Origin of the sequence: Nocardia aurea, assembly GCF_003123685.1 — a bacterium.
GTDB lineage: Bacteria > Actinomycetota > Actinomycetes > Mycobacteriales > Mycobacteriaceae > Nocardia > Nocardia aurea.
Window position 1 is genome coordinate 399,205 of sequence record NZ_QCYJ01000021.1, and the last position, 57,671, is coordinate 456,875.

At 68.1% G+C, this 57,671-nt stretch carries 50 protein-coding genes (1 of these 50 running past the window's edge); 21 read left to right on the forward strand and 29 right to left on the reverse strand.

Annotation, left to right across the window (positions count from 1 at the left end; all coding sequences use genetic code 11):
• Positions 1-355: 355 nt before the first annotated feature.
• Positions 356-1,024, forward strand: coding sequence for an O-methyltransferase (locus tag DAT37_RS09470; RefSeq protein ID WP_109524314.1), 669 nt, complete (start codon positions 356-358; stop codon positions 1,022-1,024).
• A gap of 120 nt (positions 1,025-1,144) precedes the next feature.
• Here DAT37_RS09470 and DAT37_RS09475 read toward each other — a convergent pair whose 3' ends face one another.
• Together DAT37_RS09475 and DAT37_RS09480 are read right to left on the reverse strand one after the other, a co-directional pair.
• The gene (locus DAT37_RS09475; protein ID WP_109524315.1) at positions 1,145-2,131 is read right to left on the reverse strand and encodes a zinc-binding dehydrogenase; all 987 of its coding nucleotides are present in this window, start codon (positions 2,129-2,131) and stop codon (positions 1,145-1,147) included.
• Between the two features lie 34 nt (positions 2,132-2,165).
• A complete protein-coding gene (locus DAT37_RS09480; RefSeq protein ID WP_109524316.1) occupies positions 2,166-2,864 on the reverse strand; it encodes a TetR/AcrR family transcriptional regulator in 699 nt (232 codons plus the stop codon).
• A gap of 90 nt (positions 2,865-2,954) precedes the next feature.
• Here DAT37_RS09480 and DAT37_RS09485 point away from each other — a divergent pair, with 90 nt between their 5' ends.
• Positions 2,955-4,451 carry an MFS transporter gene (locus DAT37_RS09485; protein ID WP_109524515.1) on the forward strand — a complete coding sequence of 499 codons (1,497 nt, stop codon included), beginning with the start codon at positions 2,955-2,957 and terminating at the stop codon, positions 4,449-4,451.
• A gap of 23 nt (positions 4,452-4,474) precedes the next feature.
• On the opposite strand, the gene DAT37_RS09490 is transcribed toward DAT37_RS09485, so the two are convergent.
• On the reverse strand, positions 4,475-5,212 hold the full coding sequence (locus tag DAT37_RS09490; protein ID WP_109524317.1) for a hypothetical protein: 738 nt from the start codon (positions 5,210-5,212) through the stop codon (positions 4,475-4,477).
• A 202-nt stretch (positions 5,213-5,414) separates the two neighbouring features.
• Between DAT37_RS09490 and DAT37_RS09495 the strand changes: the two genes are divergently transcribed.
• From DAT37_RS09495 to DAT37_RS09525, 7 genes are all read left to right on the forward strand, one after another.
• Positions 5,415-6,035 (forward strand): urease accessory protein UreF, encoded by a 621-nt coding sequence (locus DAT37_RS09495; protein ID WP_109524318.1) that lies wholly within the window; start codon positions 5,415-5,417, stop codon positions 6,033-6,035.
• A 25-nt stretch (positions 6,036-6,060) separates the two neighbouring features.
• Positions 6,061-6,765, forward strand: coding sequence for an urease accessory protein UreG (ureG, locus tag DAT37_RS09500; protein ID WP_109524319.1), 705 nt, complete (start codon positions 6,061-6,063; stop codon positions 6,763-6,765).
• Complete coding sequence (locus DAT37_RS09505; RefSeq protein ID WP_109524320.1) at positions 6,755-7,471, forward strand: urease accessory protein UreD; 717 nt, start codon at positions 6,755-6,757, stop codon at positions 7,469-7,471. Before ureG ends, DAT37_RS09505 begins: the two co-directional genes overlap by 11 nt.
• 947 nt (positions 7,472-8,418) lie before the next feature.
• The gene (locus DAT37_RS09510) at positions 8,419-8,811 is read left to right on the forward strand and encodes a hypothetical protein (RefSeq protein ID WP_109524321.1); all 393 of its coding nucleotides are present in this window, start codon (positions 8,419-8,421) and stop codon (positions 8,809-8,811) included.
• A complete protein-coding gene (locus DAT37_RS09515) occupies positions 8,801-9,694 on the forward strand; it encodes a hypothetical protein (RefSeq protein ID WP_198654159.1) in 894 nt (297 codons plus the stop codon). The genes DAT37_RS09510 and DAT37_RS09515 overlap by 11 nt, the downstream gene beginning before the upstream one ends.
• On the forward strand, positions 9,691-10,170 hold the full coding sequence (locus tag DAT37_RS09520) for a roadblock/LC7 domain-containing protein (RefSeq protein ID WP_232839609.1): 480 nt from the start codon (positions 9,691-9,693) through the stop codon (positions 10,168-10,170). Before DAT37_RS09515 ends, DAT37_RS09520 begins: the two co-directional genes overlap by 4 nt.
• Positions 10,171-10,183: 13 nt before the next feature.
• Complete coding sequence (locus DAT37_RS09525) at positions 10,184-10,555, forward strand: hypothetical protein (RefSeq protein WP_109524517.1); 372 nt, start codon at positions 10,184-10,186, stop codon at positions 10,553-10,555.
• Between the two features lie 164 nt (positions 10,556-10,719).
• Here DAT37_RS09525 and DAT37_RS09530 read toward each other — a convergent pair whose 3' ends face one another.
• The 3 genes from DAT37_RS09530 to DAT37_RS09540 all read right to left on the reverse strand — a co-directional run bounded on the left by DAT37_RS09530 (position 10,720) and on the right by DAT37_RS09540 (position 13,624).
• A complete protein-coding gene (locus tag DAT37_RS09530) occupies positions 10,720-12,153 on the reverse strand; it encodes an NAD(P)/FAD-dependent oxidoreductase (RefSeq protein WP_109524322.1) in 1,434 nt (477 codons plus the stop codon).
• Positions 12,154-12,403: 250 nt separating this feature from the next.
• Positions 12,404-13,264, reverse strand: coding sequence for a serine hydrolase (locus DAT37_RS09535; protein ID WP_109524323.1), 861 nt, complete (start codon positions 13,262-13,264; stop codon positions 12,404-12,406).
• 165 nt (positions 13,265-13,429) lie between these two features.
• Positions 13,430-13,624 carry a hypothetical protein gene (locus DAT37_RS09540; RefSeq protein WP_232839610.1) on the reverse strand — a complete coding sequence of 65 codons (195 nt, stop codon included), beginning with the start codon at positions 13,622-13,624 and terminating at the stop codon, positions 13,430-13,432.
• A 192-nt stretch (positions 13,625-13,816) separates the two neighbouring features.
• On the opposite strand from DAT37_RS09540, the gene recC reads away from it, so the two are divergent.
• From recC to recD, 3 genes are all read left to right on the forward strand, one after another.
• Positions 13,817-17,164, forward strand: a complete 3,348-nt coding sequence (gene recC / locus DAT37_RS09545) for an exodeoxyribonuclease V subunit gamma (protein ID WP_109524325.1) — start codon at positions 13,817-13,819, stop codon at positions 17,162-17,164.
• A 172-nt stretch (positions 17,165-17,336) separates the two neighbouring features.
• Positions 17,337-20,723 (forward strand): UvrD-helicase domain-containing protein, encoded by a 3,387-nt coding sequence (locus DAT37_RS09550; RefSeq protein ID WP_109524326.1) that lies wholly within the window; start codon positions 17,337-17,339, stop codon positions 20,721-20,723.
• Positions 20,724-20,808: 85 nt separating this feature from the next.
• Positions 20,809-22,722 carry an exodeoxyribonuclease V subunit alpha gene (gene recD, locus DAT37_RS09555; RefSeq protein WP_109524327.1) on the forward strand — a complete coding sequence of 638 codons (1,914 nt, stop codon included), beginning with the start codon at positions 20,809-20,811 and terminating at the stop codon, positions 22,720-22,722.
• Between the two features lie 7 nt (positions 22,723-22,729).
• Here the strand turns inward: recD and DAT37_RS09560 are convergent, their stop codons facing one another.
• Complete coding sequence (locus DAT37_RS09560) at positions 22,730-23,614, reverse strand: amidohydrolase family protein (protein ID WP_109524328.1); 885 nt, start codon at positions 23,612-23,614, stop codon at positions 22,730-22,732.
• Positions 23,611-24,663, reverse strand: a complete 1,053-nt coding sequence (locus tag DAT37_RS09565) for a nucleoside hydrolase (RefSeq protein ID WP_109524329.1) — start codon at positions 24,661-24,663, stop codon at positions 23,611-23,613. The genes DAT37_RS09560 and DAT37_RS09565 overlap by 4 nt, the downstream gene beginning before the upstream one ends.
• Positions 24,664-24,766: 103 nt before the next feature.
• Between DAT37_RS09565 and DAT37_RS09570 the strand changes: the two genes are divergently transcribed.
• A complete protein-coding gene (locus tag DAT37_RS09570) occupies positions 24,767-25,345 on the forward strand; it encodes a TetR/AcrR family transcriptional regulator (protein ID WP_109524330.1) in 579 nt (192 codons plus the stop codon).
• Here the strand turns inward: DAT37_RS09570 and DAT37_RS09575 are convergent.
• The 5 genes from DAT37_RS09575 to DAT37_RS09595 form a co-directional block, all read right to left on the reverse strand.
• On the reverse strand, positions 25,342-26,898 hold the full coding sequence (locus tag DAT37_RS09575; RefSeq protein ID WP_408637388.1) for an MFS transporter: 1,557 nt from the start codon (positions 26,896-26,898) through the stop codon (positions 25,342-25,344). The genes DAT37_RS09570 and DAT37_RS09575 overlap by 4 nt on opposite strands.
• 107 nt (positions 26,899-27,005) lie before the next feature.
• The gene (locus tag DAT37_RS09580; RefSeq protein WP_109524518.1) at positions 27,006-28,346 is read right to left on the reverse strand and encodes a CoA transferase; all 1,341 of its coding nucleotides are present in this window, start codon (positions 28,344-28,346) and stop codon (positions 27,006-27,008) included.
• A gap of 52 nt (positions 28,347-28,398) precedes the next feature.
• Complete coding sequence (locus DAT37_RS09585; protein ID WP_109524332.1) at positions 28,399-28,788, reverse strand: DUF2784 domain-containing protein; 390 nt, start codon at positions 28,786-28,788, stop codon at positions 28,399-28,401.
• Between the two features lie 16 nt (positions 28,789-28,804).
• Complete coding sequence (locus tag DAT37_RS09590; RefSeq protein ID WP_198654160.1) at positions 28,805-30,262, reverse strand: SDR family NAD(P)-dependent oxidoreductase; 1,458 nt, start codon at positions 30,260-30,262, stop codon at positions 28,805-28,807.
• Between the two features lie 104 nt (positions 30,263-30,366).
• The gene (locus tag DAT37_RS09595) at positions 30,367-31,320 is read right to left on the reverse strand and encodes an alpha/beta fold hydrolase (RefSeq protein ID WP_109524520.1); all 954 of its coding nucleotides are present in this window, start codon (positions 31,318-31,320) and stop codon (positions 30,367-30,369) included.
• Positions 31,321-31,501: 181 nt separating this feature from the next.
• On the opposite strand from DAT37_RS09595, the gene DAT37_RS09600 reads away from it, so the two are divergent.
• The 4 genes from DAT37_RS09600 (at position 31,502) to DAT37_RS09615 (ending at position 35,195) form a co-directional block, all read left to right on the forward strand.
• Entirely contained in the window at positions 31,502-32,200 is a 699-nt protein-coding gene (locus DAT37_RS09600; RefSeq protein WP_198654161.1) for a TetR/AcrR family transcriptional regulator, read from the forward strand.
• Positions 32,201-32,377: 177 nt separating this feature from the next.
• Complete coding sequence (locus DAT37_RS09605) at positions 32,378-33,523, forward strand: acyl-CoA dehydrogenase family protein (protein WP_109524333.1); 1,146 nt, start codon at positions 32,378-32,380, stop codon at positions 33,521-33,523.
• Positions 33,507-34,172, forward strand: a complete 666-nt coding sequence (locus DAT37_RS09610) for a TetR/AcrR family transcriptional regulator (protein ID WP_408637384.1) — start codon at positions 33,507-33,509, stop codon at positions 34,170-34,172. Before DAT37_RS09605 ends, DAT37_RS09610 begins: the two co-directional genes overlap by 17 nt.
• A gap of 306 nt (positions 34,173-34,478) precedes the next feature.
• Entirely contained in the window at positions 34,479-35,195 is a 717-nt protein-coding gene (locus DAT37_RS09615) for a hypothetical protein (protein WP_157978369.1), read from the forward strand.
• A gap of 24 nt (positions 35,196-35,219) precedes the next feature.
• Here the strand turns inward: DAT37_RS09615 and ligD are convergent, their stop codons facing one another.
• Both ligD and DAT37_RS09625 read right to left on the reverse strand, forming a co-directional pair.
• Complete coding sequence (gene ligD / locus DAT37_RS09620) at positions 35,220-36,221, reverse strand: non-homologous end-joining DNA ligase (RefSeq protein WP_109524335.1); 1,002 nt, start codon at positions 36,219-36,221, stop codon at positions 35,220-35,222.
• Positions 36,218-37,303, reverse strand: coding sequence for an ATP-dependent DNA ligase (locus DAT37_RS09625; protein WP_198654162.1), 1,086 nt, complete (start codon positions 37,301-37,303; stop codon positions 36,218-36,220). The genes ligD and DAT37_RS09625 overlap by 4 nt, the downstream gene beginning before the upstream one ends.
• 291 nt (positions 37,304-37,594) lie before the next feature.
• On the opposite strand from DAT37_RS09625, the gene DAT37_RS09630 reads away from it, so the two are divergent.
• Positions 37,595-38,251, forward strand: a complete 657-nt coding sequence (locus DAT37_RS09630; RefSeq protein WP_109524336.1) for a GAP family protein — start codon at positions 37,595-37,597, stop codon at positions 38,249-38,251.
• 68 nt (positions 38,252-38,319) lie between these two features.
• Entirely contained in the window at positions 38,320-39,708 is a 1,389-nt protein-coding gene (locus DAT37_RS09635; protein ID WP_109524337.1) for a DUF1254 domain-containing protein, read from the forward strand.
• A 6-nt stretch (positions 39,709-39,714) separates the two neighbouring features.
• Here DAT37_RS09635 and DAT37_RS09640 read toward each other — a convergent pair whose 3' ends face one another.
• From DAT37_RS09640 to DAT37_RS09650, 3 genes are read right to left on the reverse strand one after another with little or no spacing between them, the layout of a single operon-like run.
• Positions 39,715-40,116 carry a cold-shock protein gene (locus DAT37_RS09640; RefSeq protein WP_109524338.1) on the reverse strand — a complete coding sequence of 134 codons (402 nt, stop codon included), beginning with the start codon at positions 40,114-40,116 and terminating at the stop codon, positions 39,715-39,717.
• Between the two features lie 35 nt (positions 40,117-40,151).
• A complete protein-coding gene (locus DAT37_RS09645; protein WP_109524339.1) occupies positions 40,152-41,252 on the reverse strand; it encodes an SPFH domain-containing protein in 1,101 nt (366 codons plus the stop codon).
• A gap of 15 nt (positions 41,253-41,267) precedes the next feature.
• A complete protein-coding gene (locus tag DAT37_RS09650) occupies positions 41,268-41,501 on the reverse strand; it encodes a hypothetical protein (RefSeq protein WP_109524340.1) in 234 nt (77 codons plus the stop codon).
• Positions 41,502-41,639: 138 nt separating this feature from the next.
• Between DAT37_RS09650 and DAT37_RS09655 the strand changes: the two genes are divergently transcribed.
• Positions 41,640-45,668, forward strand: coding sequence for a tetratricopeptide repeat protein (locus tag DAT37_RS09655; RefSeq protein ID WP_109524341.1), 4,029 nt, complete (start codon positions 41,640-41,642; stop codon positions 45,666-45,668).
• Positions 45,669-45,693: 25 nt separating this feature from the next.
• Here DAT37_RS09655 and DAT37_RS09660 read toward each other — a convergent pair whose 3' ends face one another.
• Positions 45,694-47,406, reverse strand: coding sequence for an acyl-CoA dehydrogenase family protein (locus tag DAT37_RS09660; protein WP_109524342.1), 1,713 nt, complete (start codon positions 47,404-47,406; stop codon positions 45,694-45,696).
• A gap of 153 nt (positions 47,407-47,559) precedes the next feature.
• Between DAT37_RS09660 and DAT37_RS09665 the strand changes: the two genes are divergently transcribed.
• On the forward strand, positions 47,560-48,075 hold the full coding sequence (locus DAT37_RS09665; protein WP_109524343.1) for a GNAT family N-acetyltransferase: 516 nt from the start codon (positions 47,560-47,562) through the stop codon (positions 48,073-48,075).
• Between the two features lie 15 nt (positions 48,076-48,090).
• Here the strand turns inward: DAT37_RS09665 and DAT37_RS09670 are convergent, their stop codons facing one another.
• The 10 genes from DAT37_RS09670 to DAT37_RS09715 form a co-directional block, all read right to left on the reverse strand.
• On the reverse strand, positions 48,091-48,714 hold the full coding sequence (locus tag DAT37_RS09670; RefSeq protein WP_109524344.1) for a TetR/AcrR family transcriptional regulator: 624 nt from the start codon (positions 48,712-48,714) through the stop codon (positions 48,091-48,093).
• 67 nt (positions 48,715-48,781) lie between these two features.
• Entirely contained in the window at positions 48,782-50,107 is a 1,326-nt protein-coding gene (locus DAT37_RS09675; protein WP_109524345.1) for a pyridoxal-phosphate dependent enzyme, read from the reverse strand.
• Entirely contained in the window at positions 50,107-51,621 is a 1,515-nt protein-coding gene (locus DAT37_RS09680) for a type III PLP-dependent enzyme domain-containing protein (RefSeq protein ID WP_109524346.1), read from the reverse strand. The genes DAT37_RS09675 and DAT37_RS09680 overlap by 1 nt, the downstream gene beginning before the upstream one ends.
• The gene (locus tag DAT37_RS09685) at positions 51,618-52,901 is read right to left on the reverse strand and encodes a heavy-metal-associated domain-containing protein (RefSeq protein WP_109524347.1); all 1,284 of its coding nucleotides are present in this window, start codon (positions 52,899-52,901) and stop codon (positions 51,618-51,620) included. The genes DAT37_RS09680 and DAT37_RS09685 overlap by 4 nt, the downstream gene beginning before the upstream one ends.
• Positions 52,898-54,217 (reverse strand): aminotransferase class V-fold PLP-dependent enzyme, encoded by a 1,320-nt coding sequence (locus DAT37_RS09690; protein ID WP_232839612.1) that lies wholly within the window; start codon positions 54,215-54,217, stop codon positions 52,898-52,900. The genes DAT37_RS09685 and DAT37_RS09690 overlap by 4 nt, the downstream gene beginning before the upstream one ends.
• Before the next feature lie 148 nt (positions 54,218-54,365).
• A complete protein-coding gene (locus DAT37_RS09695; RefSeq protein WP_109524524.1) occupies positions 54,366-54,800 on the reverse strand; it encodes a CBS domain-containing protein in 435 nt (144 codons plus the stop codon).
• A 94-nt stretch (positions 54,801-54,894) separates the two neighbouring features.
• Positions 54,895-56,154 (reverse strand): PucR family transcriptional regulator, encoded by a 1,260-nt coding sequence (locus DAT37_RS09700; protein ID WP_109524525.1) that lies wholly within the window; start codon positions 56,152-56,154, stop codon positions 54,895-54,897.
• A 230-nt stretch (positions 56,155-56,384) separates the two neighbouring features.
• Positions 56,385-56,564 carry a hypothetical protein gene (locus DAT37_RS09705; protein WP_109524349.1) on the reverse strand — a complete coding sequence of 60 codons (180 nt, stop codon included), beginning with the start codon at positions 56,562-56,564 and terminating at the stop codon, positions 56,385-56,387.
• 163 nt (positions 56,565-56,727) lie between these two features.
• Entirely contained in the window at positions 56,728-56,910 is a 183-nt protein-coding gene (locus DAT37_RS09710; RefSeq protein ID WP_157978370.1) for a hypothetical protein, read from the reverse strand.
• Positions 56,911-57,200: 290 nt separating this feature from the next.
• On the reverse strand, positions 57,201-57,671 hold the 3' portion of the coding sequence (locus DAT37_RS09715) for an SAM-dependent methyltransferase (RefSeq protein ID WP_109524351.1). Its footprint extends 327 nt past the window's final position; 471 of the gene's 798 nt are visible here — the last part of the coding sequence; its start codon lies off the right edge, out of view — the gene reads right to left on this strand; it ends in the stop codon at positions 57,201-57,203.

Consider the following 57,671-nt stretch of genomic DNA (forward strand, 5'->3'; position numbering starts at 1 on the left):
GACGCCCCGGATGGGGGAGGGTCGTCTCACGCTCACGCTCACGCTCACGCTCGGCGTGCGCGAACGCGAACGCGAACTCCTGTCGGACGGGGCGGAGGAATCGGGACATGAACATCGTCCTACGTAGATATGCGCATCAAAACATGTGTGCCCGAATAGGGTCAAACTCCGATCCAGGACGTCACGTATGAAAAACCGGCAGAGGACCTCACCCCGAGCCGTGTGGGCTCCTCGACACCGGCGAATCGCGCCTTCCGGGTAGCGACCCGGATGGGACACGCGACAGTCCACCATGGTTGCGCGCCCACTGATTCTGTCTCACCGCGCACGCCCGCCGCGGTGGCAGACTGCGAATATGACAACACCTGACTGGGCGGACGTGGACGGCTACATCGTGGACAGCGTGGTGCGGGATCCGGACACCGAGGCGGTCCTGGTGGCGAATGCCGAAGCCGGACTGCCCGCGATCGATGTCTCGGCGGCGCAGGGCAAGTTCCTGCATCTGCTCGCGCGGTCGACGGGAGCGCGACGGGTACTCGAGATCGGCACACTCGGCGGATTCAGCACCATCTGGCTGGCCAGGGCGGTGGGGGAGTCGGGCCGGGTGGTCACCTTCGAGTACGAATCGCTGCACGCGAAGGTCGCACGGGAGAATTTGGAGAAGGCGGGCGTCGGCGATCGGGTCGACATCCGGGTCGGCGCGGCGCTGGACAACCTCCCCGTTCTGGCGGAGGAGAAGCCGGAACCGTTCGATCTGGTCTTCATCGACGCGGACAAGGTGAACAACGCGAACTACGTGCGCTGGGCGCTGCGGCTGACGCGCCCGGGTTCGGTGATCATCGTCGACAACGTGGTGCGCGGCGGCAAGCTGGCGGAGGCCGAGTCGACCGATCCGGCTGTGCGCGCGAGCCGCGAACTGGTCGAATACCTCGCGGCGGAACCGCGATTGGACGCGACGGTCGTGCAGACGGTGGGGTCGAAGGGATGGGACGGCTTCGCCTACGCCGTGGTCGGCGACGAGTAGCGATCCACAAGGCCTCGCGCCGACGCGACCGTGTCGGCGCGAGGCCTTCGGTGACAAGTCGACCAGCGCGCCGACCGATCCGGCAGGCCGTTCGCCGAATCACGCACCCCGCGAACGTGTTCAGGGAACGAGCACGACTTTCCCCATCGTGGCGCGGGTTTCGAGCGCCCGGTGCGCGCCCGCCGCGTCGGAGAGCGGGAACCGCTGCACGGCCGGACGCAGCCGTCCCGCCGCGGCCTGCGCGAGTGCTCGTTCCTCGAGCACGCGGATATCGCCGCCGACGCGCTGCAACATGGGCGGCCCGAGCACCGTCTGCGAGGTGATCCCCCGTTCGGCGAGTTCGTCCTCGGTGAAGACGATGTCGTTGGGCCCCTCTCCGGCGTATCCGTAGATCAGATGGAGACCGCCCTTGTCGAGCAGGTCGATGGCCGCCCGTGCGGTCGGGCCGCCGACGGCGTCGAAGACTTCGGTAAGTCCGCGACCGTCCAATCGGGCCCGGACCCGCTCCGGCCAGTCCGGCAGCAGATAGTCGACGGCCACATCCGCGCCGTTGGCGGCCACGCGCTCGACCTTGTCCGGTCCGCCCGCGAGTCCGACGACGGTCGCACCGGCATTCTTCGCGTACTGCACCAGCAGCGTCCCGATTCCGCCGGCCGCGGCGGTCACCGCCACCACGCTGCGGGGGCCGAGGTCGGCGAATTGCAGTATCCCCACGGTGGTTCGGCCGGTGCCGATCATCGCGACGGCCTCGGCGGCGTCGAGGCCGTCCGGAATATCGTGCAGCCGTGCGACATCGGCGACCGCCAGCGCGGCATAGCCGCCCGGTGCGCCACCGAGATGGGTCACGACCGATCGGCCGAGCAGGGCCGCGTCGACGTCCGCGCCCACGCGATCGACGGTCCCGGCCACTTCGCGTCCGGGAATCGTGGGCAGTTCCGGTACCGGAAACGGTCCGGGCCGACCCCGGCGCAGAGCGGTATCGACAACGTGGACTCCGGCCGCCGCCACCGAGATTCGCACCTGGCCGGGGCCCGGCGTGGGATCGGGGACGGTCTCGTAGCGGAGGTTGTCGGCGGGCCCGAAGGCGTGGAGTCTTATCGCGTACATGAACCCCACTGTGCAACCTGAACCGAGGTTGGGGTCAAGCCGGGGTGTCCGGGGTGAACAGGGGCGCTCGTGCCCGCACGCGAGCCTCGAAACCGTCACAGAGAGTGGTCAATCCGGCATAGAGCAGTTCTTCGGAGGTGAGCTCGCTGACCCCGGCGCCCTCCAGATCGGCGAGTGCGGGTGGCGGCGTCCACATCGGACTGCCGTCGAGCAGTGCGCGTAGACCGTTGTTGGTGTCGGGCTCGATGCCCTTGCGGGTCATCAGCGCCTGGCTGATCTGGGGGAGGGTCGCGCCGGAGATGTAGTTCCAGACCGAGAACGACATCTGCATCGCCTCGCGCGGGGTGACGTCGAGTTCCCTGAATCCCTCGACCAGCCAGGCCAGGCAGGCGAGTCCGGCGGGTCCGAAGCTGTAGCGGGGCGTCGCGAAAGCGAGGATCACCCACGGGTGGTGCTGGTACAGCGCCCAGTCGATCTCCGCGGCGATACGCACCCGATCGCGCCATGTCCAGTCCCGGCCGGTGGGATCGGGGTAGGGGTTGAGCCGCGACACCTCGTCGGTCATGGCGGCGAGGAGTTCGTCCTTGTTCGCGACATGCCGGTACAGCGACATCGCGCCGACACCCAGGCGGTCGGCGATGCGACGCATGGACAGCGCGTCGATCCCCTCGGTGTCGGCGAGCGCGATGGCGGTGTCGACGATCGCGTCTCGGGTGAGCTTGTGCTCGGTCATCCCATGACTCGCTTTCGCTTCTCGGTCCGCATGCGTACACTGTACTCGTCGGATGCGTACGCCGTACGCGACATGGGAGAGGATGACGCGATGACACAGGTGGAGGCAGTGCGGCCGAAGGAGCCCACGGGTTCCGGAACCCGTCACGCCCGGCTCGGTCTCGCGGTGCTGTTGCTGCCGGTGCTGCTGGTGTCGATGGATATCTCGGTCCTCTTCCTCGCCATGCCGACCTTGACCCTGGATCTCGACCCGTCCGCGGCGCAGCAGCTCTGGATCCTCGACATCTACGGCTTCCTGATCGCGGGCCTGCTCATCACCATGGGCAATCTCGGTGACCGGGTCGGGCGGCGCAATATCCTGCTGGCGGGGGCGACGGTATTCGGTATCGCCTCGGTCCTCGCGGCGTTCGCGCCGAGCGCCGGGGTACTGATCGTGGCCCGCGCGCTCATGGGCGTCGGCGGCGCGACCCTGCTGCCCTCGAGTCTGTCGCTCATCTCCGGTCTGTTCCCCGACGCGCGCGAACGTGCCGCGGCCATCGGCGTGTGGACGGCCTTCTTCGCGGGCGGTTCGGCGGTCGGGCCCATCATCGGCGGGTTGCTGCTGCACCATTTCTGGTGGGGCGCGGTCTTCCTCATCAACATCCCGGTGCTGCTGATCCTGCTGGCCTTCGGCCCGTTTCTGCTGCCCGAGCAACGGCAGGGCGCGCTCGGTCCGCTCGATCTGCCGAGCGTCGCGTTGTCGATCGGCGGCATCCTGCCGCTGGTCTACGCGATCAAGCACGCGGCGGCCGAGGGCGTCGATGTCGAGGGCGCGGTCATCCTGGTGATCGGCGTCGTCCTGCTCACGTTGTTCGTGCGGCGGCAGCGCCACCTCGCCGAACCGCTGCTGGATCTGCGACTGTTCCGGCGCGCGCAGTTCTCGGTCGCGATCGGTTCCAGCCTGGTCGGCATGATGTCGCTGGCGGCGCTGAGCTACCTCACCAGCGTCTATCTGCAATCGGTGACCGGGCGCGATCCGTTGCAGGCCGCGCTGCTCGGCATTCCGATGGCGGCGGCGGTCTTCGTCTTCTCGATGAGCGGTGCGCGCGTCGCGCATCGCGTCGGGACTCGCGCGACCTTCGCGGCGGCGCTACTGGCGAGCGCGCTCGGCAATCTGATGCTGCTCGGTGTCGGCGTCGACGGTGGCATCGCCTGGTATCTCGTCGGCTCGACCATCGCGGGTGTCGGATACGGTCTGGCGTTCACCCTGGTCTCGGATGTGGCGGTGTCGTCGGTCCCGCCCGAGCGCGCGGGGTCGGCGGTCGGCATCTCGGAGACCAGTTTCGAACTCGGCAATGCCCTCGGCCTCGCGCTGCTGGGCTCCCTCGCCGCGCTGGTGTTCCGTTCGGGTGGTGACTACTCCCCGACACTGGGGGAGACGATCCAGCATTCCGGCGATCCGGCGGTGATCGAGTCGGCGCGCGAATCGTTCGTGAGCGGAATGCATGTCGCGACGACGGTCGGCGCGCTGCTGCTCGTCGCGATGGCGGCCGTCGCGTTGGTGGCGACCGGGAAGCACGACCGCCCGGCGACCGCGTCGGCACACTGACGGCGCGCACCGACCCGGCCCGGTCAGCGCCCGAACACCGTCGAGACGATATCGGCGGCCCACCGGTTCATCGGCGCCACGATCGTGCGGTAGGTCCAGCGGACCGGCCGGGTGACCAGCACGTCCCACACGATGGCCAGCGCACCGAACACCGGACGCAGGATCGTGCGGTAGACGAACGCGCACGGCGCGACCACGAGGACCCCGACCACGATGGTCGCGATCCGCCAGCCGAAGCGCAGGGTCGCGCGCAGTGCGCGCCACAGCGGAAGCAGAACCCAGCGCCACAGCGCGCGCAGCGGGCGGTAGACGAGGTAGTCGAAAACCAGCCAGCAGACTCCGGCGACGAATTTCGCCACCGGGCGCACCACCCGCCGCCACAACCAACTCGCGGCGGGGCGAAGTACCCGTCGCCACAACCATTCCTCGACCGCGCGTCGCAGTGGCCGCAGGACGAAATCGAGAATCAGCGCGATCAGCGGGGTCAGGACGAGCCCCCACAGCACCTGGTGCAGCACCAGATCCCAGAGAATGTTCTTCAGAAAATACCAGGCGGGACGGATCACCCAGTGCCACACGAGCCCGCACAACGGCGCGAGCAGATATTCGAGGAAGAACACGAGCACCGCGACGAGGACGCGGCCGAGCAGTTTCAGGGCCTCCCACACCAGCCGCAGCGGTATGAGGATCACGACCGCGATGGCGCGCGCGATCCACTGACCCGGAGAAGTGGGGTCGGAAGAGCCCCCCTGTGTCGACATCGGACCATCTTCGCGCGGATCGCCGCGTGCCGAAAACCGCCGTACTACTCCGACGCGATGGGTAGAAATACTCGTTCTCCGGCGGCGGGCGAGACCGTCCTGCGCGCTCGCGCGATTCCGCGTCCATCCATCTGGCGCGCCGTGGCGACACGCCGAGGCTTAGGATCGTGCGGTGCGGGAGAGCGAAGTGACGAGTCGGGCGATGCTGTTCGCCCTCGCCGATTCGCGACTGCCGATCGGCGGGCACGTGCATTCCGGTGGGATCGAGGAGGCGGTCTCCAGCGGTGTGGTTCGCGATGTCACCACCGTCGAACTGTATCTGCGACGGCGCGTGCGCACGTCGGGCCTGATCGCGGCCTCGCTCGCCGCGGCGGTGTGTTCGGGCGAACTGTCCGTGCCCGTGGCCGAAGTCGAGGCCGACGCGCGGACGCCGTCACCGGCGGCGCGGGCGGCGTCGAGGGCGCAGGGCAGGGGATTGCTGCGCTTGGCCAAACAGCTGTGGCCGCACGCTGATTGGGCCGCACTCGGTCCACGTCCGCATCTGTCGACGGTTTTCGGTGTGGTGGGTACGGCCTGTGAGGTCACCCCGACGGAGATCGCGGGTGTGGTCGTCTACACCACGTTGACGGGTGCGGCGACCGCCGCGCAGCGGCTGCTCGCCCTGGATCCCGCCGCCATCGCGGCCTGCACGGTGCGTCTGGCGGAGCTGTGTGACCGCACGGCCGCCGAGGCCGTCACCGGACTCGCCGCATTGTCCGACCCGCTGCAAGATGTACTGACCGAGCGGCACACCCACCGCGATATGCCGCTCTTCGCCAGCTGACCTCATCGAGGAAGGGAACCGCCACATGCCTCCGCACCTGATCGACGGTGAACCGCACGATCATTCACACGATCGGCCGAAACGGGAGCGCACTCCCGGCGAGGCGCTGCGCATCGGCATCGGCGGTCCGGTCGGATCGGGAAAGACCGCGTTGGTAGCCGCGCTGTGCAGGCAATTGCGCGAGGAATTGTCGCTGGCGGTGTTGACCAACGACATCTACACCACCGAGGACGCCGATTTCCTGCGCAAGCACGCGGTGCTGCCGGACGAGCGCATCACCGCCGTGCAGACCGGTGGTTGCCCGCACACCGCCATCCGCGACGACATCACGGCCAACCTCGACGCCATCGACGATCTGATCGCCGCGAATCCGCCGCTGGATCTGATCCTGGTCGAATCCGGCGGTGACAACCTCACCGCCACCTTCTCCTCCGGCCTGATCGACGTGCAGATCTTCGTCATCGACGTCGCCGGTGGCGACAAGGTGCCGCGCAAGGGCGGGCCCGGTGTGACCTTCTCGGATCTGCTCGTGGTCAACAAGACCGATCTCGCGCCGTTGGTCGGGGCCGACCTCGGGGTCATGGAACGCGATGCGGCGAAGGTGCGCGACGGCAGGCCGACCGCGCTGATCTCCCTGACGGCCGATCCGGCGGCGACTCCGGTACTCGCCTGGGTCCGCGAGCAGTTGCGTCTGGTGAACGAACAACCCGAATCCGCTGTTGCGCACTGAGTTACGCATCGTCGCCGCCCTCGGCACGCTGCCGGAGATCCATGCCTACGGCGGCCTCGCGGCCCGCAGGACCGGGCGCGACACGGTCCATCTGATCGGCACCGCGGCCACACCGCTCGGTGGCGACGAACTAGACATCACGATCGTGGTCGGTCCGGGAGCGAGTCTCGTGGTGCGCTCGGTGGCGGCGACCATCGCCCTGCCGTCGCCCGCGACGACCTTCTCCCGCTCGCACTGGCGTTACGAGGTCGCCGAGGGCGGCAGCCTCGATATCGATCCCGAGCCGATGATCGTCGCGGGTGGTGCTCGGCACCACGCCCGCACCACGGTGCTGATCGCGCCCGATGCCGGGATCAGGGTGCGCGAGCGCGTCCAGATCGGGCGCTCGGGCGAGGAATCGGGGGCCTGGCGCGGTGATGTGAGCGCCGATGTCGGCGCCGTGCCACTACTGCGTCATCGCCTCGAACTGGGTGCCGACAGCGCCTGCGAGGACGGGATCGCCGCACCGCGCGCGCTCGACAGCGAACTCGTCTACCCTGACGACCGCCCCGCGTTCACCGACGGTCTGGTCACCTCCCGGCTGCCGTTGGCCGCGGGCGGCACGCTGTTCACCAGGGTTGGCCGGGTTCTCACCGAGAGTCGGTCAGGGCGGGGGCCGACCGGTCCTCTCGGCGAACCGCGTCCCGCCGCCGTCGTGCCGCGCTGACGCTCGGTTCGCCCGCGGTTCGCAGTCAACACCGACACGGTCGACGACGAGGTCGGCGCGCGGTGCGCGTGTTCGGAATCGTGCCCGGTCCACGGTCGAAACATGTGGCCGAATATGGTTCGTCACGGGTTTCCGGAATCCGCTCGCGTCGTGCGTTCTATTTGTACAAGTTATTTGCGGAATCTCGACGACGAGAACGGAACAATAGGATTCCCGACTCCGATTCCTATTTCGTTCCGATAAATGGATATTCGGTTCCGAGGATTCGGACCAAGATCGGCGATATGGCCGATACGCGCTGGCCAGCGCGGTGTCGACGCGATTCGGAGTGGGCCTCGGCCTCGGTTGATTCGGTGACGCGGAGTCTGGCGGCCGGTAACTGATGTGCGGTGCCGGGTGATGTGTCGATCGGGCGATCGCAATTATGCGTTCTTTGCCGACGGTGGTCGGCACGGATCGGTCGTGACATGTGAACCACGAGGCCACGACCCCGGATTCGGTCGAGTTCTGTTGCGGGCTATGGGCAGTGTATGCGCGGCCGTAGCCGAAGTCGTTGCGCCCGTTGCCCGTCGCGGGACGGCGGGTCGATGTTTGCCCGGTCGTGCGGATGCGGGCGGAAATCCCGACCGGCGCGTCGGGGCGGAGGATAGCGGAACGGCTGCGGAGGGTCGTCGGCGCCTCCAGGGGTCCCGTCTCCTCGCCCGGAGGCGGTGCCGTCGCATTGTGTCGCGCGAGTCCGAGACCGAAAGGTATTCATACCGCTCGGTATTCGAAATCGCACCGTTCTACAGCGTCGAAAAATGTTGATACCGGAGGGTTTTCTTACGGCGGTTGCTGGGAAAATGCTTTGGGCACCGAGAATTCTTTGCCGATTCCTTTACACGCGTCGCGCGCATTGTGTAGCGTCTCGAACCCTGAAACCCTTTACAGGACAGGGCCGGAGCGCGGTGATCGGAATAGACGGCTGCCTGCAACGCATCATGGAGATCCCGGGGGCGAGCAGCGTGACGCTGGTGGACGGTGCGAGCGGTCTCGCGATCGCGGCGGCGGGTAGACACGAATTGGTTGACCAACACGAGGACGCGGCGGCGACCACGGATGTGATTCGAGCGGTGGTCGGATGTCCGGCGTTGACGACGGCTCGCGAAGGTGACGACATCACCGAACTGATCGTCTGCGGCACGCTCGGCTACCACCTATTGAATCCGGTGCCGGGGGATTTCGACGGGCGGCTGTTCGTCCACGTCGTCTTCGACGGCGATACCGGGAACCTGGCCATGGCGCGTTTCCAACTGCGCGGCATCCTCGCCGATTTCGCCGAGGTCGGTCATGGGCGTTGAACTCGCGGGCGAGTTGCGCCGGTTGGAACGCGAGGAGCGAACCGGAACGTTGCGCGCCGGCGACGGCACGTTCCACCTCGCGGGCGGAGCGATCGCGTTCGTCGATTGCAGGCGCACAACGGGTTTGGATCGCCTGGTCGTCGACTCGGGGGTGGTCTCGGCCGAGGACTGGCAGCGCGCGGGCGCGGGTGACGCGGGCAAACTCGTCGGTCGGCCCCGGCTGGAGGCACTGGCGATGCTGTCGGTGTACGACGCCGCGTACTTCCTGCTCGCCTCGCCCTCGGTGCCCGAATTCCACCCGGCGCCCGCGCACTGGTTGGCTCCGGTCTGCCGGATTCCGCCACGGGAACTCGTCCGCGAATGCGCGCGCCGCGGCGATCAGGAATCCGGGCCGTGGCCCGCGGATCTGGTGGATCGCGCGCCGGTGGTGCCGGTCCGCGCGGGCCGTCGACGTCGCCGCGCCCTCCCGTGCGGCCAGGCCGAGGTACTCGCCGCCGCGGATTCCCGTCGCAGCGTCGCCGGTATCGCCCGCGCGCTCGGCCGTACCACCTACGGATGTCTGGTGGCGGTACGGGATCTGACCGCGGCGGGCCTGATCGAAGCGCCGGTGCCGCAGCGGGCGGTCGAGCCTGCCGGTGACTTACGAGACGGTGACTTACGAGACAGCGACACACAAGACGGCGCGCCGACCGACGAGGCGCGCTGGAACACCGAGCGGGTGATCGCGGGCCAGGTGGCGGTCGCCCCGGGGGGTGTCATGACCACTCCGCTGCCGCGGCGCCGCGTGCGCTCCGCGGTGCCGGAATCCGTTCGCGACCGGTGGGAACCGGTCGACCGCGACGTGCTGACCCGCATTCTCGCGGCGTTGGAGGAGCTTGCGTGACCGCGCGGAGAAAACTGCTCGGCGATCTGATGGGAAGGTTGACCAAGGTGGCGGTGCCCGAACCCGATCCGAATTCGGTGGTGCTGGGAGAACTCAAGGCATTGCGCGAACGGGTACCGCAGCTGACCGGAGCGCTGGTCGCGTCGAGCGACGGTCTGTTGATCGCGCACGACCTGCCCGAGAATATCGAGCCCAACGGGATGGCCGCGCTGTCCGCGTCCCAACTCGCCCTGTCCTACCGGCTGGCGACCACCGCGCACGGCGGTGGATTCCACGAGGTCGTGGTGCGCGGCACCGAAGGCCACGTCGTCGTCTACGCGGCCGGTTGGACCTCATTGACCGTGCTGGCCGGACCGGATGCCAATGTCGGCAGGCTGCACCTCGAATCGCGCCCAGTCGCGCGCACGATCGCGGACCATCTCGCGGCCGCGTCCAACGATTCCCGAAAAGAACAAGTGACGAATACCGATGGATGAGAAAGGAATCGACATGTCCAACCTGGATCTGTCACTGAAGAACATGATGGTGATCGACGGCGCGCTCGGCGCGGCGGTCGTCGACTACAACAGCGGGATGGCGCTGGGCACGCTCGGCAGTTCCAAAGCCCTCGACCTCCAGGTCGCGGCGGCGGGCAATACCGAAGTGGTGCGGTCCAAGATGCGCACCATCGAGCAGCTCGGGCTGAACGAGGATATCGAGGACATGCTGATCACGTTGTCGGCCCAGTACCACATCATCCGCCCGATGACGGGCCGCAAATCCAAAGGCCTGTTCCTCTACTTGGCCCTCGACCGCGGCCGGGCGAATCTCGCGCTGGCGCGCCACCGCCTCAAGAACATCGAGGAGGAGCTGGAAGTGTGATCGGTCGGCTCGTGCAGGCCCACAGCGGGGCCGGGCGGCGGTTCAGCGGACATATCCTCGCGTGGCAGGCGGACACGGGGATACCGGTGGGTTCGTCGCCGAACGGGCACAGGGTGGGAACCGGCATATCCGCCGGCTTCCACCCTGTTCGGTACCGGTGACGCTCAGCCCGCTCGGCGGTCGGCGGCCTTGCCGGCCGTGAGCCGTCCGTTCTCGGCGGGCGGCGCACCCAGCGCCGCCGCGAGTTCGTCGGCGTCCTCCTGATCGGCCTGGACCGCTTCGACCGCGAGCCGGGCGAAAACCCACTGCTCGGTGGCGGCCATCTGACCCCTGCTGCGGCCGAGGAACGTGACGAACCACTGGATGACGGTCACGATGCGGCTGCGGTACCCGACCAGGTAGTACAGGTGCAGCGCCAGCCAGGCCAGCCAGGCGATGAACCCGCCGAATTCCAACTTGCCGATCTGGCACACGGCGCTGAACCGCGACACCGTGGCCATACTGCCCTTGTTGAAGTACTTGAACGGCTTACGATCCTGCGGCGCTTGGCCTTTCAGGCCCGCCTTGATCTGCTTGGCCGCGTAGGTGGCGCCCTGGATCGCGCCCTGGGCCTGGCCGGGCACATCCGGCACCGACATCAGGTCACCGACCACGAAGACGTTCGGGTGGCCCTTGATGGTGAGGTCGGGTTCCACGATGACGCGTCCGGCGCGATCGGTCGTGGTGCCGTCGGAACGCTCGGCGAGCATCTTGCCGAGGGGACTGCCCTGTACGCCCGCCGACCACACCTTGCACGAGGATTCGATGCGGCGGATGGTGCCGTCGGCGTCCTTCACCGTGACGCCGTGCGCGTCGATATCGGTGACCATGGCGTTGAGCTGGATCTCGACGCCCATCTTCTCCAGTCGCCGCTGCGCCTTGCCGCCGAGTTTCGGTCCCATCGGACCGAGCACGGCGCCCGCGCCCTCGATGAGGACGACCCGCGCGTCACGCGGATCGATGTTGTGGAAAGTGCCCTCCAGCGTGCGGTCGGACAATTCGGCGATCTGCCCGGCCAATTCCACGCCGGTCGGGCCCGCGCCGATCACCACGAAGGTGAGCAGGCGGTCGCGCATCTCCTGCGTGGTCGCCAGTTCGGCGCCTTCGAAGGCGCCGAGGATGCGCGCGCGCAGTTCGAGCGCGTCATCGATGGTCTTCATGCCGGGGGCATAGGTGGCGAAGCGGTCGTTGCCGAAATACGACTGCTGCGCGCCGGTGGCGACGATCAGGCTGTCGAAGGGCGTGACGGTGTTCTGATTGAGCATCCGCGACGTGACCGTCCTGGATTCGAGATCGATATCGATCACGTCACCGAGCAGCACTCGCGAGTTCTTCTGCTTGCGCAGTACCAGCCGCGTCGCGGGCGCGATCTCGCCGACGGACAGGATGCCGGTGGCGACCTGGTAGAGCAACGGCTGGAAGAGATGAGTGGAAGTCTTGGAAATCAGGGTGACGTCGACGTCGGCGCGCTTGAGATGTTTGGTGCCGAACAGGCCACCGAATCCCGATCCGATCACCACCACCCGGTGACGTCGGGTCTCGACATCCTGTGTGCTCATCGTCGTGCTCCTAGACAGACCTGGGGCTCTTCCCCGGCGGACGTATTCCTTGACCCGACCAACGGTAGTCGGCTCGAATCCGACCGGCACGACGAGCACCCGGTTCGTGATCTTCGGTTTCGGGCCGAACTCACCGGCGGCGGGCGTGCGCGGTGAACCGCGCGCCCGGCTGACCTCACGAATCGGGCCGCGCGTGGCGAGGACGCGCGCACGGCCCGAATCCGGGCGGAAACTCCGGTTCCGGGAGGAGTCAGCGGCCCGAGAGCAGCAACTCCGCGACCTTGGTGTCGGTATCGGCGCCCTCGGTGTAGCCGCCGTCGCCGCCGAGCGAACTCATGATGGCGAGGGTGTAGCGCTCACCGGGCCCGGCGAACCCGACCGAGTTGACCACCCAGCCGCCCTGTTCGGCCGACCAGCCGTTCTTGAGGCCGGGACGCATCCGCGCACCCGCCCCCCAGACGCCCCAGTGCTGGTTGTAGTCCACCGCGCGCATGCGGTCGAGCAGGTAGTTCTTGTCGTCGGGGTGCATGCGGTTGAGCGCGTAGTCCATCAGCCGGTCCAGATCGGCCGCCGTGCATTTCTGGAACGACCAGTCCGGGAACAGTGCGGTATTGGTCGGCTGCGGCACCAGCGAGGACATGCCGTTGGCGCGGAAGGCGTTGTTGAACGCCATGCGGTCCAGTCCGGCGTACTTGTTCCACAGCACATCGGTGGCCTGGTCGTTCGAGGTCGCGAGCATGGATTCCAGCAGGCCGCGATCCTCCGGGCCCAACGCGATCGCGCCGACCCTGGCGCGATTGAGCAGATCGACCGCGATGGCCAATTTGATGGTCGACGCGGTCCAGACCGCGTTCTCGGCGTTCTCGTTCGCGTACACCCCGCCGCTGACCCGATCGCGCAGCACGTATCCGGTGACACCGGGCCGGGTGCGCAGGTAGTTGTCCGCGGCCTCGATCCGTGAACTCATATCGCAGTCGAATCCCGCCAGGCAGCCGCGCACGGGGGTGAGCGGCGCCGCCTGGGCTCTGGATAGTCCCGAAGCGGGAATCAGCGCGGGCGCGCTCGACAGCAGGATCGCGGCGGTGGCGAGGACACAGGCGGATGCGGCCACGCGGGACGGTGTCCGGGTGACGGTCGAGGGGTAACGCACGAGGGTTCACAATGGCACATCGGCGCTCCGGACGCACGTCTTGAGCTAGCTCGCCCGCTGTGCTAGCGCAGATCGTCGCGCATTGCACCGCAGTGGTTTTCGCCGCCGCGGTTTCGCGCGCCGGGTTCACCGGAACGCGGCGAGCAATTCCTCGACGGTGCGACCGTTGAGACGGTAGCAGTGCGCGAACGCCTCCGCGTGGCGCTCGCGCGACCAACTGTTCACGACGACGCCGCGGCCGTAGAAACCCGAGTTGACCAGTTCCCATCGGTCACCGATCCGGCGCACCGTGAAACCACCTCGGGGCACCAAGGGAATCACCCTCGTCTCCATGAAACGCGAAACCAGCCTTTCGATCCAGCTCTGCCGTTCCTCCCCGGGGCAGCACTGTCGCATACGGGTACACGCGCTTCGCGCGACACGGCCGAGTGGCGCGTTCACCTGTGGCTCATGTCACTTCGCGCCGGACGGGGCGGCTCGGTTGCGCGATGGTCGCTGGCGTATAAACGACCAATGCCGCTGCACATCCACCGGGCCGAGCGCGCCGACGCCCTGGCGGACGGGCTCGCCGCGCTGCTGGCGACGCCGCTCGCGGATCCGTTCGCCGCCGAGGTGGTCGCGGTGCCCGCCAAAGGTGTGGAACGGTGGCTGACGCAACGTCTGTCGGCGGTGCTCGGGGTCACTCCTGGCGGCGCCGCCCGCGACGGTGTCGCCGCGAATATCGCCTTCCCCTCGCCGTCGACGCTGGTGACCTCGGCGCTCGCGGCCGCGGGCGGTATCCGTCCCGAGGACGATCCGTGGTCTCGCGAGCGAGTGGTGTGGGCGATGCTGCGGGTGATCGACGCGGCCGTGTCCGAGCCGTGGGCCGCGGTCCTGTCGCGTCACCTCGGTGTCGCCGACCCCGCGGGCGCCGACCATCGCGCGGGCAGGCGCTACGCCACCGCCGCCCATCTGTGCGGGCTCTTCGAGAGTTACGCGGCCCAGCGTCCGGCCATGATCGCCGAATGGGCGACGGGATCGGACACCGACGGCGCGGGCAGGCCGGTGCCGTCGGATCTGCTGTGGCAGCCCGAGCTGTGGCGGCGGTTGCGCGCCGAGGCCGGTGCGCCGAGTCCGGCCGAACGGCTCGCCCCCGCGTGCGACCGGCTGCGCGCGCAACCCGGTCTGGTCGAACTGCCGCAACGGATCTCGCTGTTCGGGGTGACCAGATTGCCCGCCGACCAGCTCGCGGTACTCGACGCCGTCGCCGCGGCACGGGACGTGCACGTGTGGCTCGCGCACCCGAGCCGGGCCATGTGGTCGGTTCTCGAGAAGTCACCGGTCGCGACCACCCGCGCCGCCGACACCTCCGCGAGTTCGGTGCGCCACCCGTTGCTCTCGGCACTCGGCCGCGATGTGCGCGAATTGCAGCAGCGCCTGTCCGGTATCACCGGCTCCGACGAGTACCTCGGTGCGGCGCCCGCACAGCCGTCCCGGCGCGCGCCGACCCTGTTGGCAGCGGTGCAGGACGATATCCGTGACGATCGGTGGCCGCCGAGCGTCCGCGACAGCGCGGACGACAGCCTGCGCATCCACGCCTGCCACGGCCCGACGCGGCAGGTGGAGGTGCTGCGGGAAGCGTTGCTCGGGCTGTTCGCCGCCGATCCGACGCTCGAACCGCGCGATGTGCTGATCATGTGCCCCGAGGTGGAGGTCTACGCGCCACTGGTCAGGGCGGCCTTCGGGGCGCGGTCGGCGGGGGCGGTGGATCCCGACGCCGCGCATCCGGCGCAACTACTGCGGGTGCGGCTCGCCGATCGTGGGCGCGGTGTCACCAATCCGCTGCTCTCGGTGATCGCGGTCCTGCTCGAACTCGCCGACGGCCGCGTGACGGTCACCCAGGTGCTGGATCTGGCGTCGTCGGAAACCGTGCGCAGGCGTTGCGGATTCGACGACGACGGGATCGAGCGGCTGCGCGAGTGGGCGGCCGAATCCGGTGCCAGGTGGGGGATCGGGCAGCGGCAGCGGCAGGCGTTCGGTCTCGCGGATTTCGGGCAGAACACCCTCAACGGCGCGGTGGACCGGATCCTGCTCGGCGTCACCGCCGACGAGAGCGCCGACGACTGGCTGGATCTGGCACTGCCACTGGGTGACGTCGACAGCAACGACGTCGATCTGGCGGGTCGCTTCGCGGAATTCATCGACCGGCTTGCGGTCTGCCTGCGTGATCTGCGCGGGCCGAGGCCCGCGCACGAGTGGGCCGCGGCCCTGGGCCGCGCGCTCGACCTGCTCGCCGACGTGCCGGAGAGTCAGGCGTGGGTCCGGGCCGAGGCCAGGCGCGAACTCGCCGCCGCCACCGAACACGCGGGCGACGTGTCACTGCGGCTGCCGGATGTCGGCGTGCTGCTGGCCGGGCGGCTCGCGGCTCGGCCGACCCGTGCGAATTTCCGCACCGGCGAACTCACCGTCTGCACCATGGTCCCGATGCGGTCGGTGCCGCACCGGGTGGTGGTGCTGCTCGGCCTGGACGACGACGTCTTCCCGCGCGCGGGCGGGGTGGACGGCGACGATGTCCTCGCCCGCGACCCGCTGCCGGGGGAACGGGATGCCCGCAGCGAGGACCGGCAACTGCTGCTCGACGCGATCACGGCGGCGCGGGAGAAGTTGCTGCTGTTCCACACTGGCGCCGATCCGGTCAGCGGCGCGCCGCGGCCGCCCGCGATTCCGGTGGCCGAACTGCTGGACGTGCTGCGCGGCTATCTCGGCGGCGACCTGTCCGAGGTCGCGATCCGCCATCCGCTCCAGAGTTTCGACCGTCGCAACTTCCGCGCCGACCGCCCGTTCAGTTTCGACACCGTGGCGCTGGCGGGCGCGCGGGCGGCCGATCGTCCGGCCCACCCGCGCCCGGCATTCCTGCCCGACCCGTTGCCGACCCCGGAACTCGGTGACGTGGCGCTGGCCGATCTGGTGTCGTTCGTCGAACATCCGATCCGCGCGTTCCTCTGGCAACGGCTCGGCCTGCGGGTACCCGAACACCAGGAGGACATCGCCGACCGCCTTCCGATCGAATTGGACGGTCTGGCGAAATGGGAACTGGGCGAACGCATGCTGAACGCCCGGCTGACCGGCGCCGATCCCGCCGGTCTTCGGGCCGCGGAATGGCGGCGCGGGGTCATCCCGCCGTTCGCGCTCGGCGCGGCCGTGCTCGACGAGATCGAGCGCACGGTCGACAAATTGGTGCGCGCGTCGGCTGCCGACTACCAGGTTCCCGCGCGGGCGGTCGATATCGCGATCGACCTGGGCAAGGGACGCAGGCTGACCGGAACGGTGCCCGAGGTGCGCGGGGAAACCCTGGTGCGCACCACCTATTCGCGCCTCGCCCCCAAACATCGGATCACCGCGTGGGTTTCGGTACTCGCCCTCGCCGCGACCGAGGACCGCAGCTGGCAGGCGATCACCACCGGACGCGGCCAGTTCAGCCGTCCCGCATGGCGTTCCGCGCTCACCGCGCCGTCCGCGCCCGCCGCGGTGGAGATCCTGCGGGAAATCGTCAGACTGCGCGACGCCGGGCTGACCGAACCGCTGCCGATCGCGCCGACCGCCACCGCCGCCTACGCCGAACGCCGCTTCCGCGGTGCGAGCACCGACGAGGCGTTCGCCGCCGCCGAACGCGAATTCAACGGCGGCGCCAACGGTCCGGGGAAATTCGGCGACCACACCGACCGCCATCTGCGCTACATCTGGGGCGCGGCCCCGCACCTGGACGACCTGACCTCCGTCGCCGCTCCTGCGGGCGAAACCGCCGAGAGCACCCGCTTCGGCGCGCTCGCCCGCCGCCTGTGGGCCCCCTTGCTGGCGGCCGAGATCCAGGGCAGCCCGTGATCGGGCCGGGCGGAATCGGCGTGTGGAACGCGATCGTCGAGGGTGGCGTCGGTATCGAACGCCGCGACGCGCGGGCCGGTTCCCCGGTGCGGCGGCCACCGAGCAGTAGGCTGTGCGCGGCGCGGGGGAGTGTTCGGGGGCAGGCGGTAGACGGTGGAAGCAGGGATCCGAAATGACGGTGCAGGACGCGGATCTCGCGTTGCCGGTGCCGGGGGCCGTGCAGTCGGCGGAATCGTTCGATCCCTTCGGGCCGTTGCCCACCGGAACCACCGTGCTGGAGGCGAGCGCGGGTACCGGTAAGACCCATGCGATCGTCGGGCTCGCGGTGCGCTATGTCGCCGAGATCGGTATCGATATCTCGCAGCTGCTGCTCGTCACCTTCAGTCGCGCGGCGACCCAGGAACTGCGGGAACGCGCCAGGGACCGGTTCGTCGCGGTCGCGGCGGCACTGGCCGATCCCGAGACCGCCCGTACCTGCGACGACGGACTCGTTCGGCATCTGGCGCAGGTCGACGCCGAACAGGTGTGGCGCAGGCGGGCCCGGCTGCTTGTCGCCCTGTCCGAGTTCGACGCGGGCACCATCGTGACGACCCACAGTTTCTGTCAGCGCATGCTCGACGAACTCGGCCTGGCGGGCGAGCACGATCCGGGCGCGCGGCTGGTCGACACCGTCGATGAACTCGTCCGCACCGTCGCCGACGACCTCTACCTGCACCGGTACGCCCGGACCGAACCGCCGTTCCCGCTCTCCGACGCGCACACCCTCGCTCTCGCCGCCGTGGGTGACCGCCACGCCGCGCTGATTCCGAGGGACGAGGGCCGGATCGGCGAGCGCGCCGCGTTCGTGGCCGCGGTGCGCGCCGAGACCGAGCGTCGCAAACGGTTGGCCGGGCTGCGCGATTTCGACGATCTGCTCGTACTGCTGCACGACGTGCTCGCCGATCCGACGCACGGCGACCGAGCGTGTGCCCGGATCAGAGACCGCTACCGGGTGGCCCTGGTGGACGAGTTCCAGGACACCGATCCCCTGCAATGGGACATCCTGCGCCGCTCCTTCCACGGTCACACCAGCATGGTCCTGGTCGGTGATCCGAAACAGGCCATCTACGCCTTCCGCGGTGCGGAGGTGCTGAGTTATCTCGACGCCGTCGCCCACGCCGACAGCCGCCTCGGCCTCACCACCAACTGGCGCAGCGACGCCGGACTGCTCGCCGCGCTCGACCACCTCTACGGCGGCGCGGCACTGGGTCATCACGACATCTCGGTGTATCCGGTCGCCGCGACCCGGCCGTGGACTCGGCTGACCGGTCCCGCTGAATTCCTCACCCCGCTGCGGGTGCGCTGCCTGCCGCGCACGGGCGCGGGCCCGTTGAACAAATCCGGTTTCCCCGTGGTCGGTCGGCAGCGGGCCCGGGTCGCCGACGACCTGGCCGCCGATATCGTCCAGTTGCTCGAATCGGGGCTGCGCATCGACGCGGGCGTCGCGACCGATTCCGCGTCGACGCCACCCGGTTCCGCCGTGTCGGCGAGCCGTCCGGTCGGGCCCGGCGATATCGCCGTCCTCGTCCGGACCCGCTCCCAGATCGACGTCGTGCGCGCGGCTTTGGACCGCGTCGGAGTCGCCTCGGTCCTGGCCGGCGGCACCAGCGTCTTCGCCACCCCCAGCGCGACCGACTGGTTGTGGCTGTTGCGGGCGCTGGAGCAACCACACCGATCCGACCGCGTCCGGCTGGCCGCCTGCACCCCGATCCTTGGGGTGAGCGCCGCCGAAATCGACAGCGGCGGAGCCGATCTGGTCGGCCGGGTGAGCGCCCAGTTGCGTGACGCGTCCCGGCTCTTCGCCCGGGCCGGATTCGCGGCGGTATTCGAGAAACTGTCCGCGGAGGCGAATCTCGCGTCCCGATTGCTGACCGTCGAGAACGGTGAACGGCAACTGACCGACCTGCGTCATATCGCGCAACTGCTCGACCAGGTCGCGCTCACCGAGGGTTTCGGGCTCACCGCGCTGACCCGGTGGCTCGGCGACCGGGTGCGCGATCCGGCCTCCGGCAGCGTCGCCGACCGCAGCCGTCGCCTCGACCGTGACGCCGCCGCGGTCCAGATCGCGACGGTGCACGCCAGCAAGGGACTCGAATTCCCGCTCGTATACCTGCCATTCGCGTGGGACAGCGCGAAGAATCCGTATCCGGCCACGCTGCTGTTCCACGACGAGGACGGCGCGCGGGTACTCGACGTCGGCGGGCCGGACGCCGCCGGATACGCCGAACGCAGGCAACGTGCCGAGGCCGAGGAGGCGGGCGAGGAACTGCGTCTGCTGTATGTGGCGCTGACCAGGGCCGAATGCCAGGTCGTCGCCTGGTGGGCGCCCGCGGCCACCACCGCCGCGGCCCCGCTGCACCGGATGGTCTTCGGCAGGCCCGACGGCGGCGACACGGTGCCGAACCGGGCGACGGTCCCCGCCGACGCCGTGGCCGCGCAGACACTGTCGGCCTGGGCGTCGACGGCCGCCGACGCCGTGTCGGTGACCGAGGTGCACGCCACCGACACCGTCGAGATCCGGCGGGTGCGCACCGAGGTCGCGACCGGTGAACTGGCGGCGGCGCGGTTCGACCGCGTCCTGGATCAGCACTGGCGGCGCACCTCCTACTCGGCGTTGACCGCGGGCGCCCACGAATTCGTGACCGACACCGAGCCCGAGGACGAACGCGGACCCGGCGACGAACCCGCCGACGCGCCGATCCTCGAGGACGAACCGGTCGCCGGGGCGTCGTCGCTGATGAACGCGCTGCCCTACGGCGCGGAATTCGGCACCCTGGTGCATTCGGTCCTCGAACGTGTCGACACCGACGCCGCCGATCTCGACGCCGAAGTGCATGCCCGGTGCCGCGACGCCGTCGAGGAGTCGATGGCCGATTTCGATCCGCAACTGCTGGGCGCCGCGCTGGCCGCCGTGCTGCGCACGCCGCTCGGATGCGGCGCGCTCGCCGATTTCGCCGGTCGCGACCGACTCGCCGAACTCGATTTCGAACTGCCGCTGGCCGGCGGCGACGTGCTCGCGGCGCGTCCGTCCACACTGCGCCGGATCGCGGATCTGCTGCGCCGGCATCTGGGCGCCGACGACATCTTCCACACCTACGCCGACCAGGTGGAAACCCTGGAGGACACCCCGCTGCGCGGCTATCTCACCGGCAGTATCGACGCGGTCCTGCGTGTCACCGACGGCGCGGCACCTCGTTTCGTCGTCGTCGACTACAAGACCAACCGGCTCGGCACCGGCGACCTGACCGTCGATCACTACACGCGCGAGCGGATGGCGGCGGAGATGCTGCGCTCGCACTATCCGCTCCAGGCGCTGCTGTATTCGGTTGCCCTGCACCGGTATCTGCGCTGGCGGTTACCCGGCTACGATCCCGAGCGGCACCTCGGCGGCTGCGCCTACCTGTTCGTGCGCGGCATGATCGGCCCGGCGACCCCGCCCGGATGCGGCGTCTTCGAGTGGGATCCACCGCCCGCGCTCATCCTGGCACTGTCGGATCTGCTCGCGGGGGAGATCTCGTGAGCGCGGCGGCCGAGGTACGGCCGCGGCGGATCCGGGTATCGGAGGCCGGCGGAACCGCCGCGAAACGGAAGGTCGCGGTGCGCCGGTGACATCGATCCAGGTGGCCCAGCGCGGCACCGGTCTGTTGCGAATATTCAACGAGGCGGGGGTGCTGTCGGCGGCGGACGTGCACGTCGCGCTGCGGCTGGGCAGGCTCGGGCGCGAATCGTCCGAGGAGGTGCTCTTCGCGACCGCGCTGGCGGTACGGGCGGTGCGCTCGGGATCGGTATGCCTCGAGCTCTACCGTATGCGCGATATCGGTGTCGACGCCGACGAGGACCGCGACGCGGCCGGTATCGATCCTGCGGCGCTGCCGTGGCCCGATATCGAGGCGGTGGTCGCGGCGTTGCGGGTGAGTCCGCTGGTCGTCGGCGGTCCCGGTGGGCCGCTCACCCCGCTGCGGGTCGTCCCGGCCGAGGCCGGTTCGGACGCGGGACCGCTGCTGTATCTGGACAGGTACTTCCAACAGGAGCAGACGATCCGCCTGGTGCTCACCGAACGGGCCGCCCACCATCCGGTCGTCGACCCCGATATCGTGCGCGCGGAACTGGATCGGCTCTTCGACGGTCCGCACGGCATCGCGACCGATCGTCAGCGGCTGGCCGCCGCGTTGGCGGCCACGCACTGGACCACGGTGGTCGCGGGCGGTCCCGGCACGGGGAAGACGCACACCATCGCGCGCATCCTGGCGTTGCTCGACGCGCACCGCAGGGCCGATCCGAAGGCCCCCCCGCTGCGCATCGCCCTGGCCGCGCCCACCGGTAAGGCCGCGGCCCGATTGCAGGAGGCGGTGCGCGAGCAGGCGGGCGAACTCGGTCTGCCCGAACTCACCGCGGCCACCCTGCACCGTCTACTCGGCTGGCAGCGGGGCCGCACCACCCGGTTCCGCTACCACGAATTCAATCGTCTGCCCTACGACGTGATCGTGGTGGACGAGACCTCGATGGTCTCGCTGACCATGATGGCGAGTCTGCTCGCCGCGCTGCGCCCCGACACGAGGGTGGTGCTTGTCGGCGATCCCGATCAACTGGCGTCGGTGGACGCGGGCGCGGTCCTGGCCGATCTCGTCGCGGGACCGGTTGTCGGCGAGCCCAATCCGATCCTGGACCGCATCCTGGGTGACCGTGCGGCGGACGGCGATCGCGACGCGGAGGCGCTCTCGGCGCTGGAGCGGACCCGGTTGCGCGGTGGCATCGTCCGGTTGACGCGCGGCCGCCGATTCGGCGGCCGGATCGCCGAACTCGCCGTCGCGGTCAGGGCGGGCGCCGCCGACACCGCCCTGGAACTACTGCGCGCGGGCGGACCGGAACTGTCGCTGTGCGCTCCCGACCAGATCAGGGCCGTTCGCGCCGACGTCGTCGCCGCGGCCGCCGCGGTGACCTCGGCGGCGCTGGAGGGCGACGCGGCGGGCGCGCTGACCGCGCTGGAATCGCATCGGCTGCTGTGCGCGCACCGGCAGGGCCCGTTCGGCGTCGAACGGTGGGACCGGATGGCCGCGGAATGGGCGGCCGCGGGCGGCGCGGGTCCCGAATCCGCGCTCGCGCCCTGGTATCCCGGCCAGCCGCTGCTGGTCACCGCCAACGACCACGAGGCCCGTATCTACAACGGCGACACCGGTGTCATCGTGCGGCTGCCCGACGGATCGCTGCGGGCGGCGCTGCAACGCGGCAGCACCCCCTACCTGGTGCATCCCACCCAGTTCCCGTCCGTGGTCACGGTATTCGCGATGACGATCCACCGCAGCCAGGGCAGTCAGTACGACACGGTCTCGGTGGTCCTGCCCGAACCGGAGTCCACCCTGCTGACCAGGGAACTGCTCTATACGGCGATCACCAGGGCGCGGCGCCACGTCCGGGTCATCGGCACCGAAGAATCCATTCGCGCCGCCGTCGCGCGCCGGGTGCTGCGCGCCAGCGGGCTGTCGCGACGCGGTGTCCAGGAACCGGCGGGTGCCGGGTGAAGCGTGCTCAGCGCACGTCGAACAATCGCGCCGCGTTCCGGTAGCAGACCTGGCGCAGCCACTGCTCGCCCAGCTCCAGCCGTTCCAGCGCGTACACCGAATGTTCGTATGGATACGGAATATTCGGAAAGTCGCTGCCGAACAGGATGCGCTCGCCCAGGTCGTGCAGCCGTCCCCGTTCGGTGACCGGGTAGGGGGCGTCCGCTTCGCTGAAGTCGGTCCAGACCATGGTGGTGTCGAGGTGGACCCCCGCGTATTCCTGTGCCAGGTCCAGGAATTCGGAATATTCGGGGGTGCCCATGTGGGCGACGATCAATCGCAGGCGCGGGAAACGCCGCAACAGCGCGGCGATGGGTTCGGGTCCGGTGTAGGTGCCGGGAGCGGGGCCGGAACCGCAATGCACGAGCGCGGGAATGCCGCTGTCCTCCAACAGGCCCCACACCGGATCGAGCAGGGGATCGTTCGGGGCGAAGTCGCCGACCTGGATGTGCACCTTGAAAACCCGTGCGCCGCGGTCGATCGCGGTCCGCACGTAATCCGGTGCGTCCGGCTCGGGATAGAAGGTCGCGGTGTGCAGGCAGTCCGGTGTCCGTCGCGCGAAATCGGCGGTCCACTCGTTCAGCCACGCCGCCATCGCGGGTTTGTGCGGGTACACCAGCGCGGTGAAGGCGCGAACGCCGAAGTCGCGCAGGGTCTTCAGGCGCACCTGTTCGTCGTCGCGATAGGTGATCGGCCAGTCCTTGCCCGTCATCGGACCCACCGCGTCGAAATACGCCCATACCTTGCGCAGTACCTGATCGGGCATGAAATGGGTGTGGACGTCGATGATGCCCGGCAGCTCGAGCCGGGAGCGGAAATCGGCGAGATAGGCGTTGTCGTCGTGGCCGGTCATGACACCTCCTGGCGTGCGGGCGGATGCACCGCCCGCGCGAAATCGCCGACCCGGGTGATCAGCCGATCGAAGAAGACCACCGGATCGGTGCCGATCACGATATCGGCGTTGGGTTGCCTGCCCCACATTCCCGCCCAGTCGGCGACCGTGGTCGCCCTGGTGAGCGTTCCGGTCAGTTCGACGTCCACCGTCGCGGGCCGCAGCACCGCGAGTGCGGGATCGATGGCCACCGCGGCCGCGAACGGATCGTGCATGTGCGCGAGGTACCCCTGGTCGTGATGACGGTGGAATTCGAAATAGAACCGCACCGCGTCGTCGATGTGGCGCACGACCGGATTGGGGGAGGTGGAGCGCAGGCCGTCCGGATCGTGCGCGGAGACGGGACGGTCAGGAGGGCATCCCGCCCGCTCCGCGAGCCTGCGCAGGTGCTCGGGGAACATCTCGATGGTTTCGGTGATGTCGAGGGCGCAGATGATCGGCCTGCGATCGGCGGGAGCCGAGGAGAAGGCGTCGAACACCTCCTTGGCGGCCTCGGGGTCGACGTGCACATTCCATTCGTTGGTCGGCGTGGTGTTGCCCGGATGGTTGAACGCGCCACCCATCACGACGAGCCGCCGCAGCAGGGTCGGGAGTTCGGGTTCGATCCGCAGCGCCAGCGCGAGATTGGTCAGCGGGCCGGTGCACAGGCCGATGAGTTCGCCCGGATGCGCCCTGGCGAGCTCGACCCACATCCGCGCGGCGGATCGGTCCGAGAGCGGTCGCGTCGATTCGGGCAGTTCGGCATAGCCGATGCCCTGCGGACCGTGCGTGTCCTCGGTGGTTCGCAAGGGAATCGCCAGCGGTTCCGGCGCGCCGAGCGCGACCTCGATGGCGGGGGCTCCGCACACGTCCAGCCATGCCAGATTGTTCGCGGCCACCCGGTCGGCGGGTACGTTTCCGGCGGTGGCGGCGATTCCGGCGATCTCGGTATCGGGGGAGGCCAGCAGGTACAGCAGGGCCAGTGAGTCGTCGATGCCGGTGTCGACGTCCAGGATGATCCGCGCTCGCACAGCACGAGACTAGCGACCGTCCGGACAACCCGGCCCGGGGGCATCGCCGGTGTTAGTACATACGTCTGGTACATATGTCTTAGACGTGTTGTAGGCTGTCGGGATGGGCAACCGGGAAGACCTGCTGGCGGGAGCGCGTAAGGCGATCATGGACCGCGGCGTCGCCAAGACCACCGCGCGTGATATCGCCGCGGCGGCGGGGGTCAGCCTCGCCGCCATCGGCTACCACTTCGGCTCCAAGGAACGTCTCATCACCGAGGCACTGGCCGAGGCGCTCGGCACCGGCATCGGCGACGCCATGGACGCGTTGATCCGCAGCACCGCCGGCCTGCCGATGACCGAGACGTTCGCGGCGATGGTCGACGGTCTGCCGGCGATCTTCGCCGAACACCGCGAGGGCATGTTGGCGAGTATGGAGAATCTGCTGCGCGTCGCGCGTTCGGACCGGCCGCAGTCGTTCATGTCCGACAATCTGGCGGGCGCGTACGCCGACATCGCCACCGCCCTTCGCGAAACCCATCCCGAACTCGACGCCGCGCGGGCCGACGCCGTGGCGCAACTGTATTTCGCGATCACGCAGGGATTCTCGGTGCTGTGGATGATCGACCCCGGCGGCGCGGTCCCCGGCGGCGGTCGACTGGTCGAGGCGTTCCACGCCGTCGCCGGGACCGCGACACCCTAATCGTCGTGGTCACTGGCCTGCTCCCCGGTGTCGAGGACCGGCACATTCCACAGTTGCCGCAGGGCCACCACCGCGATGACGAGCGAGGCGATGCCCGCGATGGCCGCGGTGATGTGGACGCCGTGCAGGTAGGCCGTGCGCGCCGCGCCGAGGACCGCGTCACCGAGGTCGCCGGGCAGTTCCGAGGCGACCCTCGCGGCCGCGCCGAGCGTGTCGCGGACAGAGTGGACGTCATCGTCGGACAGTCCGGCAGGCAGCGTGGTGGCGAGGTCACCGCGGTAGATCGCGATGCTGACGCTGCCGAGGATCGAGATTCCCAGCGCGCCACCGAGTTCGGCCCCGGTCTCCGAGACACCCGATGCCGCGCCCGCCTGTTCCGGCGGCGCCGACCCCACGATCATCTCGGTGGTGATGCCGAAAACCGGTGCGAGTCCGAGTGAACAGACCACCGACGCCGCCAGCGCGAGGCCGTATCCGTCGCTCGCGCTCAGTTGCGTCATCATCAGCAGGCCGACGCCGGTCAGCGCCAGTCCGCCGCCGATGAGATAGGCGGGGCGCACCAGCGGCATCACGCGCGGGGTCAGCTGCGAACCGATCAGGAAGCCCAGGCCCGAGGGCGCCATCACCAGGCCGGTCGCCAGTGGGCTCATGCCGAGGACGAGCTGGAAATACTGGGCGACGAACAGGAAATACCCGAACGCGACGAAGACGCCGATCATATTGATCACCAGTGCGGTCCGGAACGTGGGGAGCCGGAACAACCGCAGGTCGAGCATCGGATCGGAACTGCGCAGCTGCCTGCGGGTGAACACCACCGCGAGCAGCGCGCCGCCCGCCAGCGCGAGCACCGGGCCGAGGCCGAGACCGTCCTGCGCGATCGCCTTCATGCCGAAGACGACGGCGATCATCGTCGCCACGCACAGTGCCGCGCTCAGCGGATCGAGCCGCCCGGCCTCCGGATCACGGAATTCCGGCAGCACCCTGGGGCCCAGGACGAGCAACAACACCATCACCGGCACCGCGAGCAGGAAGACCGAGCCCCACCAGAAGTGTTCGAGGAGTACGCCGCCGAAGATCGGCCCCACCGCGCCGCCGGTCGAATATGCGCCGACCCACACGCCGACCGCGATCGATCGCTGCCTGGCGTCGCGGAACATGTTGAAGATCAGCGACAGCGTGGACGGCGCGACCGTCGCCCCGGCGATACCGAGCAGCGCGCGACAGGCGATGAGGACCTCGGTGCTCGTCGCGAACGCGGCGACCACCGAGACCACCGCGAACAGTGCCGCGCCGAACAGCAGAATCCGTCGCCTGCCGATCCGGTCGCCGAGGGTGCCCATGGTGATCAGCAGTCCCGCCACCATGAACCCGTAGATATCGATGACCCACAGCAGTTGCGCGCTGCTCGGATGCAACTCGGCGCTGATCATCGGCACGGCCAGGTGCAGGACCGTCATATCCATGGCGTAGACCAGACAGGCCAGTGCGAGCACGGTGAGCCCGACCCATTCGGTGCGTCCGGCACGCGGCAGCGTCCCGTCCGGGGTGAGCACGGGCGAGACGGGATCCACGAGGCGATCTCCTTCCGGGAACGGTGACGGGCGGGTCACCATTGCACCGCCGGAAGGCGACCGTGCGCAAAGGGTTTTCTACCGGCCGATCAGCGCGTGCGCACCGGCCAGGACGGGTAGTTCCTGCCGTAATCGGGGGCGGGCCACGCGTAGTCCGGATATTCGACGAGGGCGGGCGCAGCGGTGGTGAAACTGCCGTGCCTGACCACGGTGTCCGGGTTCGGCGGTGTCGCCGGGGGATGGTTGAGCGTGCGTCCCGGTGCGGTCAGCAGCCAGGACGCGGTGCGCGCCAACGACACCCGCACATCCCGGCCGACACCGTCGTAGGTGCGCGCGGCCAGCGCGTCGATGATGCCCGCCGCGAGCAGGTATCCGGACGCGTGGTCGAGTGCCTGCGCGGGCAGGGTGCCCGGTACCGACGGCGCGCCCTCGGTGATGGAGATACCGGTCGCGGCCTGCACGATGCTGTCGAATCCACGCCGTCCACCCCACGGACCGCCCTCACCCCACGCGGAGACCCGGCCGTGGATCAGCCCCGGTCGCTGCGCGGGGGTCAGGCCCGCGCGTTCCAGACAGCCGGGGCGATAGCCGGTCACCAGGACGTCCGCCGAGACCAGCAGATCGTAGAAGGCGGGGTCGCGCAGATCGAGCCTGGTCGAGAGTTTGCCCTGGCAGGTGTCGACGTACTGCCACGGAATCTCGGGCAGGAACGGCGGATCCACCCGCAGCACTTCCGCACCGAGCAGCGCCAGGGTTCGTGTCGCCACCGGGCCCGCGACGACCCGGGTCATGTCGAGCACGCGAATGCCCCGTAGCGGCTGGAACGGCGTGGCATCCGAACGCGCGATACTGCTCGCCCGGTCGTGACGCGCTTCGATCGCGACCAGCGGACCGTAGGCCGCCGCTTCCGCTTCGGGCGTACCCGCCCATTCCTCTTCGGTACGAACCCGGACCGCGATCGCGCCGTAGGCGGCGGCGGTCTCCTCCACATCGGTGGCCCGGCTCATGGCGAGTTGGGCCACGGCCAGATCTATGGGCGCGTTCTCCGCGAGGCCGAGCGCGGCCAGTAGGCGAGTTCTGTGGTGCGGATAGTTGGCGTGGGTGCGCACCCAGCCGTCGAAGGTGGGGAAGAAACCGGACAGGTCGGCGAACATGGCGGGCTGCCTGCCGTTCGCGCGGACTAGTCGGTCGCTGGAGAAGGCCGCGGCGATGCGCACGGGATCGATCCGGTGCGCCATGGGGGCGAGGCCGTGCGCGTCACGGACGCGGTTCGACGCCGCGGTCAATGCCGCGATCGATCCGGCCGCCAACGACCAAACCGGCAGTGTCGCAGCGAGATTACCGCCGGGGTCCGGGACCGGGGTGATGGCGGAAGTGGGGACACCGATGCCGGTTTCATAGTCGTGGACCAGCCGTGCGTGATCGTTCACCACCACGACAGTAGTAGTTCCCCACCCGAAGCGTGGAGCCCGAGTCGGCCGGTCAGGCTCGGCAACCCCGGTGCAATTCCTCGGCGGCGCGCCGACGGCGCAGCAGCAGATATCCCGTCCAGGACGTGATCACGCAGATCGCGACCAGCACGCGCACCAGCCCCAGCGCGCTCTCCGGATAGATCACGCCGGTCAGATAGTGATCGATGAACCCGCTGGAGGGCAGTCCGTCCTCGCCCGCGCGGCGGCGCGACCAATCCTCCAGGTGGGTCAGCGGGCAGTCGTAGCCGACCAGGACCGTGCCGAATCCCCACGCGACCGCGAGCAGATGCAACCAGAGGGTGCGCGGCCACCGCCACGCCAGGAAACCGCCGACGACCACGTAGGCGACGAAGGCGAAATGGAGGACCGCGGTGGCGTCGGCCAACAGCCGGTACAGCATCTCACCAGCATAGGCGTCACCAGGGCGAGGTTCGGTAGTCCTTCAGGAAGCAGCCGAACAGGTCGTTGCCGTTCTCGCCCTGCACGATCGGGTCGTACACGCGAGCCGCGCCGTCGACCAGGTCCAGCGGTGCGTGGAAACCCGATTCGGCCAGGCGCATCTTGGTGTAGTGCGGGCGCTCGTCGGTGATCCACCCGGTGTCGACCGCGGTCATCAGGATCGAATCCTCTTCGAACATCTCGCGAGCGCTGGTGCGGGTCAACATGTTCAGCGCGGCCTTGGCCATATTGGTGTGCGGGTGACCCGGCCCCTTGTACGCGCGGGAGAACTGACCCTCCATCGCGGAGACGTTCACGACGTACTTGCGGCGCGCCCCCGCCGCGGCCATCGCCGGTCGCAGCCGGGAGACCAGGATGAACGGCGCGACCGAATTGCACAGCTGCACCTCGAGCAGTTCGGTCGGATCCACCTCGGTGACCGTCTGCACCCAACTGTTGCTGTGCGCGAGGTCGGGCAGCAGACCGCCCGCGTCGATCGCGACGCCGCGCGCGATGCGTTCGGGGGTGGCGGACCCGGCGACCAGCGCCAGTTCCGCCACATCGGCCGCGGTGAGTGTCGGCGCGAGTGAGGCGGTGAGCGCGGTGGGGTGGGCCTGCATGGTCTTGCCGAAGGTGACCACGTCGGGCAGCGCGCCCGCGGGCAGCGGACCCGATTCCGCGTCGACCAGCGCGCTGTAGGCGCCCGCCGACCGGCGCACGGTCTGGGCGGCGTTGTTGATCAGGATGTCGAGCGGACCCTGCGCGGCCACATCGTCGGCGAGGGCGACCACCTGGGCTGGATCGCGCAGGTCGATGCCGACGATGCGCAACCGGTGCAGCCAGTCGGCACTGTCGTCCATGGCGGCGAAACGGCGGATGGCGTCGTTGGGGAAACGGGTGGTGATGGTGGTGTGCGCGCCGTCGCGCAGCAGCCGCAAGGCGATGTACATGCCGATCTTGGCGCGGCCGCCGGTGAGCAGTGCCCGTCGACCGGACAGATCGGTTCGCGCGTCGCGTTTGGCGTGGCTGTCGGCGGCGCAGTCAGGGCACAACTGGTGGTAGAACGCGTCGACCCTGGTGTAGCGCTGTTTGCAGATGTAGCAGGGGCGCGACCGGATCAGGGTGCCCGCGCTCGCGCCGGAGGTCGACGAGGTGAGCGGGATACCCGCGGTCTCGTCGTCGATCCGATTGGGGGAGCCGGTGGCCGTCGCGGCGACCACGGCCCGGTCGGCCTCGGAGATCGCGGCCCTGGCCTCGTTGCGCCTGCGCTGCTTGAGCTTCTTGAACATGTGCCCGACGGCGCGCTGCACCGCGACCGAATCCGGATGTTCCTTGTCCAGTTGTCCCGCCTGTTCGAGAACACGCAGGCAGGCGGCAAGATCATCCGGATCGATGGCCGGGTCGGTCGGAAGCGGCGACATGGTGTTCTCGGCCATCGGAATGCGGGGCGATCCTTCGTGAACGGGGGCGGTTTGCGCGTCCATTGTCGCATTCGCCCTGCGTGCCCGGCCGAACGCCTCCGCCCACCGCTTCCGTCCGGCTACCGGTCGGCGGCGTCGGCGCCGGGGTAGGGCACGTCCGCGTCGAGCAGATCCTCCACGAAGTTGGCGATCGCCTCGGCGACGAGCAGTGGTTCGGTCACCGGGAGCCAGTGATCGGCCGGGATGGAGTTGCGCCACAACCGGTCCACCCAGCGCGCGCTGCCGTAGTAGAGGAACGGCGGCACGAAGACGTCGGTGGTGTCGACCACCAGTTGTACGGGCACGGCGGTACGGCGTTGCCGGGGGCGCAGCAGGTGATGCGCCAGGTTGACACAGGCGATCCGCGCGCCCGTCGCCAGATCCGCCCGCCAGGTCGGCGCGGTCGTCGCGTGGGCTCGGGCGATGCCGCCGAGTTGTTCGATGACCCAGGTGCGCACCCGAGGCGGGAACGCGATGCGCTGCGCCGCGATCTGCGCCGAATTCGCGCTGTGGCGCCAGAACTTCCTGTCGGTCAGCAATTGCGCCGCGTAGCCGGGATCGCGGATCAATTCGCGCAGGGTGATGCCGACGTGGTCGAGATTCGGTCCGGCGATGGCGGTGAACGACGCGATCCGGGTATTGGCCCGCGCGTCGCAGACCGCCTCCCAGATCTGTACGGCTCCCCAGCCGTGCCCGCAGACGTGCACCGGACGATGCGGGCTGACCGCGTCGACGAGGGCGAAGAAATCCTCGGCGAGCAGATCGAGCCGATAGCCGTGCGGTTCGTCGGGGCGCGAGGAACGTCCGTGTCCGCGCACGTCGTAGGTGATGACTCGGAAGCCATCGGCGAGCAGCACCGCCACATCGGTCCAGACCCGATGGGTGTCGGAGAGTCCGTGCACCAGCACCAGGGGTTCGTCACCGCGCCTGCCCCATTCGTAGACGGCCAGGTCCACGCCGTGCCCGCGCACGGTCGTCGTGCGAACGGGACGATGGGTGCCCGCCGGATCGGGGGTGTCGAACGGTCGATTCATAGGGGTGTCGCCTCGGTCGCTGAGCTGTCGTCGGCGGATGCGATTCATCCGCGCGTACCGCCGGTACGTTCACCGATAGTGACAGTACGAACGATGTGCCGCAATGTTTCGACGCGTAACGACAGGCTTTCGGTCTGCTCGCACCCGGTTACGCGTACCGGCGGTACGTTAGGCTCGCGCTGTGGCCCGCATCAACGCCCGACCCGTGTCGCGCACGGTTTCCCGCGAGGAGATCGTCGATGCCGCGATCCGGGTGATCGACAGGGAGGGGCCACGTCCGAGCATGGACGACATCGCCCGCGAGGCGGGTATCACCAAACCGCGTCTCTACCGCAGGTTCGCCGACAAGGCCGACCTCTACACCGAGATCGGCGACCGGATGGCCAAGGCGGCGTCCGCGGGCGCGGGCCGGGATCTGACACTTATCGTCGCCCCGCCGCGCGTCGCGCTCGGGCGGGTGCTGACCGGATACGCCGACAGCATCCTGGCCCACCCCGACGTGTTCCGTTTCCTCGGGCAGGCGCAGGTGACCCAGCAGGCGGACGGTTCGGTCCTGCAATTCGACCTCGGCCGAGCCGCCGCCGCCCGGCTCACCACGCAGGCCCGCGAATTCGCGCGATCGCTGCCGATCGACCCGGCGGGTATCGATTACCTGTCACGCGCCGTGGTCGGGGTCGTGGTGGCGGTGACCGATCTGTGGCTCGGTGACGCCGGGCGGCCCGCGCCCGAACGCACGGCCGAATTCGTCGATCAAGCCACCGAATTCGTGTGGGGCATGATCGACGGTTTCCTGCGGCGCCAGGGCATCTGCGCGGATCCCGATACCCCGATACTGACCACTCTCGCCGCCATCGGCGGATTCGCCCGCCCCGCGGGCTGAGCGTCCCCACCTCACCGGATCCGGATCGCGCCGACTTCTGTCCCGATTTGTTGACATCATGCCAATAGTGGTGGAATCTGAGGGCGAGGGTCCGGCGCGGAGGCCGGATCCGCGGCGTCGGCCCCGGTGTGACCGTGGGGACACCGCGTTCCGGCAGCGAGGCAAAGGATCGGCGAGATGGCACGTGCGGCATGGAGTGACGACGAGGTCGAGGCGGTTCGCGACCTCGCGCGGACATTCTTCGAGAAGGAAGTCGTCCCGCACGAGGAGAAATTCGTCGCGCAGGGACATCCGGATCGTCACCTGTACAACCGGGCGGGCGAACTCGGCCTGCTCTGCCCGTCGGTTCCGGCCGAATACGGTGGCGGCGGCGGAACCTTCGCGCACGAGGCCGCGATCATCGAGGAGCAGGCCTTCGCGGGCGACGGGTCGCTCGGGCTCCCGGTCCACAGCACCATCATCGCGCCCTACCTGCACCATTTCGGTTCCGAGGAACTCAAGCGGCGGGTGCTGCCCAAGGCGGCCAGTGGTGAGATGGTGCTCTCCATCGGCATGACCGAACCCGGCACCGGTTCGGACCTGCAGAACATCAAGACCAGGGCGGTGCGCGAAGGCGACGAGTACGTCATCACCGGCTCGAAGATCTTCATCACCAACGGCTGGCTCTGCGACGGCATCATCATCGCCGCCAAGACCGACCCCACCAAGGGCGCCGCGGGCGTTTCGCTCATCTTCGCCGAGGTCTCCGACGACACCCCCGGTTTCAAGCGCGGCCGCATCCTGAACAAGATCGGCGGCAAGGCCCAGGACACCGCCGAACTGTTCTTCGACGGACTCCGGGTGCCCGCCACCAACCTGCTCGGCGAGGCCGAGGGCCAGGGTTTCTATCAGATGATGCAGTTGCTGGCCCAGGAGCGGCTGGTCACCGGCATCATCGCGGTCGCGATGATGGAGAAGGCGGTCGCGTTGACCGTCGATTACACCAAGGGCCGCGAGGCATTCGGCAAACCGCTGTTCGCCATGCAGAACACCAAATTCGAACTGGCCGAATGCGCGACGCTTGCGCGGGTCAGCCGCACCTTCCTCGACGATTGCATCACCAAACACCTGCGCGGCGAACTCGATATCCCGACCGCGGCGATGTCGAAGTACTGGCTCACCGACCAACTCGGTATCGTTGTCGACCGCTGCCTGCAACTGTTCGGCGGCTACGGCTACATGACGGAGTATCCGATTTCGCAGCTCTACACCGGTGCCCGCGTTCTGCGCATCCTGGCGGGCAGCAACGAGGTGATGAAGGATCTCATTGCCAGATCGCTCTGATATCCGCGACCCGGCGGCGGCGCCGGACGCCGCCGTCGAGCCCGCGCCGCGCAGGCGCAGGCTCGAACCCGACGAACGCCGCGCGCAGATCCTCGCCTGCGCCATCGACATGTTCGGCGAGCGGCCCTACGCGGCGGTGTCCACGGCCGGGCTCGCCCAGCGCGCGGGAGTGGCGCGCGGGCTGATCAACCACTATTTCGGCAACAAACGCGATCTCTACCTCGCCGTGGTCCACCGGATGGTGACCCTGCCGAGAATCGACGACATGGTCGTGCCGACCGGTACCGCGCGCGAACGCGTCGAGGCGAGCGTGAACTGGCTGCTCGACACCATCGCCGAACACGGCAACACGTGGGTCAAGGTGACCAGCCACGAGGGCGTCGGCAACGATCCCGAGGTGCAGCAGATCCTCGACGAAGCCGACGACGCGGCCGCCGAACGGATGCTGCTCATGGTCGGTATGGCCGATTCGGCACACGGTGCGCAATTGCGCGCACTGGTTCGCGCGTTCGGTGGACTCGTGAAAGTCGCGGGCCGGGAATGGATCGTCCGCGGCACGCTGCGCCGCGACGAGGTGCACGCACTGTTGGTCGACATGCTGACGACTCTGGTCAGCGAGACGATGCCGCGGGTCGACAGCGGCCGCTGATCATCGGTGCGCGGCACACGCGAATACGCATCGCGCGCCTTTTCGGGCCTTTCCTGCTTTCGGGGCGGTCGATTTCAGCAACCACCACCGCATTCGCCCGAAATAGAGTTTGCCGGTTCGTTACGGCCGGTTCCGTTCGTGCCCCTCCGGGTCTGTTTCGGATATCCGTCCGGGGATCCGCTAGCAGCTGATCCGGGAATTCGGGCCAAATGTTGGGTTCTGCCCCTATTCTGTGACCTTATCGAGGCGGGGTTCGGGCAGCTCGAGGTTCCTGCGCGAATGGTTGGACGCGAAAGGGACGTGAGTATGGCAAGGGTGCAGCAGTGGGAGGAACGCGAACGCGAGCGTGAGCGATGGGCCGAACCGGAGGAGGAGCGCTGGCCGCAGGTGCGGCCCGAGGACCGCGACGGCGGCGACTTCCGCCCGATCGTCAATCCGTACGCGATCGTCGCCCTCGTCGCGGCGTTGCTGGCACTGTTCCCCATCGCGATCATCTTCGGACTCATCGCCTTCAGCCATCCCAAAGGCAAGGGGATGGCGACATTGGCGGTGCTGCTCGGGCTGGCCGAAGTGACGGCAGTCGCCGCGTTCGTCGTACTCGGCGGTTCGCTCACCGACGGGATCACCAAGGACGACATGCCCTTCGCCGCGCAGACCGACGCGTCGCCGGTGGCGACGACTACGACGGTGGTGTCGCTCGCGCCGTCCACGCCCAACGCGGTGCCGACCGCCGCGATCATCGCCACCACGCAGATCGCGGCCACCAAAGGCACCGGCTGTGCCGAAGCGCAGGTCGGAGCGATCGGCCAGGGTGCGGACGGCGGCACGCTGCTGTGCCTGGCGGTGACCGGATCCACCGGCAAATACCAGTGGGCCGGTCCGTACAACGTCGGCACCGGCCAGTTCGACGCGGGCACCACCTGCGATCCGACGGTGTCGAAGTCCGGCCGCACCGCCGACGGGCGCGCGTTGGTGTGCGAAGGCACCGGGCGCAGTGGCAAATGGACGGCCTGGACGGAGTAATCACTCCGCCCGTACGGCCTCTGGCTACTCCGCCTTCTTGGCCCGACTCGGCTGCACCCGCGGCGGTTCGTTGGGCATCTTCGGATACTGCGGCGGCCACGGCGCGTCCATCAGTCCCGAGCCCATATCGCGTTCGGACATCTCCAACAGCGGTTCGATCGATTGCGGTGCGCGCCGCGCCCACGGGTCACCGAATTCGGCCAACCGGGCGGGGACGGTGGCGATGGTCAGCTCGTCGGGGACCACGGTGTCGAGTTCGGACCACGAGATCGGCGTGGACACCTGAGCGCCCACTTTGGGCCGCACACACCACGCGCCGAAAACCGTCTTGTGCGGCGCGTTCTGATTGAAGTCGACGAATACGCGCGTCCCGCGTTCTTCCTTCCACCATTGCGCCGTGATCTCTTCGGGATGTCGTCGTTCCAATTCGCGCGCGAGCGCCACCGCCGCGGCCCGCACCTGATAGCCGTCCCATTTCTGCTCCAACGCGACGTAGATGTGCAATCCACGCGAGCCCGACGTCTTGACGCAGGATTCGATACCGAGTTCGCCGAACAGTTCCCGGGTGCGGATCGCGGCGCGGCGGAGATCGTCGAAGGTGATGCCGGGGGACGGATCGAGGTCGATCCGCAACTCGTCGGCGATCGTCAGATCGTCCACGTGATTGGGCCAGACGTGGAAACCCAGACAGCCCTGGTTGACTGCCCACAGGATATGGGCGAGATCGTGGGCGACCAGCGCGTCGCTCGTGGTGCCGTTGGGGGTGGAGACCTCCACCGTGTGCAGCCAGTCCGGCGCCGATTTCGGCACCCGCTTCTGGAACCACGACTTACCCGACGCGCCGTCCGGATAGCGTTCGAGCAACAGCGGGCGGTTGCGCACGACGCCGAGGAACGGTTCGGCGACCGCCCGGTAGTAGCGGACCAGATCCATCTTCGTCTCACCGCGTTTGGTGAAGTAGACCTTCTCCGGATTGCTGATCGTGACGGTTCTGCCGTCGACCTCGATATCGACCGACTCGCTCATCCGGTGGACGCTTCCTCGAAGATGGTGCTCAACTCGGCCGGTGCGACCTCGTCGAGCTGGGCGTAGGTACAGGATCGCGGGGTGCGATCGGCGCGGAAACGCACCAGCCTGCCGCCGTGGCGCAGCCGCCCGGACTGGACGTGTTCGTAGCGCACCTCGGCGACGAGTTCGGGACGCACCGCTTCCCAGGACAGATCCTTACCGCCGGTCCAACGGCTCACCCCGCCCGGCATCTTGCCGTCGGCCTTGGCTTGCGCCGCCGCGTCCGCCCATTCCCGCCACGGATGATTCTCGAGCGCGTTCTCCCGCAGTGGCGCCAGCTCGTCGACCAGTTCCTTGCGCCTGGCGGCGGTGAAACTGCTCGCGACCCCGACATGGTGCATATGCCCTTCGTCGTCGAAGAGCCCGAGCAGCAGTGAACCGACACCCTCGCCGTCCTTGTGCCAGCGGAATCCGGCGACGACGCAGTCGGCCGTGCGTGCGTGTTTGATCTTGAGCATGATCCGCTTGTCCTGCGTATAGGTCGCCGCGTCGGATTTGGCGATCACCCCGTCGAAACCCGCGCCCTCGAACCGGGTGAACCAATCCTCGGCGACATCGGGATCACGGGTCAGCGGGGTCAGGTGCACGCGTGCCAACGCGGTGTCGAGAATCGTCTCCAGCAGACGCCTGCGCTCGGCGAAGGGCTCCTCGGTCAGATCCCGGTCGCCGAGGGCGAGCAGGTCGAACGCGACGAAACTGGCCGGAGTCTCCACGGCCAGTTTGGCGACCCGGGACGCGGCCGGATGCAGCCGGTTCTGGAGTGTGTCGAAATCGAGGCCCTGATCGGTGACGACCACGATCTCGCCGTCGACGACGCATCTGTCGGGCAGCGCCTGCTTCAGCAATTCGGCGACCTCGGGAAAGTAGCGGGTCAGCGGGCGATCGTTACGGGAACCCAGTTCCACCTCGTCGCCGTCGCGGAACACGATGCAGCGAAAACCGTCCCATTTCGGCTCGTAGCTCAGCCCTGGCTCGCGCGGCACCGAGGGCGCCGTCTTGGCGAGCATCGGCCGAACGGGTGGCATCACCGGTAGGTCCACACGTTCCTCCTCGGGTCGTCGGTCACCCATGTAGACGTCGGCGGCCGAGAGAACTCATCGGTACGCCGTCGAGCACGATCGTATGCGCGGGGACCGACATCGATGCCGCATTCACCGCCGAGAGCCGCGGTGCGTCCGTCGGCGTCGACCGTTCACCCCTAACGGGTGAGGTCAGCGGGGGTGGGGCGTGCGAAATTCGTCGGGTGGCCGGGTCGGAACCCGGCTCGTTTCGGACCTGGAGTCGACGGGAGGAGCGGCCGATGGCCTTCGTTTCACCGGAAGGCGACGGCCATGAGTGAGTTGTTCGGGCAATTGGTTCCGGAGATGATCGGGCTGCTCATCACCCCCGCCGCCGTCGTCGGCTGTGTGCTGTTGCTGCAATCGGGCAACGCGGTGCGCAACGCGTTCAGCTTCGGCGCCGCGTTCCTGCTCGTCTATCTACAGATCGGCCTGGCGGGGCTGCTCGGTGGCGCCACCGACCCGCACGCCACCTCGACGACGGTCGCGCACTGGGTCGGATTCCTGGTCGGCTTGATGTTCCTGGCGATCGGCGCGGTGCTGCTGCTGCGTCAGCCCAGCCGTGCCCCCGGCCGGCCGCGGTGGATCACCGAACTCGAATCGGCGGGCCCGCGTAAGGCTTTCGCCGCCGGACTGGTGCTCGCCGTACTCAACCCGAATCTGTTCATCATGCTGTCCGGCATCAGTGTGATCGCCCAATCCGGTTCCGGCCCCGCCGCATCGATCTTCGCGACGGGCCTGCTGCTGCTCGCCGCCGCACTCGATTTCCTGATCCCGATCGGAATGTATGTGCTGATGGGTGATCGCGCGCGCTCCGGATTGGGCGCGGCCAAGCAGTGGATGGTCGAGCACGACCGAATACTCGCGGTGTGCGTGTTCGTCGGCTTCGGCCTGCTGTTCACCGGCCGCGGATTGGCGGCACTGCGATGACTACAGCCACCGAGGTGAATTCAGGTCCCGCGCGGTCGGATCACCCGCTGTCGGAGAGGAGATAGGACATGCGCGTTCGCAGGCTTCCCGGTCGGCTCGGGGCGGTGCGGATGTACCGCGAACTGCCGATCCGAGTGGATCTCCCCTTGGTGTTCGACGAACTCGACTACCAGATGGCGTGCCAGACCTACCTGTGGGCGTTGCCCCTGGTCTCCTACGCGCAGTGGCAACAGCAGCACCGCGAGGTCTTCGGCGCGGGCGACTACGACGTCGTCCACTACGTGACCTACACCGATCGTCTCGGGCTGATCACCGCGAACGCGACGACGCCCTACGTCGTCTGTTTCCTCGACCTGTCGGTGACCGGCCCGGTCGTGGTCGAGATCCCGCCGGGCCCCGTCGCGGGCGGTATGTCGGATTTCTGGCAGCGTGAATTCGGCGTCATCGGTGAGATGGGCCCCGACGAATGCAAGGGCGGGCTGCACCTGATCGTCCCGGTGGGCGAGGAGGCGCCCGACACCGACGAGGACTGTTTCGTGCACCACGCCACCGGCACGCATGTGATGGTCGGATTGCGGACCCTGGATCCCGACCCCGTCGAAGCCGCCGAACTCGTACACGGAATCCGGATCCGGCCGCTGACCGGCGACGCGCCGCAGACCCAGGTCATCTCGCCCGAAGACCGGCGATGGAGTGGGACGCAGCCGCGCGGCGTCGAGTACTGGGCGCGGCTGCACGATATCTACCAGCGCGAGATCATCGATGAGCGCGACCGCTTCTACCTGGCCATGCTGCGCCGATTCGGCATCGAGCGCGATGCGCCGTTCGAGCCGGACGAATCGCTGCGCAGGCTGCTGACCGAGGCCGCCATGGCGGGGGAGTTGATGGCCCAGGCGAATTCGTTCGCCACCCGCTCACCCGAGGCGCGGTATTGGCACGATCGACGGTGGGAACTCCTGTTGCGACTGGACCACTCCGATCAACGCGGCCCCTACTACGACCAGTTGCTCGAGCGCAGCGCGTGGTTCTACCAGGCGGTCGGATTCTCCGAGGCGATGAAGAGTCAGACACCGGGTAAGGGACAGGCCTACCTGGCGTCCTACTGTGATGCCGCGGGTGACTGGCTCGACGGCGGCGGCTTCTACACGCTGCGGGTTCCCGCCGACCCGCCCGCGAAATTGTTCTGGTCGGTCACCGTCTACGACGTCGCGACCCGATGCCTGATCAACAATCAGCAGCAACGCGGTGACCGGGGCTCGCTCGACACCGATATGGTCGTCAACGCCGACGGCTCGGTCGACCTGTTCTTCGGGCCCTCGCCGCCCGCGACGGGAACGACCAACTGGGTGCAGACGGTGCCGGGCCGACACTGGTTCACCTATTTCCGCTGCTACGGTCCGCTGGAATCCTATTTCGACCGCAGTTGGAAATTGGAGGACGTCGTCAGGAGAGGGTGACGCGGCTCAGGTGTCGAGCCAGCCGTGTTCTTCGGCGAATGCCGTCAGGCGCTCACGAATAGTGAGAATCTCGCCCGCGGTGAGGGCGGGACTGGCATCGAGCAACAACTCGGTGATGAGACGCTGGTGTTCGACGGCGGAGAGCTGTCCGGTGTGCGACTTTTCCTTCTTGTGCCGGGGCGGCGGCCCGGAAGGCGCACCGCCGACGGCGGTGAGGTTGATCGCTTTCGGGCCGCGGTCGCCCTCGGTGACGTCGAATTCGAAAACCCGGCCCTGACGTAACTCGTCCTCGTCCAACCCGATGTCGTTCACATGGACGAACACGTCGGGCCCACCGTCCTCGGGCCTGATGAACCCGAAACCCCGCGAACTGTCGAAAGACACCAACTTACCGATGGACACCAACACCCGCTCCTCGCCGCCGCCGTCACTTCCGGGCCACTTTAGCCCGCATTATCCTCGACGTTGTTCGAAAGCGCCTTTTGAAGCGAGTTGAACACCGTCAATCCCTGGCCGACCATTCCGTTCACCAATTCACTCACACCGTCGGGGCCGTTGAGCACCGTCAGGTTCGCATTGGACAGACCCGCCGCCGCCTGCTTGACGATTTCGGGCAACTGCTCGATCAGCAACTGGTCCAACGCGATTCGATTGTTGGACGCGGCGGCCTCGGCCTGGATCCTGGTCCGGTCGGCTTCCGCCTCGGCCAGGATGCGCACCCGTTCCGCCTCGGCGAGGGCGGGTTTGACGACCTCGTACTGCAACTGCTGTTCACGCAGTTCGGCCTCCTTGCGGGCCTGCTCGGCCTGCGCGGTCAGCACTTCCTGCATGGCGATCGCCTGCGCCAGCGGACCGGACTGCGCCGCTTCCGAGTTCGCCTTGTCGATATCGCGCTGATATCGGGCTTTGAGAATCAGGGTTTCGCGCTGGTACTCGGCTTGTCTGCGCAGCGATTCCTGTTCGGCCTCGGCCGCTCGCTGCGCGGCCTGGGCCTGCGCGATCTGCGCGTCACGCTGCACCGCGGCGTTGTGCGGCGCGGCGAGGGCATTGATGTAGCCGAGATTTCCGTCGTCGATGGACTGGATCTGGAACGAGTCCACCCAGAGCCCGATATTGCCCATCTCGACCTTGGACGCGATGAGCACTTCGTCGGCCAGTTTCTGGCGTTCCCGGATGATCTCCTCGACCGTCATCGAGCCGACGATGGAGCGCAGATGACCGGAGAAGATACGCCCGGTCAGCACCGACATCTCCTTTTCCTGTTCGGAAAGGAATCGTTGCGCGGCATTGACGATGGAAACGGTGTCGTTGGCGACCTTGAACGCGATGACGGCGCGGACGTCGAGCTGGATCGCCTGTTTGGTGACGCAGCGTTCCTTGATCTCGGCCTCGAACATCGCCAGCGACAGATAGCTGACCTTGCGGAACAGCGGCACCACCCACGTGCCCCGTCCGATGATCACCCGAAACGGCGCGTTGTCCTTGACCTTGGCGCCGCTGACCAGCATCGCCTCGTCGGGGTCAGGTACGTGGTAGCCCAGCACGTCGAACTCCTTCTCTCAGATATCCTGCTGCCGATCGGGCGCGAGCGGAATCCACGGCACGACATCGACGATGCGTCCGGGATGTGCCTCGATGATCAGCACGGTGCTCCCCGCCGCGACCGGCTCGTCCGCGCGTGCGATATACGATTCCGTTCCCCCGCGAATCGCGACCAGGACTTCTCCCAAACCCCCGGCACTGCGAATCGGCGACGTCATCGTACCCGTCAATCCCGTCACGGGATCGGTCATCGCGTGGAACTCCTCCAATGGGCACCGGAACCCGCTCAGCCTACGTGCACTCCGGGCATTCGGGGCGTGCCCCGGACTACCCGAGCATGATCGACTCCGTGGCAAGTGGATACACGTGGGCTCACGTATCGTCCTTGCATGGGTGGACGGCTGGCACTGATCGTGGGATCGGAGTGCGCCGCGTTGGGGGAGCTGGGTTTCGTCGCCGAACTGGCGATCGGACTCGAGGCGAATCTGTCCGAAACCGGGGGCTGGCGTCCGGCGAGGTCGGTTCCCGGGCCGCTGCTCGATCCGACGGCGGCGGAATTGATTTCCGCCGTCGACGAGGCGTTCGCGGCGGCCGACGCGCAGCAGGCGACACTGCTGATCGGTTTCATCGGCCACGGCGTGGCGACCGGGGACGCGGATTTCTATCTGCTGAGCCGTGATTCGCCGCCGGTGCCGACCTCGCGCACCGCCTTCCATCTGACCCAGGAGATCAGGGAGCGGTTGAACCGCTCGACCCTGGACGGTCTCGTCGTCCTGGTCGACGCCTGCGAGACCGAGCAGGGCGTGCTCGGCGCGGCCGGGCGCTGGACGGATCTGCTGGCCAGATCTGCCGGACGGATGGAACTTCTGGTCGCGGCCGGTGACGGACCGGCGTTCGCGGGCTGTTTCACCAGAACCCTGCTGCGGACCTTCGACGCGGGTCTGCCCGCGCGGGGCGAGAACCTGCTGCCGTCCGATCTCGTCGGGCCGGTCGCGACGGCGTGCACCAGGCAGCAGCCCCAGCACCTGTCGTTCACCTCCGGAGCCGTCTCCGGGCACGGCGGCGACCCGGGATTGTGGCTGGTGCCCAACGTGGCTCGGCGCGGTGATGCCGTAACGGGCCGGGCCGCAGCGGGTTTCGTCGATCACCTGACCAGACGACTGCTGTTGACGGTCACCGTCCGCGAAACACTCACCGAGATAGTCGAATCCGGGGCACACCGGCTGCGCGCGGTGGTCGGCCCGCCCGGCGTCGGCAAGTCGACACTGCTGGCCATGCTGATCCGGCCCAGCCTGGTCGACACCCTTCCGGTCGCCCCGGAATACATCACCGCGGCGGTCTTCCTCACGGTGAACAGTTCGTTCGCCGCGGTGTCGACCGAACTGGCCGCCCAGTTGTCGGCGCGACTGCCCGGTTTCGCGGCCGCGGTCGAGACGATCAAGCGCGCGGCCGAGGCCAGTGTCACCGAACTCGACGCCTTCGACATCGAGGTGTGCAGACCGCTGTCGCGACTGGCGGGCGACGGCAGGCGGACCACCATCGTGCTCGACGGGCTCAATCAGCCCGAAGAAGGGGTCAGGCGCCTGCTGATCCGCGCCGTCGCCCAGTTGACGACGCGTCCGGCACTGCGCCACGTGCGGGTGATCATCGGTTTCCGGGAGGGGGCCGGAGTCGAGGACGATCCGGCCCTGACCCATATGCACCGTATCGCGGTGGTCGAACCCGCCGCCGACGATATCGCCTCGATCGTCGGCACCGTGCGTGCCGAGCCCGCCGATGTCGACCGGGCCGACTGGGTGCGCTGGATCGACGGACTGCTCGTCGACGCCCCCGGCGGATCCGGTGACGCGGGCGCGGCGGGCGGTTGGCTGCTGGCGCGACTGCTCATGGAGACCGCCTCCGATATCAGCGGCCAGGTATCGGGTGGTGTCGGGTTGGACGGCATCGTCGCGCTGCGCGTCGAGGAGGCGGTGCGGGCGGCGGGGCCCGAGGGGGTCGGCGCCCTCGGGCCGCTACTGGCCGTCCTGGTCGCGGCCGGTGTCGGCCCGGTGCTGCCGATCGAATTGCTCGACGGCGCCATGGCCTCGCTCGGCGCCGACCTGGGCACCTCGCGTATCCGTGACCTGGCGGTGGGCCTCGGCGTGCTGGTGACACGCAGCAGACCCGGCACCGAATACGAGACTCTCGGCGTCACCCACGGTGTGCTGCTCCCGGCCCTGCGAGCCGAAACCCACCGTCTCGGTGTGGATCTCGCCGACGGGCACTGGGCCATCGGCCGTGCGATCGCGTCGAGTATGCACCCGTCCGCCGTCGCCTATGCCCGCAGTTCCGGTCCGCGTCACAGCCTGGCGCACGGTGATTCCGCCGCCGCCGTCGCGTTCCTCATCCGGTTGGAGACCCCGCGCGCGGCGGACAATCGGGATCTGTGGGCGGCGTGGCTGCCGTCGTTCCTGGCCGCGGTCGGCCCCGACCATCCCGACAGCCTGCACGCGCGGGGCAGTCTCGCGCGCTGGCGCGGGGTCAGCGGCGATATCGCGGGCGCGATCGCGGAAACCGAGGCCCTGCTCGTCGACGAACAGCGTCTGCTCGGTCCGACCCATCCGACCACGCTGACCACGAGGAACAATCTCGCGTGGTTGCGCGGTGAGAGCGGTGACCTGAACGGCGCGGTCGCGGAATTCGAGCGATTGCTCGCCGATCAGCGGCGCACCCTGGCTCCGGGACATCCCGATCTCTTCCGCACCCGCAACAATCTGGCCTACTACCGCGCGCATCGCGGCGATCTGGCGGGCGCGATCGATGAGTTCGAACGTCTCTACGACGATCACCTGGTCCAATTCGGGGCCGATCATCCCGAGACGCTGGGTATTCGCGACAATCTGGCGACCTTCCGCGCCGAGAGCGGCGACTTGGCGGGGGCCATCGCCGATTACGAGCGGCTGCTCGCCGACCGGATCCGGGTGCTCGGAACCGAACACCCGGTCAGCCTCGACACCAGGGACAGCCTGGCCTGGTGCCGTGCCCGCAGCGGCGACCTGCGCGGCGCGGTCGCCGAATTCCAGCGGCTGCTCACCGATCAGCTGCGGGTACTCGGCCCCGACCACCCCGACACCCTGATGACCAGGGACCATCTGGCCTACTCGCGCGGAAAGGCGGGAGATCTGGCCGGCGCGGTGCACGAGTACGAGACGTTGCTCACCGATCGGCTGCGAGTGCTCGGCGCGGATCACCCCGAAACCCTGGGCACCAGGGGCAGTCTGGCCTCCTACCGCGCCGACAGCGGCGATCACGCGACGGCGATCGCGGAATTCGAACGCCTGATCCCGGATCAGCTGCGGGTGCTCGGTTCCGATCATCCCGCGATCCTGGTCATCCGGAGCAATCTCGCGGGCGTGCACAGCAGCGTCGGCGATTTCGCCGGTGCCGGAAGGGAATTCGAGCGGCTGCTGACCGATCGGCTCCGGGTGTTCGGTCCCGATCATCCCGACACCCTGGCCACGCGCAGCAATATCGCCTACTGCCGGGCGCGCGGCGGCGATCCGCGCGGGGCCGTCGCCGAATTCGCGAACCTGCTCCGCGATCAGCTGCGGGTGCTCGGTCCCGATCATCCCAATACGCTGATCACGCGCAACAATATCGCGCTCAACCGGGGTGAGGGCGGCGATCTCGCCACCGCCATCGCGGAATTGGAAGTGCTGATCATCGATCAGTTACGCGTCCTCGGTCCCGACCATCCGAACGTGCTCGACGCCAGGCACAATCTGCTGACCTTCAGTCTGCTCGTCCGCGACGCCCACGATGTCACCGACCGGCTGGAGGATCTGGTCGCGGACAAACTCGTGGCGCTCGGCGCCGATCATCCCGGTCTGCTCGTCACCCGGACCGTGCTGGCCAGTCACCGGGCCGACAAGGGCGACGCGGAAATCGCGCTTGCCGATTTCGAGCGGTTGCTGACCGACCGGCTGCGCATCCACGGCGCCGATCATCCCGCGACCCTGGACACCAGACAGCAGCTCGCGCTCTTGCGCGGTCGTCTCGGTGACGCGGCCGGCGCTGTCGCCGAACTGGAGGAATTGCTCGACGCTCGGCTCCGGCTGGTGGGCGCCGATCATCCGGCGACCCTGGCCACCCGCAACGATCTGGCGCGGTGGCGTGCCGAAAGCGGCGACCGGGCGGGCGCCATCGCCGATTTCGAGGAATTGTGCGCCGGTCTGCTCGCGATTCTGGGTCCCGAACACCGCACGACCCTGCAAGCGCGCAACAATCTGGCCCACCATCGGGCCGAGGGCGGTGATGTGGGCACCGCCCTCGCCGAATACGAAACGCTGCTCGCCGATCAGATCAGCGCGCTGGGACCGAACGACCCCGACACGGTGTTCACCCGCGAGAATCTCGCCTATCGCAGGGCGATGCGGTGAACCCCGCGCGGAACGAGGTCGAGCGTCACGGGTTCATTTCGTACGTGCCCGCGTAACCGGCCACTTCCTCGTCGACGCGGCGGGACCGTTCGGGGTCGATGATCGGCTTGCGCAACACACTCGTCGCCCAATCCTGTTGTGCCACAGTTGATGACGACTTGCCGAACACGCCGATCGCGTACTGGGAGAAATCGCGCACGAAGATCTCGAAGATCGAGTCGACGATATCGTCGGAGGTACCGACGATCGCGGCCTGTTCCAGGATGAGCTGACCGTAGGGGAGCAGGGTGAACAATTCGCCCACCGCCAGTTGGTAGTCCAGGTCGCCGGTCTGTTCCTCGGTCGGCGGCGCTTGAACCGGGAATTGCGTGAAACTCTCGGCCAGTTCCAGGAACAGCGCCACATTCGGCAGGTGCCGGAATCCGGCGAACGCGGTGCGCCAGTCGGCGAATCGGACCTTGCCGAGCCCGGCGGCTCCCGGCTGGCGGAACAACGCCTCGTCGTCACCCGGGTCGCGACGCACCGGGACCGGGGGCAATTCGGCCGCGTTGAAGAGGAATCCCGGCATGAACTTGAGCGTGAGCGCCATGTTCACGTGCGCCGTACCCTCCAGTCGCGCCATGGAATCGATGGTCGCGCGCGCGACGGCGAAGTAGCTGTCCTTCTCGAAACCCCTGGCGGAGATGACATCGGAGAGTTCGCGGAAAACCCGTTCGCCCTCCCTGGTGACCTTCATCTTGCCGATGGAGTTGAACATCACGAAGCGCCGGTCCTCCGGCGTGGAACTGCGCATGTAGTCGATCGCGCGCTCGTGGTAGAGCTTCATCGCGTTGATGCGGATGTAGGACTCGGACAGGATCCGACGCACCTGGCCGAATTCGGTGACCGGATGACCGAAGAGGATCTTCGTCGACGCCTGATTGATCGTCTCGTGGAAACAGTGCTGCACGATGCCGAGCGTCACCATGCCGATATTGAATTTGCCGCAGTTGACGGCGGCGAGGGCGACATCGAACGCGCGCCGTCCCGTGTGCAGGACGTCCTCGGCGGAGACCGGATAGTTCACCAGATCGTAGGCGCTGACGTAGTTCTGGCCGTGCACCACGTTCTTGACCAGGACGTAGTCCGGGTGCGCGCTGTCGGCGAGGAACCACACGTAGGCGTCGGGCCCCTCCAGGTCGGTCCGTCGCCCGATGGTCGGCACGAGTCGCGCGACATTGCCGTTGCCGATGTAGTACTTGCTGCCGGTGGCGGTGAATCCGCCGACGCCGTCGGGGGTCAGCAGCATATCGGTGGCGTAGATATCGGCGCCGTGGTCCTTCTCGGACAGACCGAAGCCGATGATGCCGCCGCGGTCGAGTTCCTCGGCCGCGCGGGCGTGCGCCTTGCCGTTGCGGCTCTGCCAGATGGTGGCGAGCCCGAGGGTCGACACACCCCACGCGTACCAGTACTGGGAGCCGTAGAAGCCGGTGATCTCGTTGAACCGGGAGATGAACGCGGTATCCCAGCGTTTGTCCGGGTCGGCGCCGGCGTGGGCTTTCGGCGTCGCCATGTAGGCCAGGACTCGGGATTCGGCCAGGAAGGCCATCCAGTCGTCGTACCACTCCGCGCGGTGGGCGTCCTCGGTGAGCGCGACTTTGCCCTTGTCTTCGAAGAATCCGACGACGGCGGTCAGCAGTTCGCGTGTCTTCGGGTCGAATTCCGCGAAGGTCTCGGTTCTCGGATTGAACAACGGCATGGCGGCACTGCCTTTCCTCTGGCTTGTCCACATGTGATGGCGGCTGCCCTCACATTAGAAGTGATGGCGGGCGTCGTCAAATGCCGTCCGGTCTCTTTCCGGCGTCAGGAGGAACTGTGGAAGGCTGCTTACACGAGAGAAAGAGGACAAGTGATGGAGTCGCCGCCCGCAGACACCGCGCCGCAGACACCGGCGCTGACCTATCGCGCCCCCACCGAGGAAGACCACGCCCGCGTGCTCGCCGTCCTCGACCGGTGGTGGGATGGACTGGGTGGCGACGACGGCGCCCGACAGCGCGCGGGCCTGCTGCCGCGACTGTTCTTCCAGCACTTCACCGACACCAGCGTCGTCGTCGAACGCGACGGTCACCTGGTGGCGTTCCTCATCGGATTTCTGTCGCAGTCCAGGCCGAAGGAGGCCTACATCCACTTCGTCGGCGTCGATCCGGCGCTGCACGGGCACGGTCTGGGCGGCGAGCTCTACCGTCGATTCTTCGACGCGGTGCGCGCGCACGGACGCACCATCGTGCGGGCCATCACCTCCGAGACCAACACCGGTTCGCGCGCGTTCCACGCGCGGATGGGTTTCACCGAGGCCGAACAGAGCTTTCCCGGCTACGACGGCCCCGGCACGACGCGGGTGACCTTCGTCCGAGAACTCGAGCCGTAGCCGGACCGGCCGGATCTAGCCGTAGATGCCGCGATACGCGGTGATGGTGGCGACGCAGTGGTCGACGATCTGTTCGCGGCCCGCCCGCAACGATCCGTTCAGCCAGGCGGAGAACATGCCCGCGTTACCGCTGGCCATCGTCACCGCGGCGAGCCTGCGTCGCACCGGATCCTCGATACCGGTGAACAGGTGGTCCTGGATGAGTCGGGTGAAGGCGGGCATCACCGCGATCGTGGTCTGGCCGAGGCCGGTGCTGGAATAGGGCTCGACCAGGAACAGTCGGGATTTACGCGGATCCTCCAGCACCTTGTCCACCAGCAGTTCGGACAGGGCGCGATCCCGCGTCGGATCGTCGGCCACCGCGAACGCCGTCATCGGTTCGAGGAATTCCTCGGCAACCTGCCGGTAGAGCACGTCGAGCAGTTCGTCGCGGCTGGTGAAACTCTCGTAGAAGTAGCGGTCGGTGAGGTTGGCCCGCCGACAGACCGCGCGCATCGTGACCCCGGCGGCGCCGGCCTCACCGATCAGGTCGAGCGCCGCCTCCAACAGCGCGATACGACGCGCCTCACGTCGCTCGGTGAGCGTCGTCCCGCCCCAGATGCGGGGACCGGCGTCCTCTGATTCCTGACCTGTCTGCACGGTTTCACAGTAATGCGCCGTGGTGGGTGCGCTCGAATCCTGGCCTCGCGGACCCGGCGGTGCCCACTCACGCACCGCTTTCCATCGGGAGTCCGGCGTCACGCCACGCGGTGATTCCGCCGTCGAGACCGGCCGCGTCGATGCCCGCCCGGCGCGCGAGCGCGGCGAACCGCGACGACACCTCGCCGACCGGACAGACGAACACCACCGGCCGTGACCGGGCGAACGGCATCCCCTGGGCGAACATGTCCTCGAGTTGATCGTCGCGAATATTCAGCGCACCGGGGACATGGCCGATCCGGTAGGCCATCGCCCCCCTGGTATCGATGACGAGGGGGTGTTCCCGCGCGTCGAGCCGGACCAGTTCGGCAGGTGTCAGCACCGGTGTCGCGGCGATCTCCCCGGCGCTCGGCGGGCTCCGCCGCTGCGGCTTGCCGAAGAGTTCGGGTCTGCGCCGCTTGATGTAGGACAGATACGGCTCTATGCGGTCGCAGACGAGGACGACGGCGACGACCGGATCGTCCGCGCGGTCCGAGAGATCCAGTGCGCCGAGGGTTTCCAGCGCCGCCGCGTAGGAAGCGCCGCTGGTCGGACCGGCCAGGACGCCGTAGCGGGTGGCCAGCTCCACGGTCGCGTCGATCGCGACGCCGGATTCCACCGTCACGATGTGATCGTAGAAATCCGGTCGGAAGAGTCCGACATCCCACATCTCGGTTTCGGAGCGGATGCCGGGGATGAAATCGGACCGTTCGGAGACGACGGCGACGGTGCGCAGTTCGGGATTGTGTTTGCGCAGGTAGGTCGCCGTGCCCCGGGTGGAGCCGGTGGTGCCGAGCCCGCCGATCAGATAGTCGACGCGTACGCTGCCGTCGTCGGACAGGTCGTCGTGGATTTCCCGGCCGGTGCCGAGACTGTGCGCCTCGACGTTCTTCTCGTTGGTGTACTGCGACGGATGATGGTACGCGCCGGGCTCTTTGGCCATGGTCGCCTCGATCACCGAGTACACATCGTTCGGGGTCGTCGGATCCGGGCATTCGGACAGGCCGGGAAGTTCGACGATATCGGTGCCGAGAATCCGCAGCAGATCACGGACCTCCCCGACCTTGATCCGATTGGTCACCGCTCGCAACCCGATACCGTGCATCGCCCCGAGGACGCGCAGCGCCTTGGCGGTGTTCCCGCTCGACGCCTCGATGAAGCCGCGGCCGCTCGCGGCGACGTCGTCGAGTTCGTCACGGATCATGGCCCAGGCCACCCGGTCCTTGACCGAGCCGAACGGGTTGCAGGACTCCAGTTTCGCGTACAGTTCGACATTCTCCAGGCCGTGCACCCGGGGATCGAGGCGCAGCAGCGGGGTGTCGCCGATCAATTCGGTGATGTGGTCGTAGCGCATCAGATCGCCCCGTTCACCCGGGGAACACAGGGGTATTCGACCGCGACGTCGGGTTCGTATTCGGTGTCGGGGCCGGTGTGGAAGACGCCGTCCCGTCGCGTCACCGCCACTTTCGCGGGCGGACGATGCCGGGAGGCGGCGGCCGCGGACAGATCCATGTGGTAGGCGGCGGTATTCGGGAAGACCAGCAGATCACCCGGTCGTGGGCGGCGCGGCAACCAGACCAGGTGATTGGTGATCAGATCCCGTTCCAGACACAGGCGTCCCGCGATGTACACGCCGAGCGGGCCGGTGTCGGCGGTGGCGCGCGCCCGCCGGGCCGATGCCCCGTCGAATCCAGCGGGTGCCGAACCGAATTCGTCCCGGACCGGTGGGAGCAGGATCGGATCCACCATGACCTCCTGGTCGGCGGGTGTCACCGCGTCGCGGCTGATGTCCACATGCACCAACTCGGAGCCGTCGGCGGTCTCCTTCGTGAATTCCACGCGGGCCACGGTGATTCCGGCGTGGTCGACCAGCGCCTTACCCGGCTCGGTCCACAGGGTGAGCAGATTGTCGGTCGCGACCTGCGCGACGCTGCGCCCGCCGTGGTTGTCCAACGGCGAGGTGAGCAGATCGTCGAGGAGACGATCGGCCGCGAGAGTATTGGCGTACTTGTGGAATACGGGTACGCCGTGCACGGCGGCGCCGTCGACGTGATAGCCGAACATATTGCCCGCCCAGCTCATCGGCGCACCGCGGCCGAGCAGGGATTCGCGCAGGAGTCCGACATAGGCGTCGAATCGATCCGCGTCGGCGGTGAAGACCTGCCGGAGTCCGCCGCCGATATTCACGACCGAGGGGCTGAGCCCGTGGCCGTACGCCTGTTCGACCAGACCGAGACAGGCGTCGAAGGCGCGCACCCGTTCGGCCTGTTCGCCGGAGTCGAGATGGAAGGCGAAGCCGAGGAAGTCGAGTCGGTCACGATGGGCGCGCAGCAGGTCGAACGCCTCGTCCATCCGGTGCAGCGGTACCCCGAATCGGCTGATCGGCGTGCCGTCGAAGCCCGAGATACGCAGCAGGACCGGCACCGCCGCGTCGGCGAGTTCGGCGATCCGGCCCAGTTCCCACAGATTGTCGACATTGATCGTGGACCCGGTGCCGACCAGATGCCGCAGGAATGTCTCGCCCTTCGGGCCGGTCACTTCGATCCGTGCCGATCCGAACCCGGCGTCGACGGCCTCGGCCCACTCCCACGGCGAGGAGACATCGATCGAGACCCCCGCCCGCGCGGCGACACGGACGAACGCGCGCGACTGGTTCACCTTGTGCGCGTAGCAGATCCGGTGCCCCGGCACGCGGCGATCGAGCACCTCCCGCAAACGCGCCAGATTCTCGGCGTAGACCTGCGGAAACAGCAGATGCACGGGTGATCCGAAAGCGGACACGGTCGCCTCGACCGTGTCTCGGCTGTCGAGGAACGCGAGCACCATCGGGTGCAGTTTCGCCGGTAACGTCGGCGGCGGTGGGGTCATACCGCGGTTTCCGACACGTGCGTGGTGGCGGGCCGCGTGCCGGAAGGCTGCTCGGAAACCGGGTTGTATCCACCGTCGCGGATCGCCTCGAAGGCTCGCGCCCGGTTGCGCGGGCTACGGAATTCGGCCACCACCCGCTTGCTGATCAGATCGACCTCCCCGACCGCGATATCCATGGACTCGAGGACGCCGGTGATCGTTCGGACGCAGTGTTTGCAGTTCATATCGGGGATGTAGAAGATCCGGTCCTCGGCGAGGACGGGGCCCTCGGCGGTCGACTCGTCGATATCCCCCGCGATCTCGTCGATATCGCATCGCCCGACCATCTCCTCGAAAACGGTGACCAGACGTTGCACCACCACCGGAAGGACGCTGTAGTGCGCACCGCCGAGTCGATGCGGTACGGCCGCCGGACAGGCCGGTCGGGTGCCGACGGGCAACAGCGCGTACTGGCGGGAGATGAGGTCGAGGTCGTCGTGGTACTTCGTGATCGCGTCGGCGACACTGAGCCCCTCGACGCCGGTCGCGCGCCGCATGACCGCGTGCGCGTCGGCGATGGTGGCATCCTTCATCGCACGCAGCGTCACCACGGAATCGGCGGTGTAGCGCACGGTCCCGTCCGGTTGGGACGCGAATGTCACCGGGATCATTCCGCGACGGTAGGTCGAGGCCTGCAACTCCCAATACCATCGGGTCGCGACCGCGGGGAAGATGCCCGAATCGCGCATCCCCCTGGCGAATTCGACGGCATCCCGGTAGGGGGTCTGCCGTGCCAGCAGCGCGTGCTGAGCCAGCGCGCGACCGGCCGCCTCGATCCCGACCCGGAAGATCTCCAGCGGATCGTGATCGGTGGTCGTCGCCTCCAGGACCTCGTGTTCGGGCGGGCCGAGCGCGGCCACCCGCCGGTGCAGCGCGGCATTCGCGGTGAGGGTGTGCCAGAGGTCGAGCACCGTCTCGCGCACGGCGATCGGGACGATCGGTCCGAGACCGTCCGCGCGGTAGTGGCCGGTATTGGGAATGCCGTCACTGTCGGTCCAGGCGATACGGTGGGTCGCGGTGGTGACCTGCGCGGCTCGGCACGGACGCATGAACCGCTCGAGGTACAGCCGCTGCGAGTAGGTGAGATGGCTGCCCGGTTCGGTGCGCAATTCGGCGCTGCCGAATCGGAGACGGCGGGGCTCCGGTGCGACCGGTGGCCCGTCGAACAGGCCGGGCCGGGCGAGTTCGGCCAGGATCCGGGACGCGGCCCTCCTGTCGTAGCGCGGGTCGTCGCTGCTCACGAAACCTCCTGGGCGATGGTCCGCACGCACCGGATTAACCGGTCGATCTCCTCGGCGGTGTTGTAGATATGGGTGCTGACCCGCACCGAGTCGACATCCCTCGTGCCGTCCTCGTCGGACACGGTGCAGTGCAGGCCGGTGCGCACCAGGAAGCCGAGTTCGCTCAGGACGAAACCCGCGTCGGCGGAGGTGATTCCGGTGAGCGTGAACGAGACGATGCCGTACCCGACCTCGCAGGCCGCGTAGGCGGGTCCCGGCAGGAAATCCAGCCCGGGCACCTGCCGCAGTCCGTCGATCAGCCGCAGGGTGAGTGCGCGATCGTGCGCGGCGATCACCGCGAGATCGAGGGATTCCAACACATCCAGGGCCGCGCCGAGCGCCAGGATCCCGGGAATATTGTGGGTGCCGCCCTCCATCAGTTCCGGCATTCCGGTCGTGGTGAGACCGGTTTCGGTCAAGCGGACACCGCTGTTGCCGCCGGGCAGGAACGGCAGCAGGCGATCGTGGATCCGGCGGTGGCAGTAGAGAACTCCGGTGCCCGGCGCGCCGAACATCTTGTGCGCGGAAAAGATCGCGAAATCCGCGCCGAGTTCGGTGACGTCGATCGGCAGATGCCCACCGCTCTGGCTACAGTCGAAACACAGCAGCACCGACGGGTCGATCCGGCCGCGCAATTCCTCCAGGGTGGTCCGGCCGCCGAAGACGTGGTGCAGATGACTCGTGGTGACCAGGCGGGTACGCGGCGTGGTCTTCGCGAGGATATCGTCGGTATCCGCCTCGCCGGTCGCGGTCATCCGATACGGGATGAGGGTGATCCGCCGTCCCGAGCGCGCCAGCAGTTCGCGCAGATGATGCCACGGGTAGACGTTGGACACGTGATCGCCCGGGTTGTAGAGGATCTCGTCACCGTCGCGAAGCTCGGCGAATCCCCACGACAGGGCGACGGCGTTGAGCGCGGCGGTCGCGCCGGAGGTGAACACGATCTCGTCGGGATGGTCGGCGCCGACGAATGCCGCGGTGCGCGTGCGGATCCGGGACAGCCTCGTGCCCAGCGCCGTCGCCCACGGATAGGTGCCGCGCCCGGCGTTGGAGGTGTGCGAGGAATGATAGCGATGGACGGCGTCGATGACGGCCAGGGGTTTCTGGGTGGTGGCGGCGCTGTCGAGGTAGACCTCGGTCGAATCGGCCAACGCGGGGAACATCTCTCGGACCGGCACGGTGAGACCGGGGGAGTGCGCGTCCCCGGTCGTCCACCGCGTGGCGGTGGACGTGGTGGTGGGCGGGGCGGCGCGCGACCCGGGCGCGGATGACCGCAATGTGACGCTCCCTTCGCAGGACGCGCTGGACGTCACCAACGATACGCACATTTCCGTGGGACATCGAAGAATTCAGGTGGACAACATGTTTCGCGCGCACGGCAAGGCCGCGTCGCGGCCGATGTCCGCGACGAGCCGACGACACCGATCAGTACTGACCTTGCACGTATTCGACGAGGCGCTGGCGTTCGGTGGCCAGTTCGGAGATGGCGCTCTTCACCACGTCGCCGATGCTGACGATCCCGACCAGTCTGCCGTCGTCGACCACCGGCAGATGTCGGATCCGATGGTCGGTCATGATCCGGCGCAGACCGTCGACCCGGTCGTCGGGCGCGCACACCCGCACATCCGCGGTCATGATCTCCGCGACCGTGATATCGAGTAGTCGCGCGCCGTGTTCGTACATGCTGCGGACCACGTCACGCTCGGAGACGATGCCCGCGATCGCGCGGCCGTCGGACGAGACCACCACCGCTCCGATATTGTGCGCGGCCAATGTGGCCAGCAGTGCGCGCACCGTTGTCTCGGGCGCGACGGTCGTGACGTCGGCGCCTTTCCTGCGCAGGATTTCGGCGATTCGCATATTCACACCATCCAGGGGCACGGGGTTCCAGGATCCCCCGTCACGCCGTGGCCGTCCAGCACGAATTCGACACGGTATATACGCGCGATATATCTCAGAGACGTCGGGTCACGCTGCGGTCGAGGTCGCGGGCGAGCAACGCGATGGCCGCCTGCGAGATACCCGACGAGGTCGCCAGGTCGATCGTGGTGAGCTGGGCGATGCGTCGCAGTCGATAGTCGACGGTGTTGGGATGGACATAGAGCTGACGCGCGGTCAGTTGTCGGTTCATGTCGTTGCCGAGGTAGGCGCGCATGGTGTCGAACAATTCCTGGTGGGCGTCGAGTGGCTCCAGGATGGTCGCGATGCGCCGCACGGCGGGTCCGCCGCGCGTCAGTTGATACTCCACCGCCAGATCGTCCATCCGGTAGAGGCCCGGTTCGCGTCCGCCGACCCGCACCAGATTGAGCAGTTCGTGGGCCTGATCCGCGGATTCGGGTACCTGATCGGTGTCGGTGACCACCACGGTCGCGGTGATCGGCACCCCGGCGGCCTCGGTGAGCGTCGCCAGGACCTCGGCCGTCAGGGTCGGACCCGCGTCGGAGACGGGAATGAGCAGCGTCCCGCCCTTGGTGGAGAGCAGCGTCAGTGCCCGCGCTTCCAGCGAGGTGGCGAGTTCGGACTGTAGCCTGCGCAGTTTGCGTCGTGCCGCGACCTGGGAGTCCACTCGCGGATCACGCTCGTCGGCGTGTTCGGGGATGGAAAGCGCCACCACCTCGTAAGAGTCGGCGATCGGAATCCCGGCCTGCCGTGCCAGCGCCGAGCTGCGGCGCCCACTCAGCAATGCCGAGGCAAGCGTCTGGGACGCCGTCTGATGTTCCCTGGCGACCAGGTGCTGTTCATCGACGTAGGCATCGGAGACCGCGACCGTGATCGCCTCGAGAAGTTCGAGCATGAGATCGGTCGCGACGAGGAGTTCGTCGACGTCGTCGGCCTTGGCACGGGCGGTGACCAGTCCGAACGCGATGCGTAGCCCCTGGTGGTAGGCACGCAGGATGGTGCCCAGCGGTACCGCCTCCCTCGCCCATTGCGCGGCGGCCTCGCGTACTTCGCCCAGGCGCGCGTCGTCGGGTACCGAGCGCCGGTCGAACATCTCGGCGGCCAGTGCCAGACAACTTCTGGTCATCTTGGTGACGTCTCCGCGCAATTGCTCGCCCGGCAGGGTTCGGCACGGTGCCATACAGGTGGCGAAGTATCCGACCATGCGCGAGGCGACCCGGTCTGTGTTCTGTAGCGGCACCGACGCGGGTCGGCCGCCGATTTCGAGCGCCGAGTCCGGCGTCTCAGCGGACAGGTCCAGCGTGGAGAAGGTCATACGTCGCTCCAGTGATTCTCGGGCGTAATACATCTGCGTCCGAATTGTTACATCACTATACGAAATAGTTATGAACCTGGCGAGGGTTCATGGGACTTCTTCTGGTACTGGAGAGTTCTCGCAGGGCCTTCGGGACCTGTTGCGGGAGAATCGGATCGAGGATCGCCGACGAGAGGGCGGCGGCCGCGGGCCCGCCGCGGTCGCCGATGCCCTCGAAGGGAGGTGGGGGTCTATCCGCCGGCGCGCTCCGCCGCTCCGCCGCTGCGGATTTCGTGCTCGATGGCTACCGCGGCGTAGTGCTGACCGCTCGCACGCAACTGGGCGATGCGGTGATGCAAGGCCTCCGTGCCGTAGACGGCGGCGATGTCGGCGATGCCGAGCCTGCGGGAACGGTGTGGTGACTGGTCCATGCGCGCCTCTGGACTACTGGCGCATCCGAAATCCGCTCGGCGACGTCGGCGCGGGCTCCGGATGCGAAATCCCCTGATCTAACGCGCTCGAGTGTAGGGCGGCGTATGGTACAAATGCAAGCACATTTGTACGAACATCAGTGTGCACAAGTGGATTTGCGAGCTACTCGTCGTCGAGGCCGGCGGAGAGATACGCGGCCGCCGCGAGCCACTGGCGACACTGTGGTCCGTGAACCTCGTGCAGGGTGAGGATTTCGCGAGCGCGACGGTAGGTGAGGCCGCCCGGTTCGGCGCCGCAGTCGGTCACCGCTCGTTCCGCGACGGTGCGGGACCGTGCTACATCCACGCCGACACCGTTGATACCGGACGAGCGGGGAGCACGAAATGCCTGGCTCATATCGACCGCCCCTCGCTTGCGGCTCGGGGGAGTCGAAGTGCGCGGTGACGCCGGAGAGTTGTCTCGGCGTTATCTCCCCGTTTCACGAGAACGAGTTTATGCGTTCGCACGTTGCGGATGCAAGTACATTTGCAAGAACGCCCATGGTATTCGGAAAAACCGCCCGATATGAAAATAGCGGTTTCCGACCTACCGGTCGGAAACCGCCACTGGCTGCTTCGAATTCGCGGGAAAGCAGCTCAGACTTTGCGGGCGACCGCGCAGTAGGCCGAAATGGGACGGATCTCGCCGACTTCGGTATCCGGGGCACGCCACTGGGTGATCGAGGTGAAGCCGGGCTCGACCAGCTCGAGGCCGTCGAAGACGGCGCGGATCTGGGCCTGAGGCCGTGGAACATACGGTGTGCCACCGGTTCCGGTGTAGTTCTCGCACAGGGTCACGTAGGCGGGACTGTCGTCGCTGCCGTCCCACATCACCAGATAACTGCCTGCCGGAACGGCGTCGAGCACGGTGTTCACGATACGCAGCAGGTCGTCGTAGGACTTGGCGTGGCCGAGCACGCCCATGAACATGACGGCGATCGGCTGGTTGAAATTCAGCACGTTGCGGGCGTCGGCGATGATCTGCTCGGGGAAGTGGTAGTCCGAATCCACGTAGGTGGTCACACCTTCGGGGGTCGTGCTGGTCAGTAGCGCCCTGGCGTGGGTCAG

Excerpts from the sequence above, each read along its gene's own strand:
- DAT37_RS09470 (WP_109524314.1), top strand. The coding sequence starts at position 356 with ATGACAACACCTGACTGGGCGGACGTGGACGGCTACATCGTGGACAGC.
- DAT37_RS09475 (WP_109524315.1), bottom strand. The coding sequence starts at position 2,131 with ATGTACGCGATAAGACTCCACGCCTTCGGGCCCGCCGACAACCTCCGC.
- DAT37_RS09480 (WP_109524316.1), bottom strand. The coding sequence starts at position 2,864 with ATGACCGAGCACAAGCTCACCCGAGACGCGATCGTCGACACCGCCATC.
- DAT37_RS09485 (WP_109524515.1), top strand. The coding sequence starts at position 2,955 with ATGACACAGGTGGAGGCAGTGCGGCCGAAGGAGCCCACGGGTTCCGGA.
- DAT37_RS09490 (WP_109524317.1), bottom strand. The coding sequence starts at position 5,212 with ATGTCGACACAGGGGGGCTCTTCCGACCCCACTTCTCCGGGTCAGTGG.
- DAT37_RS09495 (WP_109524318.1), top strand. The coding sequence starts at position 5,415 with ATGCTGTTCGCCCTCGCCGATTCGCGACTGCCGATCGGCGGGCACGTG.
- ureG (WP_109524319.1), top strand. The coding sequence starts at position 6,061 with ATGCCTCCGCACCTGATCGACGGTGAACCGCACGATCATTCACACGAT.
- DAT37_RS09515 (WP_198654159.1), top strand. The coding sequence starts at position 8,801 with ATGGGCGTTGAACTCGCGGGCGAGTTGCGCCGGTTGGAACGCGAGGAG.
- DAT37_RS09525 (WP_109524517.1), top strand. The coding sequence starts at position 10,184 with ATGTCCAACCTGGATCTGTCACTGAAGAACATGATGGTGATCGACGGC.
- DAT37_RS09530 (WP_109524322.1), bottom strand. The coding sequence starts at position 12,153 with ATGAGCACACAGGATGTCGAGACCCGACGTCACCGGGTGGTGGTGATC.
- recC (WP_109524325.1), top strand. The coding sequence starts at position 13,817 with ATGCCGCTGCACATCCACCGGGCCGAGCGCGCCGACGCCCTGGCGGAC.
- DAT37_RS09550 (WP_109524326.1), top strand. The coding sequence starts at position 17,337 with ATGACGGTGCAGGACGCGGATCTCGCGTTGCCGGTGCCGGGGGCCGTG.
- DAT37_RS09560 (WP_109524328.1), bottom strand. The coding sequence starts at position 23,614 with ATGACCGGCCACGACGACAACGCCTATCTCGCCGATTTCCGCTCCCGG.
- DAT37_RS09570 (WP_109524330.1), top strand. The coding sequence starts at position 24,767 with ATGGGCAACCGGGAAGACCTGCTGGCGGGAGCGCGTAAGGCGATCATG.
- DAT37_RS09585 (WP_109524332.1), bottom strand. The coding sequence starts at position 28,788 with ATGCTGTACCGGCTGTTGGCCGACGCCACCGCGGTCCTCCATTTCGCC.
- DAT37_RS09590 (WP_198654160.1), bottom strand. The coding sequence starts at position 30,262 with ATGGCCGAGAACACCATGTCGCCGCTTCCGACCGACCCGGCCATCGAT.
- DAT37_RS09595 (WP_109524520.1), bottom strand. The coding sequence starts at position 31,320 with ATGAATCGACCGTTCGACACCCCCGATCCGGCGGGCACCCATCGTCCC.
- DAT37_RS09605 (WP_109524333.1), top strand. The coding sequence starts at position 32,378 with ATGGCACGTGCGGCATGGAGTGACGACGAGGTCGAGGCGGTTCGCGAC.
- DAT37_RS09615 (WP_157978369.1), top strand. The coding sequence starts at position 34,479 with ATGGCAAGGGTGCAGCAGTGGGAGGAACGCGAACGCGAGCGTGAGCGA.
- ligD (WP_109524335.1), bottom strand. The coding sequence starts at position 36,221 with ATGAGCGAGTCGGTCGATATCGAGGTCGACGGCAGAACCGTCACGATC.
- DAT37_RS09630 (WP_109524336.1), top strand. The coding sequence starts at position 37,595 with ATGAGTGAGTTGTTCGGGCAATTGGTTCCGGAGATGATCGGGCTGCTC.
- DAT37_RS09635 (WP_109524337.1), top strand. The coding sequence starts at position 38,320 with ATGCGCGTTCGCAGGCTTCCCGGTCGGCTCGGGGCGGTGCGGATGTAC.
- DAT37_RS09650 (WP_109524340.1), bottom strand. The coding sequence starts at position 41,501 with ATGACCGATCCCGTGACGGGATTGACGGGTACGATGACGTCGCCGATT.
- DAT37_RS09655 (WP_109524341.1), top strand. The coding sequence starts at position 41,640 with ATGGGTGGACGGCTGGCACTGATCGTGGGATCGGAGTGCGCCGCGTTG.
- DAT37_RS09660 (WP_109524342.1), bottom strand. The coding sequence starts at position 47,406 with ATGCCGTTGTTCAATCCGAGAACCGAGACCTTCGCGGAATTCGACCCG.
- DAT37_RS09665 (WP_109524343.1), top strand. The coding sequence starts at position 47,560 with ATGGAGTCGCCGCCCGCAGACACCGCGCCGCAGACACCGGCGCTGACC.
- DAT37_RS09675 (WP_109524345.1), bottom strand. The coding sequence starts at position 50,107 with ATGCGCTACGACCACATCACCGAATTGATCGGCGACACCCCGCTGCTG.
- DAT37_RS09680 (WP_109524346.1), bottom strand. The coding sequence starts at position 51,621 with ATGACCCCACCGCCGCCGACGTTACCGGCGAAACTGCACCCGATGGTG.
- DAT37_RS09695 (WP_109524524.1), bottom strand. The coding sequence starts at position 54,800 with ATGCGAATCGCCGAAATCCTGCGCAGGAAAGGCGCCGACGTCACGACC.
- DAT37_RS09700 (WP_109524525.1), bottom strand. The coding sequence starts at position 56,154 with ATGACCTTCTCCACGCTGGACCTGTCCGCTGAGACGCCGGACTCGGCG.
- DAT37_RS09705 (WP_109524349.1), bottom strand. The coding sequence starts at position 56,564 with ATGGACCAGTCACCACACCGTTCCCGCAGGCTCGGCATCGCCGACATC.